The sequence below is a fragment of the Pseudomonas sp. MIL9 genome (assembly GCF_016887925.1).
Classification (GTDB): domain Bacteria; phylum Pseudomonadota; class Gammaproteobacteria; order Pseudomonadales; family Pseudomonadaceae; genus Aquipseudomonas; species Aquipseudomonas mohnii.
On record NZ_JAFEHE010000004.1, the window covers coordinates 381514 to 437523 of the forward strand.

General features: G+C 60.0%; 54 protein-coding genes and 3 pseudogenes (2 of these 57 cut by a window edge). 28 read left to right on the forward strand and 29 right to left on the reverse strand.

The window, feature by feature from the left end; translation table 11 throughout:
* From JQF37_RS06190 to JQF37_RS06215, 5 genes are all read left to right on the forward strand, one after another.
* Positions 1–523: the 3' portion of a LysR substrate-binding domain-containing protein gene (locus tag JQF37_RS06190; protein WP_130205574.1), read on the forward strand. 389 nt of this gene lie to the left of the window's left edge; the window shows 523 of its 912 coding nt (coding positions 390–912); its start codon lies off the left edge, out of view; the stop codon is at positions 521–523.
* A gap of 816 nt (positions 524–1339) precedes the next feature.
* Positions 1340–1831: a 5-(carboxyamino)imidazole ribonucleotide mutase gene (gene purE, locus JQF37_RS06200; protein WP_017341565.1), complete on the forward strand. Its 492-nt coding sequence runs from the start codon at positions 1340–1342 to the stop codon at positions 1829–1831.
* Between the two features lie 11 nt (positions 1832–1842).
* Positions 1843–2925 (forward strand): 5-(carboxyamino)imidazole ribonucleotide synthase, encoded by a 1083-nt coding sequence (locus tag JQF37_RS06205; protein ID WP_047535216.1) that lies wholly within the window; start codon positions 1843–1845, stop codon positions 2923–2925.
* A gap of 106 nt (positions 2926–3031) precedes the next feature.
* Positions 3032–3277, forward strand: coding sequence for a GlsB/YeaQ/YmgE family stress response membrane protein (locus tag JQF37_RS06210; protein WP_130205576.1), 246 nt, complete (start codon positions 3032–3034; stop codon positions 3275–3277).
* A gap of 87 nt (positions 3278–3364) precedes the next feature.
* The gene (locus tag JQF37_RS06215) at positions 3365–3901 is read left to right on the forward strand and encodes a DUF3299 domain-containing protein (protein WP_047535212.1); all 537 of its coding nucleotides are present in this window, start codon (positions 3365–3367) and stop codon (positions 3899–3901) included.
* A 117-nt stretch (positions 3902–4018) separates the two neighbouring features.
* Here JQF37_RS06215 and JQF37_RS06220 read toward each other — a convergent pair whose 3' ends face one another.
* Entirely contained in the window at positions 4019–4918 is a 900-nt protein-coding gene (locus JQF37_RS06220) for a D-hexose-6-phosphate mutarotase (RefSeq protein WP_130205578.1), read from the reverse strand.
* 73 nt (positions 4919–4991) lie between these two features.
* Positions 4992–5396: an acyl-CoA thioesterase gene (locus JQF37_RS06225; RefSeq protein ID WP_047535207.1), complete on the reverse strand. Its 405-nt coding sequence runs from the start codon at positions 5394–5396 to the stop codon at positions 4992–4994.
* 364 nt (positions 5397–5760) lie between these two features.
* Between JQF37_RS06225 and JQF37_RS06230 the strand changes: the two genes are divergently transcribed.
* The 8 genes from JQF37_RS06230 to JQF37_RS06265 all read left to right on the forward strand — a co-directional run bounded on the left by JQF37_RS06230 (position 5761) and on the right by JQF37_RS06265 (position 16479).
* A complete protein-coding gene (locus tag JQF37_RS06230; RefSeq protein ID WP_130205580.1) occupies positions 5761–7059 on the forward strand; it encodes an MFS transporter in 1299 nt (432 codons plus the stop codon).
* 239 nt (positions 7060–7298) lie between these two features.
* Positions 7299–8300, forward strand: coding sequence for a phosphate ABC transporter substrate-binding protein PstS (locus tag JQF37_RS06235; RefSeq protein ID WP_047535203.1), 1002 nt, complete (start codon positions 7299–7301; stop codon positions 8298–8300).
* Positions 8301–8461: 161 nt separating this feature from the next.
* Positions 8462–10744, forward strand: coding sequence for an ABC transporter permease subunit (locus tag JQF37_RS06240; protein ID WP_130205582.1), 2283 nt, complete (start codon positions 8462–8464; stop codon positions 10742–10744).
* Positions 10745–10759: 15 nt separating this feature from the next.
* Complete coding sequence (gene pstA, locus JQF37_RS06245; RefSeq protein WP_130205584.1) at positions 10760–12430, forward strand: phosphate ABC transporter permease PstA; 1671 nt, start codon at positions 10760–10762, stop codon at positions 12428–12430.
* Between the two features lie 194 nt (positions 12431–12624).
* Positions 12625–13458: a phosphate ABC transporter ATP-binding protein PstB gene (gene pstB, locus JQF37_RS06250; RefSeq protein ID WP_047535196.1), complete on the forward strand. Its 834-nt coding sequence runs from the start codon at positions 12625–12627 to the stop codon at positions 13456–13458.
* Between the two features lie 71 nt (positions 13459–13529).
* The gene (gene phoU, locus JQF37_RS06255) at positions 13530–14291 is read left to right on the forward strand and encodes a phosphate signaling complex protein PhoU (protein ID WP_047535192.1); all 762 of its coding nucleotides are present in this window, start codon (positions 13530–13532) and stop codon (positions 14289–14291) included.
* Between the two features lie 166 nt (positions 14292–14457).
* A complete protein-coding gene (locus JQF37_RS06260; protein WP_130205586.1) occupies positions 14458–15375 on the forward strand; it encodes a response regulator in 918 nt (305 codons plus the stop codon).
* A gap of 207 nt (positions 15376–15582) precedes the next feature.
* Entirely contained in the window at positions 15583–16479 is an 897-nt protein-coding gene (locus tag JQF37_RS06265; RefSeq protein ID WP_130205588.1) for a peptidoglycan DD-metalloendopeptidase family protein, read from the forward strand.
* A 68-nt stretch (positions 16480–16547) separates the two neighbouring features.
* Here the strand turns inward: JQF37_RS06265 and JQF37_RS06270 are convergent, their stop codons facing one another.
* The 3 genes from JQF37_RS06270 to phoB all read right to left on the reverse strand — a co-directional run bounded on the left by JQF37_RS06270 (position 16548) and on the right by phoB (position 20051).
* Positions 16548–17888 (reverse strand): hemolysin family protein, encoded by a 1341-nt coding sequence (locus JQF37_RS06270; protein ID WP_047535182.1) that lies wholly within the window; start codon positions 17886–17888, stop codon positions 16548–16550.
* 111 nt (positions 17889–17999) lie between these two features.
* Positions 18000–19286, reverse strand: a complete 1287-nt coding sequence (gene phoR, locus JQF37_RS06275) for a phosphate regulon sensor histidine kinase PhoR (RefSeq protein ID WP_206770258.1) — start codon at positions 19284–19286, stop codon at positions 18000–18002.
* A gap of 75 nt (positions 19287–19361) precedes the next feature.
* Positions 19362–20051 (reverse strand): phosphate regulon transcriptional regulator PhoB, encoded by a 690-nt coding sequence (gene phoB / locus JQF37_RS06280; RefSeq protein WP_034149326.1) that lies wholly within the window; start codon positions 20049–20051, stop codon positions 19362–19364.
* A 151-nt stretch (positions 20052–20202) separates the two neighbouring features.
* Here phoB and JQF37_RS06285 point away from each other — a divergent pair, with 151 nt between their 5' ends.
* A complete protein-coding gene (locus tag JQF37_RS06285; RefSeq protein ID WP_130205592.1) occupies positions 20203–20589 on the forward strand; it encodes a hypothetical protein in 387 nt (128 codons plus the stop codon).
* A 54-nt stretch (positions 20590–20643) separates the two neighbouring features.
* Here the strand turns inward: JQF37_RS06285 and ubiA are convergent, their stop codons facing one another.
* Both ubiA and JQF37_RS06295 read right to left on the reverse strand, forming a co-directional pair.
* Positions 20644–21534 carry a 4-hydroxybenzoate octaprenyltransferase gene (ubiA, locus tag JQF37_RS06290; RefSeq protein ID WP_130205594.1) on the reverse strand — a complete coding sequence of 297 codons (891 nt, stop codon included), beginning with the start codon at positions 21532–21534 and terminating at the stop codon, positions 20644–20646.
* Positions 21534–22097: a chorismate lyase gene (locus tag JQF37_RS06295; RefSeq protein WP_130205596.1), complete on the reverse strand. Its 564-nt coding sequence runs from the start codon at positions 22095–22097 to the stop codon at positions 21534–21536. The genes ubiA and JQF37_RS06295 overlap by 1 nt, the downstream gene beginning before the upstream one ends.
* 200 nt (positions 22098–22297) lie before the next feature.
* Between JQF37_RS06295 and JQF37_RS06300 the strand changes: the two genes are divergently transcribed.
* The 4 genes from JQF37_RS06300 to JQF37_RS06315 all read left to right on the forward strand — a co-directional run bounded on the left by JQF37_RS06300 (position 22298) and on the right by JQF37_RS06315 (position 24894).
* Positions 22298–22465: a rubredoxin gene (locus tag JQF37_RS06300; protein ID WP_007954349.1), complete on the forward strand. Its 168-nt coding sequence runs from the start codon at positions 22298–22300 to the stop codon at positions 22463–22465.
* Positions 22466–22486: 21 nt separating this feature from the next.
* Positions 22487–23635 carry an FAD-dependent oxidoreductase gene (locus JQF37_RS06305; RefSeq protein ID WP_130205598.1) on the forward strand — a complete coding sequence of 383 codons (1149 nt, stop codon included), beginning with the start codon at positions 22487–22489 and terminating at the stop codon, positions 23633–23635.
* Between the two features lie 194 nt (positions 23636–23829).
* Positions 23830–24105, forward strand: coding sequence for an HU family DNA-binding protein (locus JQF37_RS06310; RefSeq protein WP_003213368.1), 276 nt, complete (start codon positions 23830–23832; stop codon positions 24103–24105).
* 399 nt (positions 24106–24504) lie between these two features.
* Entirely contained in the window at positions 24505–24894 is a 390-nt protein-coding gene (locus JQF37_RS06315; RefSeq protein ID WP_130205600.1) for a helicase, read from the forward strand.
* A 91-nt stretch (positions 24895–24985) separates the two neighbouring features.
* Here the strand turns inward: JQF37_RS06315 and JQF37_RS06320 are convergent, their stop codons facing one another.
* The 6 genes from JQF37_RS06320 to exbB all read right to left on the reverse strand — a co-directional run bounded on the left by JQF37_RS06320 (position 24986) and on the right by exbB (position 31812).
* Positions 24986–26386, reverse strand: a complete 1401-nt coding sequence (locus tag JQF37_RS06320) for an aminoacyl-tRNA deacylase and HDOD domain-containing protein (RefSeq protein ID WP_130205602.1) — start codon at positions 26384–26386, stop codon at positions 24986–24988.
* A 79-nt stretch (positions 26387–26465) separates the two neighbouring features.
* The gene (gene recG / locus JQF37_RS06325) at positions 26466–28541 is read right to left on the reverse strand and encodes an ATP-dependent DNA helicase RecG (RefSeq protein ID WP_130205604.1); all 2076 of its coding nucleotides are present in this window, start codon (positions 28539–28541) and stop codon (positions 26466–26468) included.
* A 9-nt stretch (positions 28542–28550) separates the two neighbouring features.
* Complete coding sequence (locus JQF37_RS06330) at positions 28551–29480, reverse strand: hydrogen peroxide-inducible genes activator (protein ID WP_090326662.1); 930 nt, start codon at positions 29478–29480, stop codon at positions 28551–28553.
* Between the two features lie 182 nt (positions 29481–29662).
* A complete protein-coding gene (locus JQF37_RS06335) occupies positions 29663–30412 on the reverse strand; it encodes an energy transducer TonB (protein WP_204149568.1) in 750 nt (249 codons plus the stop codon).
* Entirely contained in the window at positions 30409–30837 is a 429-nt protein-coding gene (exbD, locus tag JQF37_RS06340) for a TonB system transport protein ExbD (RefSeq protein WP_047535134.1), read from the reverse strand. The genes JQF37_RS06335 and exbD overlap by 4 nt, the downstream gene beginning before the upstream one ends.
* A gap of 6 nt (positions 30838–30843) precedes the next feature.
* Positions 30844–31812 (reverse strand): tonB-system energizer ExbB, encoded by a 969-nt coding sequence (gene exbB, locus JQF37_RS06345; RefSeq protein WP_130211044.1) that lies wholly within the window; start codon positions 31810–31812, stop codon positions 30844–30846.
* Between the two features lie 189 nt (positions 31813–32001).
* Between exbB and JQF37_RS06350 the strand changes: the two genes are divergently transcribed.
* Positions 32002–32859 (forward strand): SDR family oxidoreductase, encoded by an 858-nt coding sequence (locus JQF37_RS06350; protein WP_130211043.1) that lies wholly within the window; start codon positions 32002–32004, stop codon positions 32857–32859.
* Positions 32860–32924: 65 nt separating this feature from the next.
* On the opposite strand, the gene JQF37_RS06355 is transcribed toward JQF37_RS06350, so the two are convergent.
* The 6 genes from JQF37_RS06355 to JQF37_RS06380 all read right to left on the reverse strand — a co-directional run bounded on the left by JQF37_RS06355 (position 32925) and on the right by JQF37_RS06380 (position 38227).
* Positions 32925–33665 (reverse strand): hypothetical protein, encoded by a 741-nt coding sequence (locus JQF37_RS06355; protein WP_047535125.1) that lies wholly within the window; start codon positions 33663–33665, stop codon positions 32925–32927.
* 67 nt (positions 33666–33732) lie between these two features.
* Entirely contained in the window at positions 33733–34113 is a 381-nt protein-coding gene (locus JQF37_RS06360) for a RidA family protein (RefSeq protein WP_003229509.1), read from the reverse strand.
* Between the two features lie 24 nt (positions 34114–34137).
* Positions 34138–36243, reverse strand: a complete 2106-nt coding sequence (gene spoT, locus JQF37_RS06365) for a bifunctional GTP diphosphokinase/guanosine-3',5'-bis pyrophosphate 3'-pyrophosphohydrolase (RefSeq protein WP_130211042.1) — start codon at positions 36241–36243, stop codon at positions 34138–34140.
* A gap of 57 nt (positions 36244–36300) precedes the next feature.
* A complete protein-coding gene (gene rpoZ, locus JQF37_RS06370; RefSeq protein WP_007921129.1) occupies positions 36301–36564 on the reverse strand; it encodes a DNA-directed RNA polymerase subunit omega in 264 nt (87 codons plus the stop codon).
* Positions 36565–36730: 166 nt separating this feature from the next.
* Entirely contained in the window at positions 36731–37351 is a 621-nt protein-coding gene (gene gmk / locus JQF37_RS06375) for a guanylate kinase (RefSeq protein ID WP_047535114.1), read from the reverse strand.
* Positions 37352–37363: 12 nt separating this feature from the next.
* On the reverse strand, positions 37364–38227 hold the full coding sequence (locus tag JQF37_RS06380; RefSeq protein ID WP_103402939.1) for a YicC/YloC family endoribonuclease: 864 nt from the start codon (positions 38225–38227) through the stop codon (positions 37364–37366).
* Positions 38228–38493: 266 nt separating this feature from the next.
* Here JQF37_RS06380 and rph point away from each other — a divergent pair, with 266 nt between their 5' ends.
* The 3 genes from rph (at position 38494) to gltS (ending at position 41250) form a co-directional block, all read left to right on the forward strand.
* Complete coding sequence (gene rph, locus JQF37_RS06385; RefSeq protein ID WP_047535109.1) at positions 38494–39216, forward strand: ribonuclease PH; 723 nt, start codon at positions 38494–38496, stop codon at positions 39214–39216.
* A gap of 28 nt (positions 39217–39244) precedes the next feature.
* Complete coding sequence (locus JQF37_RS06390; protein WP_130211041.1) at positions 39245–39613, forward strand: DUF4870 domain-containing protein; 369 nt, start codon at positions 39245–39247, stop codon at positions 39611–39613.
* 431 nt (positions 39614–40044) lie between these two features.
* Complete coding sequence (gltS, locus tag JQF37_RS06395; RefSeq protein ID WP_130211040.1) at positions 40045–41250, forward strand: sodium/glutamate symporter; 1206 nt, start codon at positions 40045–40047, stop codon at positions 41248–41250.
* Between the two features lie 76 nt (positions 41251–41326).
* Here gltS and JQF37_RS06400 read toward each other — a convergent pair whose 3' ends face one another.
* Positions 41327–42106, reverse strand: coding sequence for an exodeoxyribonuclease III (locus JQF37_RS06400; RefSeq protein ID WP_003176915.1), 780 nt, complete (start codon positions 42104–42106; stop codon positions 41327–41329).
* Positions 42107–42187: 81 nt separating this feature from the next.
* Here JQF37_RS06400 and pyrE point away from each other — a divergent pair, with 81 nt between their 5' ends.
* A complete protein-coding gene (gene pyrE / locus JQF37_RS06405) occupies positions 42188–42832 on the forward strand; it encodes an orotate phosphoribosyltransferase (RefSeq protein ID WP_198131649.1) in 645 nt (214 codons plus the stop codon).
* Between the two features lie 180 nt (positions 42833–43012).
* On the opposite strand, the gene argB is transcribed toward pyrE, so the two are convergent.
* The 4 genes and pseudogenes from argB to coaBC form a co-directional block, all read right to left on the reverse strand.
* A complete protein-coding gene (gene argB, locus JQF37_RS06410) occupies positions 43013–43918 on the reverse strand; it encodes an acetylglutamate kinase (RefSeq protein WP_047535093.1) in 906 nt (301 codons plus the stop codon).
* Positions 43919–43942: 24 nt separating this feature from the next.
* Positions 43943–45301 (reverse strand): annotated as a pseudogene (locus JQF37_RS06415) (phosphomannomutase/phosphoglucomutase); the annotation flags it as partial.
* A gap of 276 nt (positions 45302–45577) precedes the next feature.
* Positions 45578–46033: a dUTP diphosphatase gene (dut, locus tag JQF37_RS06420; RefSeq protein WP_047535088.1), complete on the reverse strand. Its 456-nt coding sequence runs from the start codon at positions 46031–46033 to the stop codon at positions 45578–45580.
* A 5-nt stretch (positions 46034–46038) separates the two neighbouring features.
* Complete coding sequence (gene coaBC, locus JQF37_RS06425) at positions 46039–47247, reverse strand: bifunctional phosphopantothenoylcysteine decarboxylase/phosphopantothenate--cysteine ligase CoaBC (RefSeq protein ID WP_090326620.1); 1209 nt, start codon at positions 47245–47247, stop codon at positions 46039–46041.
* Between the two features lie 135 nt (positions 47248–47382).
* On the opposite strand from coaBC, the pseudogene radC reads away from it, so the two are divergent.
* Positions 47383–47901: pseudogene (gene radC / locus JQF37_RS06430) on the forward strand (DNA repair protein RadC); the annotation flags it as partial.
* 223 nt (positions 47902–48124) lie between these two features.
* Here the strand turns inward: radC and JQF37_RS06435 are convergent.
* Genes JQF37_RS06435 through JQF37_RS06445 form a run of 3 tightly spaced genes read right to left on the reverse strand, consistent with a single transcriptional unit; the run spans position 48125 to position 51386 of the window.
* Positions 48125–49141, reverse strand: a complete 1017-nt coding sequence (locus tag JQF37_RS06435; RefSeq protein WP_204149570.1) for a tyrosine-type recombinase/integrase — start codon at positions 49139–49141, stop codon at positions 48125–48127.
* Positions 49138–50130 carry a tyrosine-type recombinase/integrase gene (locus tag JQF37_RS06440; protein WP_204149571.1) on the reverse strand — a complete coding sequence of 331 codons (993 nt, stop codon included), beginning with the start codon at positions 50128–50130 and terminating at the stop codon, positions 49138–49140. Before JQF37_RS06440 ends, JQF37_RS06435 begins: the two co-directional genes overlap by 4 nt.
* Complete coding sequence (locus JQF37_RS06445) at positions 50127–51386, reverse strand: tyrosine-type recombinase/integrase (RefSeq protein WP_204149572.1); 1260 nt, start codon at positions 51384–51386, stop codon at positions 50127–50129. The genes JQF37_RS06440 and JQF37_RS06445 overlap by 4 nt, the downstream gene beginning before the upstream one ends.
* A 142-nt stretch (positions 51387–51528) precedes the next feature.
* On the opposite strand from JQF37_RS06445, the pseudogene JQF37_RS06450 reads away from it, so the two are divergent.
* Positions 51529–51687 (forward strand): annotated as a pseudogene (locus JQF37_RS06450) (JAB domain-containing protein); the annotation flags it as partial.
* A gap of 32 nt (positions 51688–51719) precedes the next feature.
* On the opposite strand, the gene JQF37_RS06455 reads toward JQF37_RS06450, so the two are convergent.
* Positions 51720–53303 (reverse strand): ABC transporter substrate-binding protein, encoded by a 1584-nt coding sequence (locus JQF37_RS06455; RefSeq protein ID WP_130211036.1) that lies wholly within the window; start codon positions 53301–53303, stop codon positions 51720–51722.
* A 447-nt stretch (positions 53304–53750) separates the two neighbouring features.
* On the opposite strand from JQF37_RS06455, the gene rpmB reads away from it, so the two are divergent.
* Positions 53751–53984 carry a 50S ribosomal protein L28 gene (gene rpmB, locus JQF37_RS06460; RefSeq protein ID WP_034147715.1) on the forward strand — a complete coding sequence of 78 codons (234 nt, stop codon included), beginning with the start codon at positions 53751–53753 and terminating at the stop codon, positions 53982–53984.
* 11 nt (positions 53985–53995) lie between these two features.
* A complete protein-coding gene (gene rpmG, locus JQF37_RS06465; protein WP_007894709.1) occupies positions 53996–54151 on the forward strand; it encodes a 50S ribosomal protein L33 in 156 nt (51 codons plus the stop codon).
* A gap of 201 nt (positions 54152–54352) precedes the next feature.
* Here rpmG and JQF37_RS06470 read toward each other — a convergent pair whose 3' ends face one another.
* Positions 54353–54715, reverse strand: coding sequence for a cupin domain-containing protein (locus JQF37_RS06470; protein ID WP_130211035.1), 363 nt, complete (start codon positions 54713–54715; stop codon positions 54353–54355).
* Positions 54716–54937: 222 nt separating this feature from the next.
* Here JQF37_RS06470 and JQF37_RS06475 point away from each other — a divergent pair, with 222 nt between their 5' ends.
* A protein-coding gene (locus JQF37_RS06475) for an aldehyde dehydrogenase (RefSeq protein WP_130211034.1) crosses the window boundary here: on the forward strand, positions 54938–56010 show its 5' portion. 421 nt of this gene lie beyond the right edge of the window; the window shows 1073 of its 1494 coding nt (coding positions 1–1073); its start codon is at positions 54938–54940; its stop codon lies off the right edge, out of view.

The window sequence follows — 56010 nt, forward strand, 5'->3', positions numbered from 1 at the left end:
CGTTGGCGATGCGGTGCATGCCTTGCGGGAAGGCGGCTGCGACTTGATGCTGGCGTTCTACGACCCGGATGCGGCCATGCAGATGGACCCGGAAATTTTCCCTTCGCTACACCTGGGCCATACCGAGATGCTCCCGGTTTGCGCGGCGGATGCAGAGGGCAAGCCGCTGTTCGATCTGGAAGGCGAGGGCAGTGTGCCGTTACTGGCCTACAGCGCCGGTGCGTTTCTCGGCCGCTCGGTGAACATGCTGTTACGCCAGCGAGCGTTGCGCTTCACCACCATCTACGAAACCGCCATGGCCGATAGCCTCAAAAGCATGGCGCTGGAGGGACTGGGCATCGCCTGGGTGCCGCAACTGAGTGTGCGTGCCGAACTGGCACGCGGTGAACTGGTGGTCTGCGGCGGTCCGCAATGGCATGTGCCACTGGAAATTCGTCTGTATCGCTGCGCGCTGGTGCGCAAGGCGAATGTGCGGTTGTTGTGGCGCAAGCTGGAAGGGGGAGCGGCGGGTACGGCTTCTTGAGGGTAAAAGGATCAAGGCCAATCGAGTTGGCCTTGATCCACCGAAGAGGGCGTCGTTCAACTTCAGTCGAACTGATTGAGGTAATTAACAATATTTTCCTGATTTTTTTTGCTAAAGGCGAACGCGTTGGGTCGAGCGTAAGGATCCATAATGGAATGGTGCGGCCCGTAGTAAGTCGTAATATTTTCGTCGAAGTCTTCATGGTTCGCATTGAACATGTGGCCTATTTCGTGGGCGACGGTTGTTTTTTCTGTAATCGACGCGATTGCCAATTGTCCTGGTAAGTTAGCAACTCCTAGGGCTCGGTTGTTAATGTCGTCGCGTGTTAATAGCAGGAACTTGTCAGTGTTAGTGGTCGTTTCGACATGGTCAGTGCCTTTGAAAAAAACTTGATGTTTGGTGATTTGTCAAGAATGGGGTGTGTTTGGTTTTAAATGGGTAATAAAACCCTGGGTATTCTGTTGCGACAACTAATTGGTCGTTGCGGTGGTTATATATCACCGGTCTTTTGCGCTGGCGTCTTTGAATGTTTTGGATGTTGTTGCGAGCGTATTAGGTTCAACTTCAAGTGCGTGGACACCATTTTTATTGTGTCTTGGCGGCACTGAAAAACTTGATTTTCAAGTCAGTAAAGCCGCTGTCGGGCATCACATGACAGATGGTCGCAACAGGGGCTGTTTATCTGGCGTATTGCGGTATACTGCGCGGCCTTCGGCCGGTTCGCCCGGCCATAATTCGTACAATCAAGCCACGCATTTTGCGTGGCTTGTTGTTTTTTGACGCGCCTGCGGGCGCCCAGAGAGAAGAGGCACGACGATGAGTGCACTGGTTGGCGTGATCATGGGCTCCAAGTCCGATTGGTCCACCCTTAGCCACACCGCCGATATGCTGGAAAAGCTCGGCATCCCCTACGAGGTGAAAGTGGTCTCTGCCCACCGCACCCCGGACCTGCTGTTCCAGTACGCTGAAGAAGCCGAGGCGCGTGGCATCGAGGTGATCATCGCCGGTGCCGGTGGCGCGGCCCACTTGCCTGGCATGTGTGCGGCCAAGACCCACCTGCCGGTGCTGGGCGTGCCGGTGCAGTCGTCGATGCTCTCGGGCGTCGATTCGTTGCTCTCTATCGTGCAGATGCCTGCGGGCATTCCGGTCGCCACCCTGGCCATCGGCAAGGCTGGCGCGATCAACGCCGCGCTGCTGTCGGCGAGTATCCTGGGCGCCAAGCACCCGCAGTTCCACGCGGTGTTGAAAACCTTCCGTGCTGAGCAGACAGACAGCGTCCTGGAAAATCCAGACCCACGCATCGCCTGAGGTTGTTGACGATGAAGATCGGTGTAATCGGTGGCGGCCAGTTGGGCCGCATGTTGGCGCTGGCGGGCACTCCGCTGGGCATGAACTTCGCTTTTCTGGACCCGGCGCCGGACGCCTGCGCTGCGGCATTGGGTGAACACCTGCGCGCCGACTACGGTGACCAGGATCACCTGCGTCAGTTGGCCGATGAAGTCGATCTGGTGACCTTTGAGTTCGAGAGCGTCCCGGCCGAAACCGTGGCGTTCCTGTCGCAATTCGTTCCGGTTTATCCGAGTGCCGAAGCTTTGCGCATTGCCCGCGATCGCTGGTTCGAGAAGAGCATGTTCAAGGACCTGGGGATTCCAACCCCGGCGTTTGCCGACATTCAGTCGCAAGCCGATCTCGACGCCGCCGTGGCCTCCATCGGTCTGCCGGCCGTGCTCAAGACCCGCACCCTGGGTTACGACGGCAAGGGCCAGAAAGTCCTGCGCACCCCTGAAGATGTGGTCGGCACGTTTGCCGAGCTGGGCAACGTCGCCTGCCTGCTGGAAGGCTTCGTGCCGTTCACCGGTGAAGTCTCGTTGATCGCCGTGCGTGCCCGTGACGGTGAGACCCGCTTCTACCCGCTGGTGCACAACACCCACGACAGCGGCATCCTCAAGCTGTCCGTGGCCAGCACCGATCACCCGCTGCAAGCCCTGGCCGAAGACTATTCCAGCCGCGTGCTCAAGCAACTGGACTACGTGGGTGTGATGGCGTTCGAGTTCTTTGAAGTCGACGGTGGCCTCAAGGCCAACGAAATCGCTCCGCGCGTGCACAACTCCGGGCACTGGACCACCGAAGGCGCCGAATGCAGCCAGTTCGAAAACCACCTGCGCGCCGTCGCCGGCCTGCCGTTGGGTTCGACGGCCAAGGTCGGCGAAAGCGCCATGCTCAACTTCATCGGCAAGGTGCCGGAGACCGAGAAAGTCCTGGCCATCGCCGATTGCCACCTGCACCACTATGGCAAGGCCTTCAAGGTCGGGCGCAAGGTCGGTCACGCCAACCTGCGTTGTGCGGACCGCGAGACGCTGGCCGCGCAGATCCTCAAGGTCGAAGCGCTCATCGCCGAATAGTTTCATGTGGCAGCGGCGGAACCATTCAGGGGCCGCCGTTCTCTCATGGCAGGATGCGAAAGTCTGGCTAGGCTTTCGCATGACTATCCATTCAGAGGGAAATGCCATGGGAATCATCGGAACCATCTTTATCGGCCTGATCGTCGGCCTGCTGGCGCGGTTCCTCAAGCCGGGCGATGACAGCATGGGCTGGATCATGACCATCCTGCTCGGTATTGGCGGTTCGCTGGCGGCTACTTACGGTGGCGAGGCATTGGGCATTTATCAGGCCGGCCAAGGTGCGGGCTTCATTGGCGCACTGGTTGGCGCCGTCGTATTGCTGGTGATCTACGGTCTGATCAAAAAGAACTGATTTAAGCGACAAAGCCCTCTCGGCCGCGCACCCCGAGAGGGCTAGAATGCTCGGCGACTCACCGTCCTCCCTTTACCGAGCACTTTCATGCGCCGTCTTCTTTTGACTCTTCTTTTCCTGGGCACGGGCCTAGCTCATGCCGCCGAACTGCCGGAAACCGACTGGCTCGAACTGATGCCCAAGTCGGACCAGAAAGCCCTCGAGGCCATGCCTGAAATCGACCACAACTCCCCCGAAGCCAATGGCACCTTTACCGAAAAGGGTGGCATGAAGCAGAGCAAAGGCCTGCCGGCGGTGATGTATTCGACCAAAACCGTAGCGTCGATGAACGACAAGAACATTCGTATCGGTGGTTATCCGGTGCCGTTGGAGACCGACGCGAAAGGACGCAGCACGCTGTTTTTCCTGGTGCCGTACCCGGGTGCCTGCATCCACGTGCCGCCACCGCCACCGAATCAACTGGTGCTGGTGCGTTATCCGCAAGGTTTGAAGCTCAACGACATCTACACACCGCTGTGGGTGACCGGCACGCTGAAGATCGAGAAGGTCAGCAATGACCTGGCCGATGCGGCGTATGCACTGGATGCGGCGAAGGTGCGGGTGGTGAAAGAGTCGGATCTTTAGAGATTCAAATGTGGGAGCGAGCCTGCTCGCGATAGCGACCTGACAGCCAACGATGATGTTGGCTGGGGTGATCTCATCGCGAGCAAGCTCGCTCCCACACTGGTTTTTCAGTGCAGCTTAGAGCGGCTTGCTGGCGATGCTGACGCCCAGGGTGTGGCTTGCACCCGGCGCCAGCGAAACCACATCACCCATCACATTCGCCGTCTCGATGCACAGCATGCGATGCCAGCCATCGTTGGCCATGTCGCTGAACGCGGCGGCGCGCTCGATCCACGGGTTCCAGATCACTGCGGAGCGTGAACCACTGCTAGTGAGTTCAATGCGTCGCTCCCAGGCTGGGTCGACGATGCTCAGCGTCGCCGGGGTATTCAGGTAGATGCGATCGGTCTCGCCGGTAAAGCGCAAGTCGCCGGACTGAGCCACGGTTTTCCAGTCGTCCAGCGTCTCGATGTAATCCAGGCCATCCAGCCCTTCGACATGCACGTTGCGCACATCGCTGACGGCGAAATAGCTGTGCAACGCCTGGCTGATGGTGACGTTTTCAGCGCCCTGGTTGTGGCTGGTCAGGTTGATATGCAGCTGTTCATCCAGACGAATGCTCAGCTTCAAGTCCACCTGATGCGGCCAGCCCGGCAGACCGCCTTCGGGGTAGGGCAGGAGGAAGTCGATCTTGAGGCTCTCGCCCTCGGCTTCTATGCCGCCCAGTTCCCAATCCATCGCTCGTACCAGACCGTGAGCTGCGGCCGGTTCGTGGCTGACGCGCATCGACTGAACGCTCTGTGGGTTGCGCGCCAGGTTGCCGAACCACGGCCAGCAAACCGGTACGCCGGCACGAATGCTCTTGCCCGTCTTGAACACCGCCTCGTCGTTGAGCCAGATCAACGGTGGCCGGCCGGCCAGTTGATAACTGAGGATCTGCGCGCCTTGCTGGGCGACCAGCAATTCGGCCTGGCCGTGGCGGATGCGCCAGCAGTTCAGTTCATCCAGTTTGACGGCTTCAACGTTGGGCGTGTTCATGGGGCAGCTCTCGATCGGGAACAATGACGACTACAGACTGCAAAAAGATCGCCGGGTTTAACGAAGCGTTTTATTAACGAGCTCTGGGCGGAACCGAACGGGTGCGGCCGCTGCCATCGATGGCGACGAACACGAACACCGCTTCAGTGACTTTACGCCATTCGCTGGACAGCGGATCGTCGCTCCAGACCTCGACCATCATCTTGATCGAGCTACGGCCGATTTCCAGTGCCTGTGTATAGAAGGAGAGCTGAGCGCCCACCGCCACCGGAACCAGGAACGCCATACGGTCGATCGCCACCGTGGCCACGCGCCCACCGGCAACCTTGCTGGCCATAGCGGTGCCAGCCAAGTCCATTTGTGAAACCAGCCAGCCGCCGAAAATATCGCCAAAGCCGTTGGTTTCGCGAGGAAGGGCGGTGATTTGCAGGGCCAGGTCGCCTTGCGGAATCGGATCTTCTTGTTCGAGCTCTATCATGCCGGGGGTGCCTCTGACCCGTGACTCTTCGTTGGTATTGCTGGTGGTAGCCGTCTTCGCGAAAAACGATCCAAGCACCGAACATACTACGTTCGTCACGTTTTTCTTAAGGCGCCTAAAGGGAAACTCTGCGAAATCGCCTATGAACCTGACAGGCGTTTTCGCACAGCAACCCTTTCAAACTGCAGCAAGATGGCGAGTATATCGGTCGGTAGACTCCGAGACGACCGTCCGGTTCTCATTTTGACTGTCAAAAACGCGCCTCTATGTGCTTTTTCGAACAATTTGTTATGGTGCCGGTCCTGCCCGAGCCCTTGCCAGCGTTGTTGGGGCGGCAGACCTGACTATAAGAGAAGCCCTTGCCATGACCACAGCGCCCTCGAGTATCGCGCAGCCAAGCCAACCTGCACGTCCGCTGACCCGTAACGACTACAAGACCCTATCGCTGTCGGCCCTGGGCGGCGCGCTGGAGTTCTACGACTTCATCATCTTCGTGTTCTTCGCCACGGTGGTGGGCAAGCTGTTCTTCCCGGCGGACATGCCGGAGTGGCTGCGTTTGATGCAGACCTTCGGCATTTTTGCCGCCGGCTATCTGGCTCGACCACTGGGCGGCATCGTGATGGCGCACTTCGGCGATCTGCTGGGGCGCAAGAAGATGTTCACCTTGAGCATTTTCATGATGGCGGTGCCGACCCTGATCATGGGCCTGTTGCCGACCTATGCGCAGATCGGCATGTGGGCGCCGATTCTGTTGCTGCTGATGCGGGTGATCCAGGGCGCGGCCATCGGCGGCGAAGTGCCGGGCGCCTGGGTCTTCGTTTCCGAGCACGTACCGCAACGGCACATTGGCTACGCCTGCGGCACCCTGACCAGCGGTCTGACGGCAGGCATCCTCCTGGGATCTCTGGTGGCGACGGCGATCAACAGCCTTTACACCCCGGTGGAAGTGTCGGATTACGCCTGGCGGATTCCGTTCCTGTTGGGCGGTGTGTTTGGCCTGTTCTCGGTGTACCTGCGCCGCTGGTTGCACGAAACCCCGGTGTTCGCCGAACTGCAATTGCGCAAGGCCCTGGCCGAGGAAGTCCCGCTGCGCGCGGTGCTGCGTGACCATCGTGGCGCCATCGCGATTTCCATGCTGCTGACCTGGCTGCTGTCCGCGGCCATCGTGGTATTGATCCTGATGACTCCGACTGTATTGCAAACGGTCTACCACTTCTCGCCAACCACATCCCTGCAGGCGAACAGTGTGGCGATCATTTTCCTTAGCGTTGGTTGCATCATTGCCGGCGCCTTGGCCGATCGTTTTGGTGCGGGGCGGGTGTTCGTATTCGGTTGTGCGGCCCTGCTGGCCAGCTCCTGGACCTTCTACCACAGCCTGGCCGACCACCCTGACTGGCTGTTCCCGTTGTATGCCCTGACCGGCCTGCTGGTCGGCACCATCGGTGCGGTGCCGTACGTCATGGTCAAGGCGTTCCCGCCTGTGGTGCGCTTCAGCGGCTTGTCCTTTTCCTACAACGTGGCCTACGCCATTTTCGGTGGCCTGACGCCGATGATCGTCAGTTTGTTGCTCAAGGAAAGCCCGATGGGGCCGGCTTACTACGTCGCGATCCTGTGCGGGGTCGGGATTCTGGTGGGTGGGTATCTCTGGAAGAAGGGTCGTTAATTTCGACTTTTTTATTGTCTATTCCGGCGCCATCGCGAGCAGGCTCGCTCCTACAGTAGGTCTGTGTCGATCACATACCCTGTGGGAGCGAGCCTGCTCGCGATAAGGGCGGCGCGGATTATCGCGTAACACCCAAATACTGGCCTTTCATCCAATTGTCATATTTCAGCCATAGAGTGTTCACACGGCCTGCTGATACTTGGCCCCGAATAACACACCCTATCTGCTAGGAGTAAGGCATGAAACTGAAGCGTTTGATGGCGGCAATGACTTTTGTCGCTGCTGGCGTTGCGACTGCCAACGCGGTTGCCGCTGTTGACCCTGCTATCCCGAGCTACACCAAGACCACTGGTGTGTCGGGCAACCTGTCCAGCGTCGGTTCCGATACCCTGGCCAACCTCATGACCCTGTGGGCTGAGAACTACAAAAAAGAATACCCGAACGTAAACATCCAGATTCAGGCCGCTGGCTCCGCCACCGCGCCACCTGCGCTGACTGAAGGCACCTCCAACCTGGGCCCGATGAGCCGCAAGATGAAGGACACCGAACTGGCTGCCTTCGAGCAGAAGTACGGCTACAAGCCAACCGCTATCCCGGTTGCCGTGGACGCCCTGGCGGTGTTCGTGCACAAGGACAACCCGATCCAGCACCTGACCATGGAACAAGTCGACGCGATCTTCTCGTCCACTCGTCTGTGCGGCGCCAAGACCGAAGTCAAAACCTGGGGTGACCTGGGCGTGACCGGCGACCTGGCCAACAAGCCGGTTCAACTGTTCGGTCGTAACTCGGTATCCGGCACCTACGGCTACTTCAAAGAAGAAGCCCTGTGCAAAGGCGACTACAAACCAAACGTCAACGAACAACCAGGTTCGGCTTCGGTCGTGCAGTCGATCAGCTCCTCGCTGAACGGCATCGGTTACTCGGGCATCGGTTACAAAACCGCTAGCGTGAAGACCGTGGCCCTGGCCAAGAAAGGCAGCACCGACTTCATCGAAGACAGCGAAGAAAACGCCCTGAACGGCAAATACCCGCTGTCCCGCTTCCTGTACGTATACGTCAACAAGGCCCCGAACAAGCCTCTGGCCCCGCTGGAAGCCGAGTTCGTGAAACTGGTTCTGTCGAAACAGGGTCAGGAAGTTGTAGTGAAAGACGGTTACATCCCACTGCCAGCCAAAGTTGCAGCCAAAGCCCTGGCTGACTTGGGTCTGTCGGAAGGCGGCGCTGAAGTCGCAAAAAAGTAACAAATTGAGTCCGGTGTGAACTTCACCGGATTCACATGGGGGCGGCAGGAGCTGCCCTCATACACCTCTAATTCTCTATCCACTGCCAGACCTCTGGCGGCGGATTTGTTGCGTCACTGCATTGTCATCTTTCTGTCATACAGGATCGCTAGGGTGTGCGCATGAATGATCTGGCCAATTCCAACATGACTACTAATCCCCCCAAGCGGATTGATTTCAATACGCCTGAGCTGCAACGCAAGCGCCGCATTCGCGCGCTCAAAGATCGCCTGACCCGCTGGTACGTCCTCGTGGGTGGCCTGGCTGTGCTGGGTGCGATCACGTTGATCTTTTTCTTCCTTGCCTATGTCGTCGCGCCCCTGTTCCAGGGTGCCAGCCTGACCGCCAAGGACGCCATCACGCCTGCCTGGATGCAAGACGCCGGCAAGCCGCTGATGATCTCCCTGGAAGAGCAGAACCAAGTGGCCATGCGGGTTTCCGACAAAGGCCAGGCGCTGTTCTTCGATATCGACAGTGGCGCTGAACTCAAGCGCGTCGACTTGCCCGTTCCGGCCGGTGTCACCGTGACCTCCATTGCTGAAGACCAGCCAGGTCACCCGCTGGTGGCCGTGGGCCTGTCCAACGGTCAGGCATTGGTATTCCGTCACACTTATAAAGTCAGTTACCCGGACGGCAAGAAAACCATTTCGCCAGCGGTCGAATACCCGTACGGCGAAACGCCGATCGTGGTGAACGAGGCGGGCGGTGCGCTGGAGCACGTCAGCCTCAACGCCAACGATTCGACCCTGATGCTGGTCGGTGCCACCGGTTCGCAACTCAATGTGTTGTCGCTGACCAGCGAAGAAAACATGATGACCGGCGAAATCACCAACGAGCAGAAGCGTATCGATCTGCCGCAAATGACCGAGCCGGTGAAAAACATCTTCGTCGATCCGCGTCAGCAATGGTTGTACGTGGTCAACGGGCGTGCCCAGGCCGACGTATTCAGCCTGCGCGACAAGAGCCTCAACGGTCGTTACAAACTGCTTGAAGACGGTGAAGCCCAAGTCACTGCCAGCACGCAACTGGTTGGCGGTATCTCGCTGATCGTCGGCGACTCCAAAGGTGGCCTGGCTCAATGGTTCATGGCGCGCGACCATGATGGCGAGCAACGCCTGAAGCAGATCCGTACCTTCCAGATGGGCACCACGCCGATTGTTGAAATCACTGCCGAAGAGCGCCGCAAGGGCTTCGTCGCCCTGGACGCCTCCGGCAAGCTCGGCGTGTTCCACAGTACGGCCCACCGCACCTTGCTGGTGGATCAGGTGGTCGAAGGCCAAGGCATTTTCGGCCTGTCGCCACGGGCCAACCGAGTGATCGTGGAAGCCGGTGGCAAGCTGCAACCATTGCTGCTCGACAACCCGCACCCGGAAGTTTCGTGGAGCGCGCTGTGGAGCAAGGTCTGGTACGAGAACTACGACGAACCTAAATACGTCTGGCAATCGACCGCCGCCAACACCGATTTCGAACCCAAGCTGAGCCTGTCGCCGCTGACCTTCGGTACCCTCAAGGCCGCGTTCTACGCCATGCTGCTGGCGGCTCCACTGGCCGTCGCCGCTGCGATCTACACCGCGTACTTCATGGCACCGGGCATGCGCCGCAAGGTCAAGCCGGTGATCGAACTGATGGAAGCGATGCCGACGGTGATCCTCGGTTTCTTCGCCGGTCTGTTCCTCGCCCCGTATGTAGAAGGGCACCTGCCGGGCATCTTCAGCCTGCTGATGCTCGTGCCGATCGGCATTCTGGTCGCCGGTTTCGTCTTCAGTCGCCTGCCTGAATCCATTCGCCTGAAAGTGCCGGATGGCTGGGAAAGCGCAATCCTGATTCCGGTGATCCTCTTCGTTGGCTGGCTCTCGCTGTACATGAGCCCGTTCATGGAGAACTGGTTCTTCGGCGGCGACATGCGCATGTGGATCTCCCACGACCTGGGCATCACCTACGACCAGCGCAACGCACTGGTGGTCGGTCTGGCCATGGGCTTTGCGGTCATCCCGAACATCTACTCCATCGCCGAAGACGCCGTGTTCAGCGTACCGCGTGGCCTCACCCTCGGCTCCCTGGCCCTCGGTGCCACGCCGTGGCAGACGATGACGCGCGTGGTGATCCTCACCGCCAGCCCGGGCATTTTCTCGGCGCTGATGATCGGCATGGGCCGTGCGGTCGGTGAAACCATGATCGTGTTGATGGCCACCGGTAACACCCCGGTCATGGAGATGAACCTGTTCGAAGGCCTGCGCACCCTGGCCGCCAACGTCGCGGTGGAAATGCCCGAATCGGAAGTCGGCGGCAGTCACTACCGCGTGCTGTTCCTCTCGGCGCTGGTGTTGCTGTTGTTCACCTTCGTCATGAACACCCTCGCGGAACTGATTCGTCAGCGTCTGCGCAAGAAATACTCGTCGCTTTAAGAAAGGTAGAAGTCTGTGAAACAGAACTCCCTGAATGGATGGTTCAAGAGCGGCGCCCCCGGCGTCTGGATCAGCGGTGGCGCGGTGTCCATCGCGGTCATCATGACCATTGGCCTGCTGGCGGTGATCGCCGTGCGCGGTCTGGGTCACTTCTGGCCGGCGGATCTGATCCACGCCAACTACGACGTGCCGGGCCAGGCTAATCACTTGGTCATTGGCGAAGTGGTACAGAAGGAAGAAGTGCCCCGTGCACGTCTGAAGTCCGCTGGTTTGCCGGTGCCGGATCAAGGCCCGGAATTCATGACCCGCGAGCTGATCAAGGTCGGCAACCGCGACCTGAACGGCAACGACTTCACCTGGACCGTCGGCGAGTGGCTGACCAACCAGACGACGCCGCCGGAGCTGATGGCCATCGAGCGTCGTGAGTGGGGCAACTTCTACGGCTACCTGGTCAACGTCAAACAGGACGGCAAGGTCATCGCTGAAGGCGAAGCCGCATGGCCTGAGTTGCAGGCCCGTGTGGATCGCGTCAACAAGCTGGCCGCTCAGCTCAAGAGCCTGGAAAAAACCGACATCGGCGCGATCAACGCCGGTCTCGAACGCATCCGCTTGCACGGTCGCAAGCTGGAGCTGGAAGGCAAACTCGACCCTGCCGCGCAAGCGGACATGGAATCCGGGCGCGCCGAGCTGAACGCTCGCTATCAAGAGGTCGAAGCACGTCTGGCCGATCTGCACGCGCAGTTCAACCGCGACAGCCTCACGGCCCGCGATGCCAACGGCAAGGAAGTCGAAATCGGCATCGGCAAAGTGGTTCACGCCTATCAGCCGAACGCCATGAGCACCATGACCAAGATCGGCTTCTACTTCAGCAAGGTCTGGGAGTTCCTGAGCGACGACCCGCGTGAAGCGAACACCGAAGGCGGGATTTTCCCGGCGATCTTCGGCACCGTGATGATGACCCTGATCATGGCGATGATCGTCACCCCGTTCGGCGTGCTGGCGGCGGTGTACCTGCGTGAATACGCCAAGCAGAACACCCTGACCCGCGTGATCCGCATCGCAGTGAACAACCTGGCGGGCGTTCCGGCCATCGTGTACGGCGTGTTCGGTCTGGGCTTCTTCGTCTACGTGCTGGGTGGTTCGGTCGACCGGTTGTTCTTCCCGGAAGCCTTGCCGGCACCGACCTTCGGTACGCCGGGCCTGCTCTGGGCTTCGCTGACCCTGGCACTGCTGGCGGTGCCGGTGGTGATCGTGGCCACCGAAGAAGGCCTGGCGCGGATTCCCCGCACCGTTCGCGAAGGCTCGTTGGCCCTTGGCGCGACCAAGGCTGAAACCTTGTGGAAGATCGTGCTGCCGATGGCCAGCCCGGCGATGATGACCGGCATGATCCTCGCCGTGGCACGCGCCGCCGGTGAAGTGGCGCCGCTGATGCTGGTGGGTGTGGTGAAACTGGCGCCGTCGCTGCCGGTGGACGGTAACTACCCGTACCTGCACCTGGACCAGAAGATCATGCACTTGGGCTTCCATATCTATGACGTCGGCTTCCAGAGCCCGAACGTCGAGGCCGCGCGGCCGCTGGTATACGCCACGGCGCTGCTGCTGGTCCTGGTGATCGCGACATTGAACCTGTCGGCCGTGTGGATCCGTAACCACCTGCGCGAGAAGTACAAGGCGCTGGATAGTTAAGCAGGATCGACTCGGTCCCTGTGGGAGCTGGCTTGCCAGCGATGCAGACGATGCGGTTTATCAGTCACACCGCAGCGATGCCATCGCTGGCAAGCCAGCTCCCACAAGGGATCGCAGCCAGACATGAATTTTGAGTAACCCGCTGGCAGACCAGCGGCTAAACGAACCGAATTTGTTAGCACAGGGAGCCTCCCATGCAGCACGAAGCACATACCCACGGCATCAACATGTCGGCCCTGGGTCGCGACAAGCAGAGCCTGAATCTCGAGCAGGAAACCGTGGCCATCGAGGTACCGAGCCTGAGCCTGTTCTACGGTGAGAAACAAGCGCTGTACGACGTCAGCATGAACATCCCGAAACAGCGCGTGACCGCCTTCATCGGCCCGTCCGGCTGCGGCAAGTCCACATTGCTGCGTACGTTCAACCGCATGAACGATCTGGTGGATGGCTGCCGCGTCGAAGGCGCGATCAACCTGTACGGCAACAACATCTATCGCAAGGGCGAAGACGTGGCCGAGCTGCGTCGTCGCGTCGGCATGGTGTTCCAGAAGCCGAACCCGTTCCCGAAAACCATCTATGAAAACGTGGTTTACGGCCTGCGGATCCAGGGCATCAACAAGAAGCGCATCCTCGACGAAGCGGTCGAGTGGGCGTTGAAAGGCGCGGCCCTGTGGGATGAAGTCAAAGACCGTCTGCATGAATCGGCACTGGGCCTGTCCGGTGGTCAGCAGCAACGTCTGGTCATCGCCCGCACCATCGCCGTGGAACCGGAAGTGCTGCTGCTCGACGAACCGTGCTCGGCACTCGACCCGATCTCGACGCTGAAAGTCGAAGAGCTGATCTACGAACTGAAATCCAAATTCACCATCGTCATCGTGACCCACAACATGCAACAGGCCGCTCGGGTATCCGACTACACGGCCTTCATGTACATGGGCAAACTGGTGGAATTCGGCGACACCGACACCCTGTTCACCAATCCGGCGAAGAAGCAGACCGAAGACTACATCACCGGTCGTTACGGCTAGGAAGTTGTAGTTGCTCACTGAACTGACGCTGCGGTCCACCGCACCTTACCGGACGCTCCAAGGACGCCAACATGATTAGCAAAGAAGGCCTTACCCACCACATCTCCCAGCAGTTCAACGCCGAACTGGAGGAAGTGCGCAGCCACCTCCTGGCCATGGGCGGTCTGGTGGAAAAACAGGTCAACGACGCGGTCACCGCGCTGATCGAGGCCGATTCCGGCCTGGCCCAGCAGGTTCGCGAAATCGACGACCAGATCAATCAGATGGAACGCAACATCGACGAAGAATGCCTGCGCATTCTGGCCCGTCGTCAGCCGGCGGCGTCTGACCTGCGTCTGATCATCAGCATCTCCAAGTCGGTGATCGACCTGGAGCGCATCGGTGATGAAGCGACCAAGATCGCCCGTCGTGCCATCCAGTTGTGCGAAGAAGGCGAAGCGCCGCGTGGCTACGTCGAAGTGCGCCACATCGGCGACCAGGTACGTAACATGGTTCGTGACGCGTTGGACGCCTTTGCCCGTTTCGACGCCGATCTGGCGTTGTCCGTGGCGCAGTACGACAAAATCATCGACCGTGAATACAAGACCGCCCTGCGTGAGCTGGCGACCTACATGATGGAAGACCCGCGCTCTATCTCGCGCGTCTTGAGCATTATCTGGGTGTTGCGTTCGCTGGAGCGCATCGGCGACCACGCGCGCAATATTTCCGAGTTGGTGATTTACCTGGTGCGCGGCACTGACGTACGTCACCTTGGCCTCAAGCGCATGAAAGAAGAAGTTGAAGGAACCGCCGGCGAAACCGCTAATGTTCCGGGCAAACCTGACGATAAGTAAGATTGCCCAAGTAAAGCGCCCGGCCTATTGGCCGGGCGTTTTTGTTTGCGGTTCTCGAATTCGAAAAGCAGCACCCGCGAACGAAAAGTCCCGGCGTGACTGAAGGTTTTGGCAATATGCCATCAGCAAAGCGGTATGCTTGCCGGGGTTTTTTAAGGGGTTATGGATGAGTAAGGTCAGTGTGTTGGTCGTGGACGATGCCTCGTTTATTCGTGACCTGGTGAAGAAATGCCTGCGTAACTATTTCCCGGGCATGCGGATCGAAGACGCCATCAATGGCAAAAAGGCTCAGGCATTGCTGGCCCGGGAAGTGTTCGACCTGGTGCTGTGCGACTGGGAAATGCCGGAAATGTCCGGCCTGGAACTGCTGACCTGGTGTCGCGGGCAGGACAGCCTCAAAACCATGCCGTTTGTGATGGTGACCAGCCGTGGCGACAAGGAGAACGTCGTCCAGGCAATCCAGGCCGGGGTTTCCGGCTATGTCAGCAAGCCGTTCACCAACGAGCAATTGATCAACAAGGTCAGGCAGGCACTGCACAAGGTCGGCAAGCTCGACGCGTTGGTGAACGTTGCATCGACGAAAACGAGTTCGGCGTTCGGCAACGACTCCCTGAATGCATTGACCGGCGGCAAGGCCGCCGTGGTCGCGCCATCGCCTTCTGCCCCGACTCCTGCTGCCGCGCCATCCCGTGGTTTGCTCAACAGTCCGCCGGTCAAGGCTCCCGCTCCTGCTGCCACTGGGGCGGGTGGGCGTGGTCAGGGGCAATTGCGCCTGCCCAACGGTATCCAGCCATGCGTGATCAAGGCGCTGAGCCTCAAGGAAGCGCTGCTGGTGGTGAAACGCTCCGAAACACTGCCACAAGTACTGGACAGTGCCGTGCTCGACCTGGAGCAGGGCGACAACGCCGAGACTGCTCGTCTGAATGGCTATTTGCACGCCGTCGTCGCCCATGAGCCCAAGCCGGACAGCGACTGGTTGCAATTGACCTTCCGTTTCGTCGATCAGGACTCGCAGAAGCTCGATTACATTTCCCGCCTGATCGCCCGTGGCACCGCACAGAAGCACTTCGTTCCGGGCGCGTAAGTCAGGCGTCGCCTGTCAGCCAGCCATCGCGGGCAAGCCCGCTCCCACAGGTACAGTGCAGAACCTGTGGGAGCGGGCTTGCCCGCGATGACGCTAGAGCAGTCACCACACATCAGCTAAACCATCCACTTCGAAACATCTGCCGACAACACAGGTCAATTCCGACTGCTAGGCTCATTCCAGGCCTCACACGACAGAATCCTGCCCATGCTCGCGCGCCTGCTGTTTTTATGTGGTCTGTTCATGGCCGCCACCCCGGCGATGGCCGTGACGATCTACAAGTCCACCGACGCCAATGGCGTGGTCTCCTACAGTGACCGCCCCACGAAAGGCTCCAAGGTGTTCACCTTCCGCGATCGCATGGAAGAGCACCTTGAGCGTCAGGTGTACCTGGTGATCATGAAGAAGGAAGGCGTGGACAGCGTATACGTGCGAAACGACCTCTATGCGCCGGTGGAAATCGAATTGAGTTTCGATGGCTTGAAGAACGTCAGTGGCGCGCCGAGCCGGCCGATTCGTCGGGTGATGCCGTCACGCAGCAGCATTCGCCTGGCGATGCTCACGGCCACGGAGGCCACAAGGCCGATCGCCTATATCCCCAGGTTCGAATACTCCCTGGGCGACCCCGCAGGCGCCTCCATGGCCTATCGATACCCGTTGCCCTGGCGTGGCGGGCCGTTTCGCATGACACAGGGCGCCGAGGGCCAATACAGCCACTTTGGGCCGAAGAACCGTTACGCCATCGATATCGCCATGCCTGAAGGCACACCGATCATTGCCGCACGTGGCGGGGTCGTGGTGAAGATCGAAAACGGGCAGACCGGACGCGGCACTAATCCATCGGGCAATTTCGTGCGGGTGTTGCACGATGACGGGACCATGGGCGTGTACCTGCACCTGAAGAAAGGTTCGGTCAGCGTTCGGGAGGGGCAAAGGGTCATGGTGGGCACCGCGCTTGCGCTGTCGGGCAATACTGGCAACAGCAGCGGGCCGCATCTGCATTTCGTGGTGCAGCGCAATACCGGGATGGGCCTGGTGTCGATTCCGTATCAGTTCAACCAGCCGGTGAGCTCATTGCCCAACTTTGCGTTGGGCAAGCAATAACGAGGGTTTGCGAAAACTAATTGTGGCGAGGGAGCAAGCTCCCTCGCCACAAGCGCCGGGTGCAGCACTCAGTCCAGCATCAAGACCTTGGCCAGAATGATCTTCGGCCCTTTCATCTTCTTGATGATGATGCGCAGGCCTTCGACTTCCAGCACTTCTTCCTCTTCCGGTACGCGTTTCAGGGTTTCGTAGACCAGCCCTGCGAGGGTTTCGGCTTCAACGTGGTCCAGGTCGATGCCCAGCAGCCGCTCGACCTTGAACAGTGGCGTATCGCCCCGTACCAGCAGTTTGCCCGGCTGATAGGCGAGGATCCCGCGTTCGGCCTTGCGGTGTTCGTCCTGAATGTCGCCCACCAGCACTTCCAGCACGTCTTCCATGGTCAGGTAGCCGATGATGTTGCCGTCGGCCTCTTCAACCACGGCGAAGTGCGAGCCGCCCTTGCGGAACTGTTCGAGCAGTTGCGACAGCGGCATGTGCCTGGACACGCGCTCCAGCGGACGGGTCAGTTCGGCCAGGTTGAACGACTCGGGAATATGATCCAGTGCCGCCAGTTCAAGCAGCAGGTCCTTGATGTGCAGCAGGCCGACGAACTCCTGGCGCTCACTGTCGTACACCGGATAACGGCTGAACTTGTGGCGACGGAACATCGCCAGGATTTCCTTGAGGGGGGCGTTGAACTCCAGTGTCACGAGGTCTTCGCGGGAGTTGGCCCAGTCGACCACTTCCAGTTCGCCCATTTCCACCGCCGAAGCCAATACGCGCATGCCTTGGTCGCTCGGGTCCTGGCCACGGCTGGAGTGCAGGATCAGTTTCAGTTCTTCGCGGCTGTAGTGATGCTCGTGATGCGGGCCGGGCTCGCCCTGGCCGGCGATGCGCAGGATCGCGTTGGCGCTGGCGTTGAGCAAGTAGATCGCCGGGTACATGGCCCAGTAGAACAGGTACAGCGGCACGGCGGTCCACAGCGACAGCAGCTCGGGCTTGCGGATGGCCCAGGATTTCGGGGCCAGTTCGCCGACCACGATGTGCAGGTACGAGATGACAAAAAACGCAGCGAAGAACGAAACGCCTTTGATCACTTCGGCCGATTGCACGCCGACGGCGTCGAGCAACGGTTCGAGGATGTGCGCGAACGCCGGTTCGCCGACCCAGCCGAGGCCCAGGGAGGCGAGGGTGATACCCAGTTGGCACGCCGACAGGTAGGCATCGAGCTGACTGTGCACGGTCCGCAGGATTTGCCCGCGCCAGCCGTGTTGTTCAGCGATGGCTTCGACCCGGGTCGAGCGCAGTTTGACCATGGCAAATTCCGCCGCAACGAAAAAACCGTTGAGCAACACCAGGATCAGAGCAAAAAGAATCATGCCGAAGTCGGCGAACAGTGTGGCGAGGGTCAAACCAGGGGAAGGGTCCATGATGGAGTTTTGCGGGTTCCGTGTATTCGAAAGGAAAGAAAAAGTGGGCCTGAAAGGCAGGCACAAGTCAGCCAATGTAGCGGCTGACTCAGCGATTGCCTAGTACTGCTATCAGTCCATTGGACTAATGACCCTGGATTTGCTGACCTGGGCGGGGGCGAAATGGCAGGTAAAGGTACTGCCGTGCCCCGGCACGCTGCTGATTTCCATCCGTGCGCGGTGGCGCAACAGCACGTGTTTGACGATCGCCAGCCCCAGGCCGGTGCCACCGGTATTGGAGTTGCGACTGGAGTCGACGCGATAGAAGCGTTCGGTCAGGCGCGGCAGGTGTTTGCTGTCGATGCCGATCCCGGAATCCTGCACGCTCAGGTGCGCGCCTTGTTCATCGCCCCACCAGCGAATGCGGATGTTGCCTTCGGCCTGGGTGTACTTGACCGCGTTGAACACCAGGTTGGAAAAAGCGCTGCGCAGTTCGGCTTCGCTGCCCTTGAGCAGAATCGTCGGGTCGGCTTCCAGGGTGATGTGCTGGTTTTTCTGGCCGGAGAGCTGCTGAGCGTCACTCTTGATCGACTGCAACAGGCCATCGATGGCCACTGGCTGGTTATCCGATGGGTAATCGGTCGCTTCGAGCTTGGCCAGCAGCAGCAAGTCATTGAGCAGCGTCTGCATGCGCCCGCCTTGTTGCTGCATTTGCTGCAAGGCGCGACTCCAGCGCGGGTTCACGTCCTCGACGTTGTCGAGCAGGGTTTCCAGGTAGCCGCAAATCACCGTCAGGGGTGTGCGTAATTCATGGGAAACGTTGGCGATGAAGTCTTTGCGCATCTGCTCGAGCTGATGGATGCGTGTGACGTCGCGTACCAGCATCAGGTGCTCGTTGTTGCCGTAGCGGGTGATGTACAGCTGGATACGCATCCGGTCGTTGGTCGGCGAAGGGATTTCCAGCGGCTCGGCGTAGCTGTCCTGCTCGAAGTATTCCTTGAAGCGCGGGTGGCGCACCAGGTTGGTCACCGGCTGACCGCTGTCCTGTGGCGTCTTGAGGCCCAGCAGGGTTTCGGCGGCGCGGTTCCACCATTCCAGGTTGCCGTCGCTGTCGAGCATGACCACCGCATCTTTCAATGCGGCGGTGGATTCCTGAACCCGGTCGATCACCGCTTGCAACCGCCCGCGCACTCGCTGATCACGACGCTGCAGGTGATAGATGCTGTCGAACACTTCGCCCCACAGGCCATAGCCATCGGGCGGGGCTTCATCGGGTTGGTGCAGGCGCAGCCACTCGTGCAGGCGCAGCAGTTGCTTGAGGGTCCAGGCCAAGTAGAGGCCCAAGCCCGCGGCGAGGCTCCAGCCGTAGTAGCCGCTGATCAAGCCGATCACCAGGCAAGCGGTGACCAGCAGCAGCATGTGGCGAATCAGGGTGCCATGCCAGTTTTGGTTCACGAAAAATATGCGTCCTTGTCAGCGAGTCTGGCGGCCGGCTCAGGCCTTGGTAGAGAAGCGGTAGCCGGTTCCGCGCACGGTTTGTACCAGGTTTTCGTAGGCGTCGCCGAGAGCTTTGCGCAGGCGCCGGATGTGCACATCGACGGTGCGCTCTTCGACATAGACATTGCCGCCCCAGACCTGATCCAGCAACTGGCCGCGCGTGTAGGCGCGTTCCTGGTGGGTCATGAAGAATTGCAGCAGGCGGTATTCGGTCGGCCCCATTTCGGCCGGTTTGCCGTCGATGGTCACGCGGTGGCCGATCGGGTCCAACAGCAGGCCACCGACTTCAATCGGCGCTTCGCCATCGGTAGGACCGGCGCGGCGCAGCACGGCTTTGAGGCGTGCGACCAGCTCACGGGGGGAAAAGGGTTTGGTGATGTAATCGTCGGCACCGACTTCCAGGCCCTGGATCTTGTTGTCCTCTTCGCCCTTGGCGGTGAGCATGATGATCGGGATATCACCGGTCAGTTCATCGCGCTTGAGGCGGCGGGCCAATTCGATGCCGGAGGTGCCGGGCAGCATCCAGTCGAGCAGGATCAAGTCCGGTTTGCGGTCGACGATAATGGCGTGGGCCTGCTGGGAGTTCTCGGCCTCCAGGCAGTCATAGCCGGCCATTTCCAATGCAACGGCGATCATTTCGCGAATAGGCGCTTCGTCGTCGACGATCAGAATGCTCCTGCCAACCATGCCTTAATCCTCTTGTCATTTAACTGTCTTGCGCCGCATTAGATAACGGAATTATTGCAGTCGTGTGACAGTATTTTAGTCGCCCGGCGATCGTCGTGAACCTGAACTAAGCTCTAAGTCCGAATCCTGACAACCGCAAAGGAAGGTTTCCATGAATTGCATCGCTCAATCCTGGAAGGCGTTACTGGTAACGGCCGCGCTAACGCTGCCGACCCTGGCGCTCGCCGCTGAACCGGTGATGATGAAAGACGGCATGATGGTCGACCATAAAGGCATGACCGTATACACGTTCGATAAGGACTCAGGCGGCAAGTCGATGTGTAATGGTGATTGCGCGAAGAATTGGCCACCCATGATGGCTCCGGCCGGCGCCAAGGCCGAAGGCAAATTTACGCCCATCAAGCGCGATGACGGCATGATGCAGTGGGCGTATGACGGTAAGCCGCTGTACACCTTCGTGAAGGACGAAAAGCCTGGAGAAATGAAGGGTGACGGCATGAAAGACGTCTGGCACATCGTTCATGAGTCGCAGAAGTAACCGACTCGATCCGCCCCCGCGTGAATGCTCTGCGGGGGCGATATCAATCCTGTCTCAGCGCAACCCGTAATCCAGCACGATCCCGACAAAAATCGCCAACCCGGCCCAGTGGTTGTGCAGGAACGCCTTGAAACAGCGCATCCGGTCCTTGTCGCGGGTGTACCAGAACTCCCAGGCGAAGCAGCCTGCCGCCACCGCCAACCCAAGGTGGAACCAGCCACCGAGCTCGAATTTCGAACCCGCCAGCAACAGACAACCCAGCGCCAATCCTTGCAGGGTCAGGATGATCACCCGGTCCGCCTCGCCAAACAGGATCGCCGTGGATTTCACGCCGATCTTCAGGTCGTCGTCGCGGTCGGTCATTGCGTAATAGGTGTCGTAGCCCACCGTCCACATCAGGTTGGCGATGTACAGCAGCCACGCCGCTGCCGGCAAATCACCGGTTTCGGCGGTGAATGCCATCGGCATGCCCCAGGAAAACGCCGCGCCCAACACCACCTGCGGGTAATAGGTGTAGCGCTTCATGAACGGGTAAGTGAAGGCCAGCGCCAGGCCGCCGAGTGACAGCCAGATGGTGGTCGCATTGGTGCACAGCACCAGCAGGAAACTCACGGCCATCAGCAGCGCAAAGAACACCAACGCTTCCTTGGAGCTGATCTTGCCGCTCGCCAGTGGGCGCTGTGCGGTGCGTTTCACATGGCCGTCGACCTTGCGGTCCGCCCAATCGTTGATCACGCAGCCACCGGCGCGAGTCAACACCACGCCAAGGACGAAAATCACGATGTTGGCCAGCGACGGCGAGCCCTTGCCGGCAATCCACAGTGCCCACAGCGTTGGCCACAGCAACAGATAGATGCCGATTGGCTTGTCCATGCGCGTCAGCTGAATGAAATCCCAGGCCCGTGGGTTCAAGCGGTTCAGGGACTTGAGCAGGCTCTGGTACATCAGCAATTCTCCGGATGGGCGCGGGCGGCGTTCCACAGGGTCGGCAGGAAAATCTCGGCCACCAGCACGCTCAAGGTGCCACGGTCGAACCGTGAACGGCGGCCCCATAGTTCAGGCGACTGGACCTCGTTCGGCAGCCACGCTTGAGGATAGTGGCAAACCTCGATGGCCCGGCGCTGGAAGGCGTGATCGCAAAACAGTAATTCGCCCAGGGAGCGGCTGCCCAACTCATCCATGTGCAAGCCGTCGCCCTGCAATGCACTGCGCGAGGCCACGCTGCGGGCAAACACCCAGGCCTCGCCGTGACCGCGCAGGTACACCTCGCGAACCCAGCCCTCACTGCCGTCGGCCAGATCCAGCGCGGCGCATTCGTCGGCGCGCAGGGTCTGCCAGCCTTCGAACAGCGGCGTGACGCTGAAGCCGTCGTTCGACAAACGGGTCAGGCGGCGGGTCAGCGAACCTTCGTCGAATAGCCAGTCGAGGGTGGACGTATCGGGGAGGGGCGTCAGTTGGCTGTGAGGGCGCCAGAGCGGGGCCGGGCAAGCGGATTTTGAGTGCGGCACAGTGAGTCATTATTGGCAGCAAAGGAGGCGGCGAGCTTAACATGTCGGCTCATGAATTTGAGTGATCTGGCCGTCCGTTGCGCCGAACAGGCTTGCATCTGCGCGGCCCCATCAGTACAAAACGCCCTGAGCCGGACGGCAGCGCTGCAACCATCGACCGTTCGCGCCGGCAAAAGCCTGAATCCTGAGGAAGTACCTGAATGAAAAAGTGGCAATGTGTGGTCTGCGGCCTGATCTACAACGAAGCCGATGGCTGGCCGGATGACGGCATCGCGCCGGGCACCCTGTGGCAGGACGTGCCCGAAGACTGGCTGTGCCCGGATTGCGGCGTCGGCAAAATGGATTTCGAAATGATCGAAATCAACTAAGACACCTGGAAGGAGTAAGGAATGAACGCACCTGTCGTGATCGTCGGCACCGGACTGGCGGGCTACAACCTGGCCCGCGAGTTTCGCAAAATCGATGGCGAAACCCCGCTGCTGCTGATTACCGCCGATGACGGGCGTTCCTACTCCAAGCCGATGCTCTCCACCGGTTTCGGCAAAAACAAGGACGCCGACGGCCTGAGCATGGCTGAACCCGGCACCATGGCCGAGCAGTTGAAAGCCGAAGTGCGCACCCACACGCGCATCAGTGGTATCGACCCGGGCCACAAGCGTCTGTGGATCGGCGAAGAAGCGGTGTACTACCGTGACCTGATCCTGGCCTGGGGCGCAGAAACCGTGCGCGTGCCCATCGAAGGTGATGCGGCGGACTGCGTTTTCCCGATCAACGACCTGGAGGATTACGCACGCTTTCGCGCGGCAGCGGCCGGCAAGCGTCGGGTGCTGTTGCTCGGCGCCGGGCTGATCGGCTGCGAGTTCGCCAACGACCTCAGTCTGGGCGGCTACGAGGTGCAACTGGTGGCGCCGTGCGAACAAGTCATGCCGACCCTGCTGCACCCGGCGGCGGCTGCGGCGGTGCAGGCCGGGCTGGAAAGCCTGGGTGCACGTTTCCACCTCGGGCCGGTGCTCAATCGCCTGCAGCGCGTCGCTGATGGGCTGGAGGCGCACCTGTCCGATGGCAAGGTGATCCCGTGCGACGTGGTCGTGTCGGCCATTGGCCTGCGTCCGCGCATCGACCTGGCCGCCGCTGCCGGCGTGCAAGTCAATCGCGGCATCGTGGTCAACCGCCATCTGCAAACTTCCCACGCCAACATCTACGCCCTGGGCGACTGTGCCGAGGTCGATGGGCTGAACCTGTTGTACGTGATGCCCCTGATGAGCTGTGCGAGAGCGCTGGCCCAGACCCTCGCCGGCAACCCGACGACGGTCACTTATGGCCCGATGCCCATCACCGTCAAAACCCCGGTGTGCCCATTGGTGGTGTCCCCGCCGCCACGCGGGATGGAGGGCGTTTGGAGCGTCGAAGGGCAGGGTGCCGACATCAAGGTTTTATGCCGCGATGCCGGCGGCAAACTGCTCGGTTATGCCCTGACAGGCGCGGCGGTGACGGAAAAACTGGCCCTGAACAAAGAACTTCCGGCGCTGCTGGCGTAAATACCGGTCGTTCTGTCGGAATCACCCCCCTTTTGCCCATACATTGGCCGCGCCGACACTGGCGCGGCTCCTCGCTGCGTGCCATCCTCACTCCCGTCTGCCGCAGAGTAGAGCACCTGCGGCGCTTTGGGCGCTGCTCCGCAGAGAGCAGCACGGACATAACAACAAAAAACCGTCAAAGGGGCTTCACTAATATGCGTAAACCAGAACTCGCCGCAGCAATTGCTGAAAAAGCAGACCTCACCAAAGAGCAGGCCAACCGCGTTCTCAACGCCGTTCTCGAAGAAATCACCGGCGCCCTGCACCGTAAAGACAGCGTCACGCTGGTAGGTTTCGGCACCTTCCTGCAACGCCACCGCGGCGCCCGCACCGGCAAAAACCCGCAAACCGGTGAGCCCGTCAAAATCAAGGCCAGCAACACCGTTGCGTTCAAGCCAGGTAAATCGTTGAAAGACAGCGTCAATCCGTAATCCGTCGCCATACCCTGCGTAGCAGGGGAGCGGAACAAAGAATGGGCACGCCAACCAGGTTGGGTGCCCATTTTTTTGGTTTCGTGCCATCCCGGAAATTGATAACACAACACCGGTAGGGGCCAGCTTGCTGGCGATGGTCGTTAACGATAACGCGTGTGGACTGGATAAACGCGGCGCACGTGAGGTTATCGCCGGCAAGCCGGCTCCTACAGACTGTGTTTCGTTTGGTGTGGGAATGATGTGGCGAGTGGTCTGGCAGAAGGCTTAAAAATTGTGACTTGGTAGTCATCGTGCCGCTAATGGTTATGATCTCCTCCTAATGGAACTGGATGCTGGCGTTATGGCTTGAAGCCGTTAAACTGCCCCGGCCGTTCATTTTCTTTTTGAGGCTTGCGCATGAAATTTCGTTTTCTGCTGTGGATGTTGGGTTTGTTGATGGGCAAGGCCAGTCGGACCAATCCTGCGTTTCAGCAGCAGTTGGGCGACAAGGACCTGGTGTTTCAGCTGCAGACCCTGGACGGGAAAGTGGCGCGGCATTTCCGGATTAAGGATCAGCGAATTACCAGCAAGGCGGGCGTGTATGCCGAGCCTGCATTTGCCATCGCCTTCAAAGACGCCGCGTATGGCTTTGCCACGATGCAGGCGAAGAACAAGCAGTTGGCGTTCATGACGGGGATTCAGGACAAGTCGATTCAGATCAAGGGCAACCCGGCGCTGGTGATCTGGTTCCAGGGGCTGACCAAGTATTTGAAGCCTAAGAAGGCGAAAACTGTCGCCAAGGTTTGAGTGGGGCGGTTAAACCGGGTTGGATTCATCGCGGGCAAGCCCGCTCCCACAGGGATCATCTATGTGGGAGCGTAGCTTGCCCGCGATGCTTTCAGCCCTGAGTGAATTGCGAAGCGAGTTCGCGCAGCAATACTTCGGCTTCAAGGACTTTGCTGACCACGTCGTCGGCCTTGGCGCGGGTCAGGCCCAGGCGTTCGAGCAGGGCGTCGGGGATGTCTTCGTCGGGGCCGGAACCAATGCCGCGGCTGCGCAGCAAGCGCACGCTCAGGCACACCAGGTTCGGGTACTCGGCGTAATCGCCGTCGTAATGGGGGTCGTGCTGGAAGCGCAGCGCGGTGGCCAGTTCATCGGGCATGTCCCAGTAGCGCATCAGCCAGGCGCCGATCTGTTCGCGGCTGATGCCCAGCAAGTGTTGCTCGATGTAGCTGTGGCACAGGTGCGGGTTGACCTCCAGGTGGCGGCAGATCAGCGAGAAGTGCGGCGGGAACACGTGGGCCAGCAGCAGGTAGCCGAAGTTGTGCAGCAGGCCGGCCAGATAGGTCAGGCCGGCTTCCGGACGCTGGGCGCGCGGCATGGCGCGGGTCAGGCCTTCGATGACGGCGGCGGTGTAGATCGATTGCTGCCAGTAAGGCGTGCTGTGTTGCGGGTGGTCCTTGGGCAGGCTCAGGGTTTTGCCCAGGGCCAGGCCCAGCGCCAGGTTGATCACCAGGTCGAAACCCAGTACTCGCACGATGGCGTCTTCCACCGAACGGATCTTGCCCGGCGAAGCGTAGTACGGCGACGCTGCCCAGCTCACCACTTGCGCCGCCAGCGCCGGGTCGGTCTCGACCACGCCGGTGATGTCGTCGATGGTAGCGTTGGGGTCGACGCGCAGTTTGATGATCTTTTGCGCGGTCTCGGCCAGCGGCGGAATCTCGATGGTCGCTTCCAGGCGTTGCTGGATGCGCCGCGCGGTGAACGCCTGGACGGCCTGGGTGATTTCCTCGCGGTCGTCGTCGGGGCGGTCGAGGTTCGGGCGGATGCTGGTCAGCGCTTCGCCGAAGTTGGCGGCGCTGGCTTTATTCAGCATGGATTTGAAGGCTTCGCTGGTGATTTCCAGCAGTACGCCAGGCTCGCCGGAGTTGACCAGCACCATCGGCTCATGTAGCAGGCTTTCGTCGTACAGGCACGGTGAGCTGGTCAGTGCCGGCAGGCCGGGCAACAGGCTCAGGTTATGCTTGCCGAGCATCTTTTCCAGGCGCTCGGTCGGCACCGCAGTGAGGCGGCGGCCGGTGAGTTCGGTGAGGCGATTGAGGTCCAGCAATTGGCTTTGCGGGAACAACACCATCAGCGCACCGACGGCGTCATCAAGCAGCGCAGCCTGAACTTTGCGCGCGGGGTTCAGGCCGTGGTGGTCGAGGACTTCCTTGTAGGCAATGCCCATTTTGCCCAGCAACAGCCGAATGACCGACGGCGCGTGCGGGGTAGCGGGTGCGAGGGCAACTTCGGTCATGGTCTGTATCCGTTTTAAAACAATTGGCAGGAGTATAACCAGCTTGCTCGAACCCATCGCTCAGAAACTGAGACGGTGCTCACACTTGGCCGTATTGCTGCCCATGACGCAACCAACGATCAAGTAATGGGCTGACGTGATCGGGCCAGCGTTCGAGCAAGGCCTGAGCGGCATCGCGCACCGCCGGCAGCAGGTCGGCGTCGCGCATCAGGTCGGCGACTTTGAATTGAAGCAGACCGGTCTGCCGCGTGCCGAGCATTTCACCGGGGCCGCGCAGCTCGAGGTCTTTTTCGGCGATGACGAATCCGTCATTGGTTTCGCGCATGATGCCCAGTCGCTGGCGCCCGATCTGCGACAGCGGTGGATGGTAGAGCAACACGCAATGGCTGACGGCGCTGCCCCGCCCGACGCGACCGCGCAACTGGTGCAGTTGCGCCAGGCCGAGACGTTCCGGGTTTTCGATGATCATCAGGCTGGCGTTGGGCACGTCGACACCTACTTCGATCACGGTGGTGGCGACCAGCAGCTGCAAGTTGCCGGCCTTGAATTCGGCCATCACGGCCGCTTTTTCGGCAGGCTTCATGCGGCCGTGAATCAGCCCGACTTTCAGTTCGCCGAGCGCGGCGGTGAGGTCTTCATAAGTGGTTTCGGCGGCTTGGCAGGTCAGCTCTTCCGACTCTTCGATCAGCGTGCACACCCAATAGGCCTGTCGACCTTCGGCACAGGCGCCGCGTACCCGTTCGATGACTTCGACGCGCCGGGTGTCGGTGATCAGCACCGTGTTCACCGGGGTTCGGCCGGGCGGCAATTCGTCGAGGATCGAGGTGTCGAGGTCGGCGTAGGCACTCATGGCCAGCGTGCGCGGGATAGGCGTCGCAGTCATGATCAGTTGGTGTGGGCACATGCGCCCGCCGACGCCTTTCTGGCGTAACGCCAGGCGCTGTTGCACACCGAAGCGGTGCTGCTCGTCGATGATCACCAGTGCCAGGTTCTTGAACTGCACCTCGTCCTGGAACAGCGCGTGGGTGCCGACCACCATCGGCGTGCCATTGGCGATTTGCTCCAGCGCGGCCACACGGTTTTTGCCCTTGAGCTTGCCGGCCAGCCACGCGACTTCGATGCCCAAGGGTTCGAGCCAGCGCTTGAAGGTGATGAAGTGCTGCTCGGCGAGAATTTCGGTGGGCGCCATCAGGGCGACCTGATAACCAGCCTCCAATGCTTGCAATGCAGCCAACGCCGCGACCACGGTCTTGCCCGCGCCGACATCACCTTGAATCAAGCGCAGCATCGGCTCGTGTTGACTGAGGTCGTAGGCGATTTCGTTGCCCACCCGCTGTTGTGCACCCGTGGGGCTGAAGCCGAGATTGGCCAGGTATTGGGCCGGTAGCTTCGTGGCTTTGGGCATGGCCGGCGCGCGCAGCGAACGCATGCTCTCGCGCAGGCGTTGCTGGGACAGTTGATGGGTCAGCAGTTCTTCGAAGGCCAGGCGGTGCTGGGCCCAGTGGTGGCCGAGGGCGAGTTCGTCGACATCGGCATCGGCCGGCGGATGATGCAGGTAGCGGATCGCATCGGCCAGCGGTGCCAATTGATAGTCGCGGGCGAGTTCGGTCGGCAGCCAGTCGGGCAGGCTGGTGGGGCCGAGTAATGTCAGGGTCTGCATGCACAGTTGGCGCAAGCGTTGCTGCGTCAGGCCTTCGGTGAGCGGGTACACCGGCGTCAGGGTTTCGTCCACCGGCGGCGGCTCGTCGCCGGTAATGGCGCGGTATTCCGGGTGGTAGATTTCCAGACCCGACGCACCGGGTCGCGCTTCGCCGTAGCAGCGAATTCGCGTGCCGCGCTTGAGGCCTTCTTTCTGGGCGTTACTGAAATGGTAGAAGCGCAGACTGAGCCCGCCGGTGCCGTCCTGCAAGCGCACCACCAGGCTGCGGCGTCGGCCCATGACCACGTCGGCGCCGCTGACCGTGCCTTCGATCACGGCGTCCTGCCCCGGGCGCAACGCACCGATCGGGACTACGCGCGTGCGATCCTGGTAACGCAATGGCAGGTGAAACAGGACGTCCTGGAGATTTTCCAGGCCGACCTTGGCCAGTTTCTCGGCCATGGCTTCGCCGACACCCTTGAGTGCCGTCACCGACACTTGCGACAACTCGGTCATGACGCTTGCTTAGCCGGCCACCACCGGTGCGGATGGCTTGGCCACCGAGCACAGGCGAATGGAGTCAGCGAGGATTTCAATGGCTTTTGGACGCGGGAAGCTCGCACGCCAGGCAATGGCCACGGTACGAAACGGCACCGGCGCCGACAACGGCCGAACTTCGATCACGCCTGGGGCGTAGTGATGGCTGTCGACCGCCGACAGCGGCAGGATCGACACGCCAAGGCCGGAGGCGACCATGTGGCGGATGGTTTCCAGCGAGCTGGATTCCACCGTGGTGTGTTTGGCGCCGTCGTTGCCTTTGGTCAGGGTCGGGCAGGCTTCCAGCACTTGATCGCGGAAGCAGTGGCCTTCGCCGAGCAGCAGCAGGCTCTTGTCATTGAGCAGGCTGGCGTCGATGGATTCTTTTTGCGTCCATGGGTGCTGGGCCGGCATCAGGACGTAGAACGGCTCGTCGTAGAGCTGCAGGGTCAGGACGTCGGCTTCATTGAACGGCAGGGCGATGATGATCGCGTCGAGCTCGCCGTTGCGCAGCTTGTCACGCAGGATGTGGGTGAAGTTTTCTTCGATGTACAACGGCATCTGCGGGGCAACCCGGTGCAGTTGCGGGATCAGGTGCGGGAACAGATACGGGCCGACGGTGTAGATCGCGCCGACTTTCAGCGGGGCGGTCAGCTGGTTCTTGCCGGCTTGTGCCAGCTCGCGAATGCCTTGGGCCTGTTCCAGGACTTTCTGTGCCTGGGCCACGATGCCTTCGCCAACCGGGGTCAGGCGCACGGCGCTTTTGCTGCGCTCGAAAATCAGCACACCGAGTTCGTCTTCGAGCTTTTTCACGCCTACCGAAAGGGTCGGCTGGCTGACGTGGCAACGCTCGGCCGCGTGGCCGAAGTGCTGCTCTTGGGCGAGGGTAACGATGTAGCGTAATTCTGTGAGGGTCATAGCAAGCGTCCATGAAGTTGCGGGCCAAGCATAACGCTTGCAATCGATAGACGCACGTTATCAGACAGTATGTGCTGAGTGACACCGGGTAATGCGCGTTTGCCGTTTCCAGATATGCGAAAGGCACCTTTTCGGTGCCTTTCGCGTATCGCCGCAGAACCTGTTGAAGCGACCAACATTAATCAGCGCCGGCGTTTGTCTATCGAGTAAACAAAGGGTGCAACGATTTCGATGGAGCCATTTTTGAGCATGTCGGCCGGAGGTTTGGGCAGCGGCTGCGCACGGCGGATCATGTCCAGGGTCGCCCTGTCCAGATCGGCAGTGCCTGAGGCGCCCACCAGCTCGAATGACAGGACGTTGCCTTCGGCATCCACCACGAAACGCAGGCGGTTAATGCCTTCCTTTCCCCGTGCCTGTGCACTGGGCGGGTACTTTTTGTACTTTTGCAGGTGCGCCAGCAAGGTGCCTTCCCAACTGGCCTTGGCCGCTAGTTGAGCTGCCGATGGCCCTGGAGCGGGCTGAGCGGATTTCTCCGTTGGTGCCGGCGTTGGTGGTTCTTCGCTCGGTTTTGCTTCGGACGGCTTTTCCTTCGGCGGTTCCGGTTTTTTCTCCACAGGCTTGGGCGGTTGAGGCTTCGGCTTGGGTTTGACCGGTTTGGGCACCGCGATTTCCGCCTTCGGCGCTTCGGCGAGTTTCGGTATCGGCAGTTCCTCTACCGGGGCCGGTGGCTGTGGCGGGGTGACGACCTTTGGCGGAGCAGGCGGTGGCGGGGCGGGAAGCGGCGCCAGCTCGACCATCATTGCCTGGGGTGGCAATTCGATGGGCGGGCGGGCGGTCCAGTTCACGGCCAGCGCGATGGCCAGCGCATGAACGCCGAGCACCACGGCCAGGCTACCGCCATATCGCGTCAGCTTTTGGCGCGTCGTGATCATTTCTTGACTGCCGACTCGAGACCGACCAGACCCACCTTCAGGTAACCGGCGGAGCGCAGGGTGTCCATCACGCTCATGAGGTCGCCGTAATCCACGCCTTTATCGGCCTGGAAGAAGATCGTCGTGTCTTTCTTGCCCTGGGTCTTGGCGTCGAGCGTGGCGCCGAGTGCTTCGGCCTTCACTTCATCTTCGCCGAGGAACAGGCGTTGGTCAGCCTTGACGCTGAGGAACACCGGTTTTTCCGGCCGTGGCGCCGGTTTGGCGGTGGACGCGGGCAGGTCGACTTTGATGTCCACAGTGGCCAGCGGCGCCGCCACCATGAAGATGATCAACAGCACCAGCATCACGTCGATGAACGGCGTGACGTTGATTTCGTGATTCTCGGCCAGATCGTCGTCTGCGCCTTCTTTCAAATGCAGGCCCATGGCCGATTACCCCACTTTCACCATGTGCGGTTGCGAGCTGCGCTCGGGCTGGTGGTCGAGGTCGCGGCTGACCAGCAGCAGCACCTGTGCCGACGCGTCGGACACCTGAGCCTTGTAGCCGGCGATGGAGCGGGCAAACACGTTGTAGATTACGACCGCTGGAATCGCTGCGACCAGCCCCAGGGCGGTGGCCAACAAGGCCTCGGCAATGCCGGGAGCCACGACGGCGAGGTTGGTGGTCTGGGTTTTGGCGATGCCGATGAAGCTGTTCATGATGCCCCACACGGTACCGAACAGGCCCACGAATGGCGCGGTTGAACCGATGGTGGCAAGCACGCCGGTGCCGCTGCTCATGTTGCGACCACAGGCCGCCACCAGGCGCTCGAGGCGGAAGCTGACGCGTTCCTTGATGCCTTCTTTTTCGCGACTGTTAACCGACAGGCGCATCTCTTCGAGAGCGTCGTGCACCAACAGATTGGCGAGGGTGCCTTCCTTCGCCGCCGTGACGCTGGCTTCCTTGAGCGAGGCAGATTTTTTCAGCTGGGCGATTTCACTGCGCAGACGGCGCTTGGCGCCCATCAGCTCCAGGCCTTTGGCGATCCAGATGGTCCAGGTGATGATCGAAGCGATGGCCAGGCCGATCATCACGATTTTCACGATGATGTCGGCGTTTTTGTACATGCCCCACGGCGACAGGTCGTGGGCCATGCCCAGGGAGTTGTCGGCTTCGAGTACTTCGGGAGCGTCTTCGCCGGCGATCGCTTGGGTCTGCGCTGGGTCGGTGGCGACCGGAGTGACAACCGGGGCGGCGTGATCGGCTGAAGCCGGTGCGGTGGCGGAGGCCGGAGTGGCCGGCGTTTGCGCGTCAGCGAACGCGGCGGCAGGCGCCACTATCAGGCTGAACAGCAGGGCGGCCACCGCGCTCCAGGCACGAGGTCGTTTGGTTGGCAAAGCGGAGAGTTGATTACATGTCATGCTGGGCCGGACCTGAGAGGAAAATTCGATTAATGTTCTTCCAGGCCTCGTGAGGCCGAGAACAAAGTGGCGTGCATTATTGCAATTAATTCTTGTTAACAAAAGCGATAGAGTCTTTTTTTTCCTGCATTGCTAACCGCTCGTCCACTGTCGGCGTTAGCTTATCCGTTTCCGAGAGGAGTTTTTTTGATGTCCGCACCTTCTGTTCTGATCGCCGGTTGCGGTGATGTCGGCAGTCGTCTGGCCACGCAATTATTGGCTTTGGGGTGGGAGGTTCATGGCCTGCGGCGTGACATTTCACGTTTGCCCGAGGGGATCATCGGCGTTGCGGGCGACTTGTTCAATGAGGACTGTCCGGCCACCTGGCCAATCGGCGCCGTGGACTACCTGGTGTATTGCGCGGCCGCTACCGATCACGATGAAGCCGGTTACCGCGCTGCTTATGTCCAGGGCTTGCAACACGTTCTGGGCTGGTTGAACGACTATGGGCAGGTTCCTGAACGCTTGTTGTTCGTTTCCAGCAGCAGTGTTTACGGGCAGCAGGAGGGCGAGTGGGTTGACGAGACTTCGCCAGCCGTGGCGGCGGGCTATTCCGGGCGCGTGATGCTCGAAGCCGAGCAGATTGCCCTTAAGAGCGGCATCCCGGCCAGCATTGTACGGTTGACCGGTATTTACGGTCCGGGCCGCGAGTGGTTGCTGACCCAGGTTCGCCGGGGCTATCGCGTGGCGGTCGATCCACCGTTGTATGCCAATCGGATCCATGCCGATGACGCTGCAGGGTTGATGGCGTTTTTGCTTGAGGCCGCTCGACGTGGCGTGGCGTTGGAGGATGTCTATATCGGCGTCGATGACGCGCCCGCCGCGTTGGCGGATGTGGTGGGTTGGTTACGCGAGTATCTGGGTGTGACCGAATGGGCAGACGATGCCAGCGTGCGCCGCACCGGAAGCAAACGCTGCAGTAATGCGCGGGCAAAAGCCTTGGGCTGGGCGCCGAAGTATCCGAGTTTTCGCGAAGGGTATGCAGCGATTCTTGAAGGGCGCTGCTGACGTTCAGGCTCCACAAACACCTGTGGGAGCGAGCAAGCTCGCTCCCACAGGTGTTTGTGTATTGCTTACTGCTTCTCGAGCAGCCACTTGCGATCACCCGGCGTGAACGAAGGCATCTCGTCTGCCTGTGCGGTGTTCACGGTCTGGAAGATTTCCAGTTCTTTGCCTTTACGGGTAAAGATCCACGCATTTCCTTGCCCGTTGAGTTGCAGCCACATGTTGTCGTTGCCGCCGCTCATGGACGCGCAGTCACCGGCCAGGCAAAGTGCGTAGCGATCAGTGTTCGGCAAACCGGTCACCTGGCCGTCGGCCTGGAACTGCACGGTATTGCCTTCGCCCGGACCGCTGACGATTTTCCAGCTACCGCCCATGTAAGCCGAATACAGCGCGCGTTCGAAGCTGGCGCCAATCGGTGCGCCCTCCGGTACCGGGATCAGTGCGCGGTCGAAGACTTGCGCCGGCTCGTTGTCGCTGGCGGACTGGCTAAGTTGCTTGCCGTCACGTTTCAACTCGCTGGCCGAGCTGCCATAAAAGTCGATTTTCCAGGCGCCGGACTCTTCGCCCAGCATCTTGCCTTCGACATTTTCAAAGCCATTGGTGTAGCGGGCCTGACCGGCCTTGGTGTTGACGTTCCATTCCAGGTTCGGGCCATAGGTCTGGAGCGCCTCACGCAGGGGGACGCCTTTGGATGCAGTATCGATCGCCGCCTGATTGATCCAGGTGCCGCTGATATCACGGTCGGCAGGGTTGCTGGCACAACCGCCCAAGAACAGGGCGAGCAGCGAGAGAGCAAGCGCTTTGCGCATGGTGGAATCCTATCAAGCTTTCTTTACAGCAGAGCAGTCGGCGCAGCCAGAGGCTGCGCCGGACGCATTACTCGATGACCAGAATGGCATCCATTTCAACCTGCGAACCCTTTGGCAGGGCGGCTACGCCAATGGCGGCGCGCGCTGGGTACGGTTGGTCGAAGTACTTGCCCATGATCTCGTTGACCTTGGCGAAGTGGCTCAGGTCGGTGAGGAAGATGTTCAGCTTGACGATGTCCTTGAACGAGCCGCCGGCGGCTTCAGCCACGGCCTTGAGGTTCTCGAAGACCTGGACGGTCTGGGCTTCGAAGCCTTCAACCAGTTCCATGGTTTTTGGGTCCAGAGGAATCTGACCCGACATGTAAACGGTGTTGCCAGCCTTGATCGCCTGGGAGTAAGTACCGATGGCGGCCGGGGCCTTGTCGCTGGTGATAACGGTCTTGGTCATTGATGACTCCTTGTAATGGGTGGCTTAGGCGCGCATCCGGGTGATGCGGATCACCCCGGTCAGGGCGCGCAGTTTCTTGATCACGCGGGCCAGGTGCACGCGGTCGTGCACGCTGACCACCAGTTGGACCACGCTGATGCGACCATCGCGTTCGTCCATGCTGATTTTTTCGATGTTGCCGTCGGCCGCGTTGACGCTGCTGGCCAGCAGGGCGATCAGGCCACGCTGGTGTTCCAGCTCGACGCGCAGTTCGACATTGAATTCGCCGGTGACGTCCTTGGCCCACGAGAGCTGGATGCATTTTTCCGGATTGTGGCGGATTTCGCTGATGTTGCGGCAGTTGTCCAGGTGCACGACCATGCCTTTGCCCGCGGACAGGTGGCCGACAATCGGGTCGCCCGGGATCGGCGTGCAGCACTTGGCGTAGCTGAGCACCAGGCCTTCTGTGCCGCGAATCGCCAGTGGACCTTCCGGGCTCGGCAGCTGTTCGCCTTCGCCGAGCAGGCGTCGGGCGACGACGTAGGCCATGCGATTGCCCAGGCCGATGTCTTCCAGCAGGTCTTCGATCAGCTCGAGGCGATACTCGGTGAGCATCGCCTTGACGCGCTCGGCCGGGATTTTTTCCAGCGTGCTGTCGAAGCCGTTGAGGACTTTGTTCAGCAGGCGTTCGCCCAGGCTGATGGACTCGGAGCGGCGTTGCAGTTTCAGTGCATGGCGAATGTGCGTACGCGCCTTGCCGGTGACCACGAAGTTGAGCCACGCCGGGTTCGGGCGCGCGCCCGGAGCACTGACGATTTCGACCGTGGAGCCACTTTGCAGGGGTTCGGACAGCGGTGCGAGTCGACGGTTGATCCGGCAGGCAATGCAGCTGTTGCCGACGTCGGTGTGCACCGCATAGGCGAAGTCGACTGCCGTGGAGCCCTTGGGCAACTCCATGATCCGGCCTTTGGGCGTGAACACATAGACCTCGTCCGGGAACAGGTCGATCTTCACACTTTCGATGAATTCCAGCGAGTTGCCGGCGCGCTGCTGCATTTCCAGCACGCCTTTGACCCATTGGCGCGCGCGGGCGTGAGTGCCTTTTGGCTGCTCGTCGCCGCTGGATTTATACAGCCAATGGGCGGCGATGCCGTTGTTGGCCATCTCTTCCATTTCGCGGGTGCGGATCTGGATTTCGATCGGAACGCCATGCATGCCGAACAGCGTCGTGTGCAGCGACTGATAGCCGTTGGCCTTGGGGATTGCGATGTAATCCTTGAAGCGACCCGGCAGCGGCTTGTACAAATTATGCACAGCACCCAGGACGCGGTAGCAGGTGTCGACCTTGTCGACGATGATCCGGAACGCGTAGACGTCCATGATCTCGTTGAAGGCCCGACGTTTGCCGCGCATTTTCTTGTAGATGCCGTAGAGGTGTTTCTGACGACCGCTGACCTCGCCCTGAATGCCATCAACGGCCAGGCAGTGGCTGAGGGATTCCTCGATCTTGTTGACGATTTCCTTGCGGTTGCCCCGGGCGCGCTTGACCGCCTGGTAGATTCGCGCGGAACGCATCGGGTGCATGGCCTTGAAGCCGAGGTCTTCGAATTCTATGCGGATCGCGTGCATGCCCAGCCGATTGGCAATGGGCGCATAGATTTCCAGGGTTTCCTTGGCGATGCGACGGCGTTTTTCGCCGGACAGCACTTCCAGCGTGCGCATGTTGTGCAGGCGGTCGGCCAGCTTGACCAGGATCACGCGAATGTCGCGTGCCATGGCCATGGCCATTTTCTGGAAGTTTTCAGCCTGGGCTTCGGCCTTGGTCTCGAAGTTCATCTGGGTCAGTTTGCTGACCCCGTCGACCAATTCGGCCACGGTTTCGCCGAACTGCGCTTGCAGCGCTTCCTTGGCAATGCCGGTGTCTTCGATCACGTCATGCAGCATGGCTGCCATCAGGCTCTGATGGTCCATATGCATTTCGGCAAGAATATTCGCCACCGCGAGAGGGTGCGTGACGTACGCCTCGCCACTGCGGCGGCGTTGGCCGTCGTGGGCTTGTTCGGCGTAGAAATACGCCCGGCGGACCAGGTTGACCTGGTCCTTGCCGAGGTAGGTCGATAAGCGATCGGCGAGGGCGTCTATGCTCGGCATGATGACTCCTGCCGCAAGCTGTGATCCCGCGCCGTGCTACGTCGACCAGGCATAGGCTTAGACGGCCTCGTTGGACTCGTCCTCGAATGCAGCAAAAAGCGGTTCATCTTCAACGATTTCGGCTTCGGCGATAGCTGCGTAGTCGATCAGGCCTTCAGCGATTTCACGCAGGGCGACGACGGTAGGCTTGTCGTTTTCCCATGCTACTTTCGGCTCTTTGCCGCCGGTGGCCAGTTGACGGGCACGCTTGGTAGAGAGCATGACCAGCTCAAAGCGGTTATCCACGTGTTCTAGGCAGTCTTCAACGGTTACGCGGGCCATGGTCTTCCTCGTAGCAAATGCAATATGCGCGCTGCCCGGATGGGCGAGCGGACTCAACAGTTTAAAAAATCACCAGCGATTAGGGAAGCGCTGATTTTTGACCAGGCCCTTCAACGCGCTGCAAGTGCCAATGTAAAGCCCTTGCAGCGGTTTTGGGAAGAGCTGATTAGTCGAGCAATTCAGCCAGCAACTTGCCAAAACGCTGTTGTTGGCGTTTTTGTTGCAGCTGATTGGCGCGGAAAATCGCCTTCAGATCGTTCAGTGCGTGGGCGAAATCGTCGTTGATGATCAGGTAGTCGTAGTCGACGTAGTGGCTCATTTCGCTGACCGCTTCGCGCATCCGGCCGTCGATGATCTCGTCGCTGTCCTGGCCACGGTTGGTCAGGCGCTGGTGCAGGGCCTGAAGCGATGGCGGCAGAATGAAGATCGAGCGGGCCTTGGGCATCAGTTGACGCACTTGCTCGGCGCCCTGCCAGTCGATTTCCAGGATCAGGTCGTGGCCTTCGTCGAGGGTCTGCTGCAGGTGGCTTTGCGAGGTGCCATAGAGGTTGCCGAAGACCTCGGCGCGCTCGAGGAAATCCCCGTGCTCGATCATCTTCACGAACTCGCTGCGCTCGACGAAGTGGTAGTTCACGCCGTTCACTTCACCGGGGCGCATGGCACGGGTGGTATGGGAGATCGAGACGCGGATCTCCGGATCGGCGTCGGTCAGGGCCTTGACCAGGCTGCTTTTGCCCGCGCCCGAAGGGGCGGAAATGATGTACAGGGTGCCGGTGCTGTGGGTCATGTCGGGAATGCCTTACTCAATATTCTGCACTTGTTCGCGCATCTGCTCGATCAACACCTTGAGGTTGACCGCAGCCTGGGTGCTGCGCGGGTCGAAGGCTTTGGAGCCCAGTGTGTTGGCTTCGCGGTTGAGTTCCTGCATCAGGAAATCCAGGCGCCGCCCGGCAGCGCCACCGGACTTGAGTACCCGGCGAACTTCGATGATGTGAGTGCTCAGGCGATCCAGTTCTTCGGCGACGTCGCTTTTTTGCGCGAGCATGACCATTTCCTGCTCCAGGCGCTGCGGGTCCATCTCGGCTTTCATGTCGGCGAAGCGGTCGAGGACCTTCTGGCGCTGGGTGGCGAGCATCTGCGGGACCAGTTCGCGCAAGGTCACCACGTCTTCTTCAATGGAGGTCAGGCGCTCGTTGATCAACCGCGCCAGCTCTGCGCCTTCGCGCTCGCGACCGGCCTTGAGTTCCTTCAGGCCCTGGTTGAACAGTGCGAGTGCTTCGGCGTTCAGCGCTTGCGGGTCGGTGGCATCGCCTACCAGTACGCCGGGCCAGGCCAGGACTTCGAGAGGGTTCAGCGCTGCCGGATTTTTGATCAGGCTGGCGATCGTCTCGGCGGCGGCGACCAATTGCGCGGCGCGCGCCTGATCGACTTGCAGCGGTTTGCCGGTGTTTTCTTCGGTGAAGCGCAGGGTGCATTCGAGCTTGCCTCGGGACACGCCCTGGCGCAGGGCTTCGCGAACGGCGCCTTCGAGGTCACGAAAAGACTCGGGCAGACGCAAATGGGGTTCCAGGTAGCGGCTGTTGACCGAGCGCAGTTCCCAGCTCAGGGTGCCCTGAACGCCGGCTTTTTCGACGCGGGCGAAGGCGGTCATGCTGTGCACCATGGAGGTACCTCGCAATGCAGATCGGCCGGAACAGCGATTCCGGTCATCCGATATCAATGAATTTAAGCCGACTGGCAGCAAAGGCGCAGGATTGTAGCGCAGTGGCGCGGATGCGCCCAAACACAGGCTGTCACAAATGGCTGCAACGCTCCGGTGACAGGCTGTTCAGAGCCTTCGGTCGTCGGAGGTTTTTTTTAGAAGTGCCCAGCGGTGGCCGTCGGCTCTATAATGCTCCGCAGTTTTCCGTCCCCGTACAGGTATCCCTTATGAAACGTCCAAGTGGTCGCGCTGCCGATCAGCTCCGCTCGATCCGCATTACCCGCAACTACACCAAACACGCCGAGGGATCTGTACTGGTCGAGTTCGGTGATACCAAAGTCATCTGCACTGTCAGCGTGGAAAACGGCGTGCCGCGTTTTCTCAAAGGTCAGGGCCAAGGCTGGTTGACCGCCGAATACGGCATGCTGCCGCGTGCCACCGGCGAGCGTAACCAGCGTGAAGCGAGTCGCGGCAAGCAAGGCGGCCGTACCCTGGAAATTCAGCGTCTGATCGGTCGTTCCCTGCGCGCCGCGCTGGACATGTCCAAACTGGGCGACGTCACCCTGTATGTCGACTGCGACGTGATCCAGGCCGACGGCGGCACCCGCACCGCGTCCATCACTGGCGCCATGGTTGCCCTGGTCGATGCCTTGAAAGTGATCAAGAAGCGCGGCGGCCTCAAGGGCGGCGACCCGCTCAAGCAAATGATCGGTGCCGTTTCGGTGGGCATGTATCAGGGCGAGCCAGTGCTTGACCTCGATTACCTGGAAGACTCGGCCGCCGAGACCGACCTGAACGTGGTGATGACCAGTACCGGTGGCTTCATCGAAGTCCAGGGCACTGCCGAAGGCGCGCCGTTCCAGCCTGAAGAGCTGAACGCCATGCTGGAGCTGGCGAAGAAAGGCATGAACGAGATCTTCGACCTGCAAAAGGCTGCGCTGGCTGACTAACCGGAATGTTCCAGGCAAGGAGGACGCCATGAGTGATGAACAGCAACTGCTTCCCACCCCGAGCAAAGAAGCTCGGCAGTGGGCGATGTTTTGTCACTTGTCCGCCTTGCTTGGGATCTGGATTCCGTTCGGTACCTTGATTGGCCCGTTGATTCTCTGGCAGATGAAGCGCGAGATGGACCCGTTTGTCGATGCACAAGGCAAGGAGGCGCTGAACTTTCAGCTTACCGTTGCTATTGCATCCGCCATTTGCTTTCTGCTGATGGTAGTCATCATCGGGTTCTTCCTGTTAGGACTGATCGCGATCGGTGCGTTAGTGCTGACGATCATTGCTGGCGTGAAGGCCAATGAAGGGGTGCCTTATCGGTATCCGTTCACTTGGCGCCTGATCAAATAAGCAACCCGTCCCCTGTGGGCGCAAGTTGTTGTCCAGAAAAGTCGACTTTACTCGGTCGTCTGTCCCGATTTAAGTCAATGCTTCAACTTCGGAGTGTTGGCTCTTCTAAATACAGCTGAATGTTTCAAGTTGTGTGTAACAGTTGCCATTACGGAATTCAGGCGCTGCAGACATTTTCTCACACACTTGTATGGATTCGTCTTACACGTTTAGTCACAACTGCAAGGCTTCATCACGGCCTGTCTGCTTGGCAATGGGGCTGCGTGGTTGATAAGGTTGCGCCAAGTAATATTCATCAAGAAATATTTCGATATATTCAAACCATTGACGGTACTTGAATCTCAATTAATCAGCGTTGATATATCAACCTGTTCAAGAGGCGAGTCCAGGTAAAAAGTTCGCCCCTGAATATATGTAAATGAATTATCACAATGCTTCAGCTCGATTTTTACGGAACACTTGTGGCTGCCTCCCTGGTGCTGTTACTGGGGCGCGGACTTGTCACGCGCGTTGGTTTTTTACGGACCTACAATATCCCTGAGCCTGTAGCAGGCGGTCTGCTGGTTGCTCTGGTTCTTCTGGCCTTGCGAAGCCTGGACATTGAAGTTCGATTTGATACATCGCTGCAAACACCCTTGATGTTGGCGTTTTTTGCGACCATTGGCTTGAGTGCAGACTTCGCCAGCTTGAAGAAAGGCGGGCGCGTAGTGGGGGTTTTTCTACTGGCGGTCATTGGGCTTCTGGTGGTTCAGAATGCCATGGGCATCGGTCTCGCAACGGCGTTGGGGCTCGATCCGTTGATGGGCCTGTTGACAGGCTCCGTTACGCTGGCGGGTGGGCACGGTACAGGCGCTGCGTGGAGCGCGACGTTCAGCGAGAAGTATGGTCTGGCTTCTGCTTCCGAGCTTGCGATGGCTTCTGCAACGTTTGGCCTGGTGCTGGGTGGATTGATTGGTGGGCCGGTCGCTCGCCTGCTCATCAACCGTGTCCAGGTACCCGGTCTCGAGCAAGCAAAGCCAGGGATGCCAAAGGGCTTCGAGCAGCCGAACAGAGAGCGTTCAATCACGCCATTTTCGTTTATCGAGACACTCGCCCTGATCGCGGTCAGCTTGCTGGTGGGTTCACTCCTGAACGGCCTGCTGAAGGACACGGCCTTCGAGCTGCCAACGTTCGTTTGCGTCTTGTTCGTGGGTGTGGTTTTGCGTAATGGGCTTTCGGCGCTTGGCTTGTATCAGGTGTTTGAGCGTGAAGTTTCCGTGCTGGGTAATGTCAGCTTGTCGCTGTTTCTGGCGATTGCGCTGATGTCACTCAAGCTTTGGGACCTGGCCGCACTGGCTTTGCCCATTTTCATTATCCTGGCTGCGCAAACGCTGGTCATGGCGCTGTTTGCGATGTTCGTGACCTTCAGGGTCATGGGCGGCAACTACGATGCGGCAGTGCTGGCAGCAGGACACTGCGGGTTCGGGCTGGGCGCCACGCCAACGGCGATCGCTAACATGCAAGCGGTGACTCAGCGTTACGGACCTTCGCAGATAGCGTTTCTAGTGGTGCCGATGGTGGGAGCTTTCTTCATCGACATCATTAATGTGATCGTGATCAAGTCGTACCTTGCGTTGCCGATCTTCGCCGCTGCCTGAAGATCCGAACACCGCCGATGATCCAAAAAAATGCCCGTATCTTGCGATACGGGCATTTTTTCATTCGGCACAACGCTTAGATGGTCAGCGTCCAGTCGTAGTCCACGATCAGCGGCGCGTGTTGCGAGAAGCGCGGCTGGCGCGGCAAGCGTGCGCTGCGTACGAAACGACGCAGGCCCGGGGTCAGCAGCTGATAGTCGAAACGCCAACCGAGGTTGAGCATTTCGGCTTGTTCGTTATCCGGCCACCAGCTGTACTGATCGCCTTCACGGCTGACTTCGCGCAGGGCATCGACATAGCCCATGTTGCCGACAATCTCGTCCATCCAGGCACGTTCAGGTGCCAGGAAGCCCGGGGATTGCTGGCTGTCGCGCCAGTTCTTGATATCCAGCTTCTGTTGCGCCACGTACAGCGAGCCACAATAGATGTACTCGCGACGTTTGCGTCGCTGTTTATCGAGATAACGGGCGAAGTCGTCCATTAGCTTGAACTTCTGGTTCAAGTCTTCATCGCCGTTCTGCCCCGAAGGGAGCAGCAAGGTCGCGATGCTGACCTTGTCGAAATCGGCTTGCAGGTAGCGCCCGTAGCGGTCGGCCGTCTCGAAACCAAGACCGCTGATGACAGCCTTCGGTTGCAGCCGCGAATACAAAGCCACGCCACCTTGGGCGGGGACTTCGGCATCGCAGGCATAAAGGAAGTATCCATCCAGTTGGAAGGCTGGATCGTCCAGTTCAAAGGCGGAGGCGCGGGTGTCCTGCAGGCAGATGACGTCGGCATTCTGTGCTTGCAGCCAACTGAGCAAACCACGCTCGACTGCTGCCTGAATACCATTGACGTTCACACTGATGATCCGCATAAATGGCCCCAAAAATCGCGTGCGTGTATGATACACGGCGTCAAGCTAATTAGCTAAATCCGTGGTATTTGGGGTTTTTCCATGCAAGCGTATCAACGCGATTTCATTCGTTTTGCCATCGATCGCGGCGTTTTGCGCTTCGGTGAGTTCACCCTGAAGTCCGGACGTACCAGTCCTTACTTCTTCAATGCGGGCCTGTTCAATACGGGTTCTGCCCTGGCGCAGCTGGGGCGTTTCTACGCCGCAGCCATCGCCGAGAGCGGTATTTCCTTCGATGTGCTGTTCGGTCCGGCCTACAAAGGCATCCCGTTGGCGGCAACCACCGCCGTGGCATTGGCCGAGCATCACAACCGTGACCTGCCCTGGTGCTTCAACCGCAAGGAAGCCAAGGCCCACGGCGAAGGCGGCAGCCTGGTCGGCGCGCCATTGACCGGTAACGTACTGATCATCGACGACGTGATCACCGCTGGCACCGCCATCCGTGAAGTGATGCAGATCATCGCGTCCCAGGAAGGCGCCAAGGCCGCTGGCGTGTTGATCGCCCTGAACCGTCAGGAGCGTGGCAACGGCGAGCTGTCGGCGATCCAGGAAGTGGAGCGCGACTTCGGCATTCCGGTGATCAGCATCGTTTCGCTGAATCAGGTATTGGAATTCCTGGCCGACGATCCACAACTCAAGCAGCACTTGCCGGCGGTAGAAGCGTACCGCGCCCAGTTCGGCGTTTAACTGCAATGCCCCTGTAGGAGCGAGCTTGCTCGCGATGCCCTTCAGGGCGCCGCTTTTCGCCAGACACCCCGCGTTATCGTTGACGTCTTTCGCGAGCAAGCTCGCTCCTACAGGGATTGTGGAATAAAAAAGACCCCGCTCAGCCAGGCTGAGCGGGGTCTTTTTTATTTGCGCGATCGCTTAGTGACGCTTGCGATTGCTGATCAAGGTGCCCACACCGGTATCGGTGAAGATTTCCAGCAGGATCGCATTCGGCACGCGACCGTCGATGATCAGCGAGCTGCCGACGCCGCCCTGAACCGCTTCCAGTGCGCAACGGATCTTCGGCAACATGCCGCCGTAGATCGTGCCATCGGCGATCAGATCGTCGACTTGCTGAGTGCTCAGGCCGGTCAGGACCTTGCCCGACTTGTCCATCAGGCCGGCAATGTTGGTCAGCAGCATCAGCTTCTCGGCTTTTAGCGCTTCGGCGACTTTACCGGCCACCAGGTCAGCATTGATGTTGTAAGACTCGCCGTTCTCACCGACGCCGATCGGCGCGATCACCGGAATGAAGTTGCCTTTGACCAGCAGGTTCAGCAGTTCGGTGTTGATCCCGACCACTTCGCCCACCTGGCCGATGTCGATGATTTCCGGTTGGGTCATCTCCGGCGTCTGGCGAGTGACGGTGAGCTTCTTCGCGCGGATCAGCCCGGCGTCTTTACCGGTCAGGCCGATGGCGCTGCCGCCATGGCGGTTGATCAGGTTGACGATGTCCTTGTTGACCTGGCCACCGAGAACCATTTCCACAACGTCCATGGTCGCTGCGTCGGTGACGCGCATGCCATCGACGAAATGGCTTTCGATCGACAGGCGCTTGAGCAAATCACCGATTTGCGGACCGCCGCCGTGAACGACTACCGGGTTGATGCCCACGGCTTTCATCAGCACGATGTCGCGGGCGAAGCCGGTTTTCAGCTCCTCGCTTTCCATCGCGTTGCCGCCGTATTTGATCACCAGCGTCTTGCCGACATAACGGCGAATGTAGGGCAGTGCTTCGGACAGGACCTTGGCGGTGTTGGCGGCGGCTTCGCGTTCGAGGGTCATTCAGGGCTCCGGTGCTTCAATAAATCAAAACGGTAGTTGGAGATCAGGTGCAACACGCTTCAGTTGGACTTTGAAGACGTCCTTGATGCGCTGCAATTCAGCCTCGTCATCGGCCTCGAAACGCAGCACCAGCACCGGTGTGGTGTTGGATGCGCGAACCAGGCCCCAGCCTTTGGCATAGTCGACTCGCACGCCGTCAATGGTGGTCAGGTCGGCGCCTGCGCCCCACTGCGCGTCGTGCAGTGCATCAATGATGCTGAATTTGCTCTCTTCGGTCACATGGATATTGATTTCCGGCGTAGAAATATCATTCGGGAAGGTCGCGAACAGCTCTTCGGCCGATGATTTTTCCTTGCTGAGGATCTCCAGTAGCCGCGCGGCGCTGTAAATGCCGTCGTCGAAACCGAACCAGCGCTCCTTGAAGAAGATGTGCCCGCTCATTTCGCCGGCCAGCAGGGCGCCGGATTGTTTCATTTTCTTTTTGATCAGCGAGTGACCGGTCTTCCACATCAGCGGACGTCCGCCGTATTCCTTGATCAGCGGGATCAGGCGACGGGTGCATTTGACGTCGAAGATGATTTCCGCGTCCGGGTTGCGCGCCACCACATCGCGGGCGAACAGCATCAGCAGACGGTCCGGATAGACGATGCTGCCCGTGTTGGTCACGACGCCGACGCGATCGCCATCGCCGTCGAAGGCCAGGCCGATATCAGCGTTGGTTTCCTTGACCTTGGCGATCAGGTCAACGAGGTTTTCAGGCTTGCCCGGATCCGGGTGATGGTTCGGGAAGTTGCCGTCGACTTCGCAGAACAACGGAATGACTTCGCAGTTCAACGCTTCGATCAATTGCGGAGCGATCACACCGGCCGCGCCATTGCCGCAGTCCACGACCACTTTCAGGCGACGGGCCAGTTTGACGTCCTGGACGATTTCGGTGGTGTAACGGTCGAGGATCTCGACGTTGGTGATGCTGCCCTTGCCGCTGCTCAGGTCGTTGGTCTTGAGGCGGTCGTGCAGGGCCTGGATCTGTTCGTTGGCCAAGGTATCGCCGGCGATGACGATCTTGAAACCGTTGTAGTTCGACGGGTTGTGGCTGCCGGTCAGCATGACCCCGGATTTGCCGGCCAGGATATTGGCGGCGTAGTACAGCGCTGGCGTTGGCACCAGGCCGACATCGCTGACATGGCAGCCGCTTTCGGCCAGGCCTTGAATCAATTTTTCCACCAGCTCCGGGCCGGACAGGCGACCGTCACGGCCAACGGATACGTTGGGTTCGCCCTGCGCGAGGCTCTGTGCACCGATGGCGCGACCGAGCCAGTAGGCCGTTTCTGCGTTCAGAAATTCCGGGACGGTGCCGCGAATGTCGTAGGCGCGGAAGATGCTGTCTGGGAACTTGGGGGCAATTTGGGCCGGGGTGCTCATCTGGGGAAACTCCATCTCGAATGTGGTTGGACCCGCCTGCGAGGGACTCGGCAGACTCAAACTGAAGGGTATGACGGCGTTTTCCACAGAGAGTTCGTGGTGCGAAAAGGCCATCTTGCCGAAGTCAGCGGCTAACGGGTTGGCCAATGCCTTGATATTGGGCGGTCAACCTTGCTGTTGGGGCCGTTCGAAATCCGTGGCGAGAGCGCTTTCTCGCCACAGAGATCCTCTATCGGATCAATGGCTACCGGAATGACCGAAACCGCCGGTACCGCGCTGGGTCTCGACGAACTCTTCGACCATCTCGAAATGTGCCTGCACCACCGGTACCAGCACCAGTTGCGCCAGGCGCTCGCCCACGGCCATGGTGAAGTCGGTCTGGCCACGGTTCCAGCAAGAAACCATCAGCGGGCCCTGGTAATCAGAGTCGATCAGACCCACCAGGTTGCCCAGCACGATACCGTGCTTATGGCCCAGGCCGGAGCGCGGCAGGATCAGCGCGGCGAGGTTCGGATCGCCGATGTACACCGACAGGCCGGTAGGGATCAGCACGGTTTCACCCGGTTTGATCACGATGTCCTGCTCCAGCATGGCGCGCAGGTCGAGGCCGGCGGAGCCCGGTGTGGCGTATTGCGGCAACGGGAATTCGGTACCGATGCGGGGGTCGAGGATCTTGGCTTGCAAAGCGTGCATGTAAATTAAACCTGGTTCAGACGTTCGGCGATAAAAGTGATCAGCTGACGAGCAATCTTGCTCTTGCTGGTCTGGGCGAAAAGTGTGGCGTGAAGCTCGCGGTCGATCACGCTGCAGGCGTTTTCTTCGCTGTTGAAGCCAATGCTCGGGTTGGCGACGTCGTTGGCGACGATCAAATCGAGGTTCTTGTCTTTCAACTTGCGGGCAGCGTAGTCGAGCAGGTGTTCGGTTTCAGCGGCGAAACCGACACTGAACGGACGGTCGGGGCGTGTTGCGATGCTGGCCAGGATGTCCGGGTTGCGCACCATTTGCAGCAACAAGCCGTCGCCGTTCGTAGGATCTTTCTTAAGTTTTTGTGGTGCGACTACTTCCGGACGGTAGTCCGCAACTGCGGCAGAGGCGATGAACAGGTCGCAGGGGATCGCAGCTTCGCAGGCGGCAAGCATGTCGCGGGCACTGACTACATCGATGCGTGTGACACGGTCCGGGGTCGGCAAATGCACGGGGCCGGTGATCAGCGTCACCCGAGCGCCAGCTTCAACAGCTGCTTCAGCGAGGGCGAAACCCATTTTTCCGGAGCTGTGGTTGGTGATGTAGCGCACCGGGTCGATGTTTTCCTGGGTCGGGCCAGCGGTGATCAGCACGTGCTTGCCTGTCAGCGCCTGGCGCTGGAAGCAGTCGGCGGCGCACTGGGCCAGATCGGTGGCTTCGAGCATGCGCCCCAGGCCGACATCGCCGCAGGCCTGGCTGCCAGAGGCAGGGCCAAAGACTTTCAGGTCGCGACTTTCGAGGGTTTGCAGGTTGGCCTGGGTCGCCGGATCGCGCCACATGGCCTGGTTCATCGCCGGGGCGACGGCGACGACCGCGTCGGTGGCCAGCACCAGCGTGGTCAGCAAATCATCGGCAATGCCTTGGGCAAGACGAGCGATCAGGTCGGCGGTAGCCGGCGCGATCAACACCAGATCGGCCCATTTCGCCAGTTCGATGTGACCCATGGCGGCTTCGGCTGCCGGGTCCAGCAGATCCAGATGAACCGGGTGCCCGGACAGGGCCTGCATGGTCAGCGGGGTGATGAATTCGGCGCCGCCACGGGTCATGACTACGCGCACTTCGGCGCCCTGGTCCATCAGGCGGCGAACCAGATCGGCGCTTTTATAGGCAGCGATACCGCCGCCGACGCCCAGAACGATGCGTTTCCGATACAGCCGCTGCATAGGCCTGCCTTTCAATTCGTTGGTGGCTGCTTGGCGATACCCCCTCCCCAGGGATGAATTCGCCAGCAAAAAAGATGGGCTACGATATCACAGCGACCGCTACGGAACAGCGGCGCCCACAGACAGGGAGGTGCTATGAGTATTCGCAATTGGCCGGTGGCGGAGCAGCCGCGGGAGAGATTACTGACGCTGGGAGCCGCGAGTCTTTCAGACGCCGAGTTACTGGCGATATTTTTACGAACCGGCGTATCCGGCAAAAGCGCGGTGGATCTGGCGCGGCATCTGCTGGGCCAGTTTGGCAGTCTGCGCGCACTGCTCGAGGCCGATCTGGTCATGTTCAGCATGCATTTGGGGCTGGGCCCGGCAAAATTCGCTCAATTGCAGGCAGCCCAGGAAATGAGCCGGCGGCATTTGGCTGAACGGGCGCGCCAGAAACCGGCACTGGAAAACCCCCACGTGGTCCGTGAATACCTGAAATCGATGCTGCGTCACGAGCCGCATGAAGTATTCGGTTGCCTGTTTCTGGATTCCAAGCATCAGGTACTGAGCTTCGAAACGCTGTTTCGCGGGTCCATTGACAATACGAGTGTGCATCCGCGGGAGGTGGTCAAGCGTGCGCTGGCTAACAACGCAGCAGCCTTGATCCTCTGCCATTTTGTGGCGCGCCACAAAATGAACATTATGTGCCCCGTTTTCTTATGTGTCCGAGGGCGGCGACACCGGCGTAGATCAAGGATTTCGGCCCAGTAGCAGGAGACATAACGGGTGAGCCGCCAAGACGGCGAATCCCCGCCCGATCGGCAGATGGATGGTTGTTGTGAGGTTGGACGATCAAGCGAAGCGAAAGCAAATCACCCAGCCCAGCAGCGGGTAGCGACTACAAGGACGACAGCCAGGCCAGCATTGCGGCATCGTCCTGCCACGCGGGTTTGCGCGAGCGTCCCAGGCTTGCAGCGACGGGCTCGCACAGCTCCAGAGCATCGGTCTTCATGCGGATGGTGATTTCGGCATACCGGTTGGTCGTCTCCAGCCTGACGTGCCCCAGCCAGCCCCGAATGACATTCACCTCGACGCCAGCTTCGAGCAGATGAACCGCGGTGGTATGCCGAAACACATGCGGCGTGACCCGGACCTGCGAAAAGGGCCTGGCCGAGGCCTCCCAGGCCTGCGCAAGGTGGCGGATGCGCTTGTAGATACCGAAGCGGGTCATCGGCGCTCCGCCCGTCCCGACGAACACCGACTCGGTTGGCCCCAAGGAGGCTGCGCGTTCGTCCAGCATGGCTTGCAAGGCCTTCGCCGTCTGGCTCCACAAGGGGCAGGTCCGCCATTTCGAGCCTTTGCCCAGCAATCGAACCTGGGCGGGCGACTGCAAATCGAGCTGGCCGACCGTCAACTGGGCCACTTCGGAGACACGCGCCCCCGTGTTGTACAGCAGCATCAAGAGCGCGCGATCGCGTATCGAGAGCCTGTCCTGAGCGGGAATGCTGGCGAACAAGGCTTCGACTTCATCGCGTGCCAGGAACTTCATCTCCGGCAGAGGGCAGCGCTTCATCGGAATGGCCGCGACCTTTGCGCAGGACGGTAGCATCTCGGGGACTGTGCGGCCGATGTACTCGTAGAGCGCGTGCAGCGCCGCCAGGCGCTGGTTGCGCGTGCTGATGGCGTTGCCACGTTCGACCTCCATGTTGCGCAGGAAAGCTAGCACCGCGTGGTAGTCCAGATGTTCCAGCTCCAGTTCGCTTACGCCCCGGTGATGCGCTCCGGCGACGAAGACCAGAAACAGGCGCAGGCTGTCGCGGTAACTGCGGATAGTGCTGGGCTGCAAGCCCTTGTGCCGGGGAAGGTAGTCCAGGATGTAGCCATGGATGACCGATGAAAAACTCTGGAGTTTCATGGCGCCACCTCTTCGGCAAGCAACGGTGCAAAGACCTCGAAGCGCTGGTTGGCAGCACTGAGCAGGTCACTGGTGATGGTCAGGTACACGGCCGTGCTGGCTGGGTTGAGGTGCCCGAGGAAGGTCGACAGGTGATGCAGGCGATCGGCAGGCGCAATCCCCTGGCGATACCACCTCAGCAGCGTTCGGACTGCAAACGAATGACGCAGTCCGTGGACATGCGGTCCGAAGACGCCGGCCGGGACATTCAGAGCCAATTGCGGCAGCAGGTCATCGCGGAACGTATTGCGGATGCTGTTCGTGCTGATGGGGTCTCGTCCATTCCAGGAGAACAGGAAGCAGGCACCCGCGCAGGCATAACCTCGGGCCTCGCGTAGGGCCAAATAGCCGCGCAGCCTGGCGGCCAGCTTGGGGCCGAATGGCACCAGCCTGTCCTTGCCAAATTTGGTGTTTCGGATCTCCAGGACTTCGCGCTCCGGGTCCACGTCGCCCCATTGCAGGCGGGCTACCTCGCCAACCCGAAGACCGAGGCCGGCCAGTAAGGCGAAAATCATCTCGTAGGTGGCGCCCCGCAGCGGCGCGCGCGAGTTGTCCTGCAATGCCTTGGCATGGGCCAGCAGTTGCCGGATGGCCTCGGGCGGGAACAGGAAAGGCAGCCGCCGGGCCGTCTGCGGCTGCGCTTTAGCTTGTACAGGGGACGCCGCGAGCAGCTGCTGGCTGACGATCCAGTCGAACAGTCGTCGCACATTGCTCAGCAAGTTGTTGTAGCTGCGTGGGTTGGTGCGATGGCGGGAGACCAGGAAGGCCTGCAGGCATCCAGCATCGATCGCTTCAATGCTGTCGATGCCTTGTTCATCCAGGAACCGGTCGAGCAGACGCAGTTGGCGGTCTTCGTTGGCGAACTTGCATCCCATGGCCCGCTTGGCGCGCAGGTACTGTTCGATGTGAGGCGCGAGGGGGCTGTGAAAACCATTCCAGTGGGCGGTCATAACACGTCCTCCGCGTTTGCGATGACCAGTTCGCGCAGCTTGTGCAGCGCAACCTTGCCGTAGACCAGTGTGGAGGCCGGGTTACGGTGGCCGACGTAGTCGCCGATGACCTTGAAGGGGACGTCGGCCTCGACGAGATGCTGCACACAGGCGTGGCGCAGGGTGTGCGATCCCGCTCGGGACACCTGGATGTCGGCGGCTCGCATCCGGATGCCGACCATCGATGAAACCGTGGCGTGCTGCATGGGCGCGTAGGGCGACCTGGCCGTGAGAAAGGCTTGGCGATGCGCCACGTCGGTGCGTCGAACCTGCAGATACTCAATGACCGCTTCGCCGGCTGTCGCCGAGAGTGGATAGCGGGTCGAGTGCCCACCTTTGCGCATGGGAATACTGACCTGGGCGTGCTTCCAGTCGAAGTCGTCCAGGCAGAGGGCCGCGATCTCCCTGGCACGCAGCCCATAGCTGGCCAGCAGCACCAGAATGGCATAGTCGCGCTTACCCAGGTCCGAGCGCCGATCGATGCTGGCAAGCAGTCGCTTGACATCCTCCCAGCGAATGGCGCGAGGAATGGAGGCCTGCCTGTAGCTGCGCCCGCGCGGCACACTGTGCACGAGATCCGTGACCACGATGCCCTCTCGGTGCAGATAGCGGAGAAAGACGCGCAAGGCCCCTGCGCTGTTGAGCATGCCGGATTTGTGTAGGGTTTTTGCGCGCTCGCTGAGGAAATCGGTGATGCAGGCAGGCGTCAGTCCGGCCAAGACGATACCGGCTTGCGCTAGGTACGACTCGAATGGACGCAGCGTGTAGATGTAATTGTGCAGTGTGGTACGGAGCAACCCCTTCTCCTCCACCAGAAAGGTGAAGAAGCCTGGGACGGAGACGGAAAACGGCATGGCGGGCTTATTGCTCGGTCGCGTGTAGCCGGACAAGGCCACGCACAACATCCGCTCTACGGGAATACGGCTTTGCGCGACAACTGCCGCCCTGTCCTGGGCGTTCTTGCACCAGCCGCCATGTTCGGCCTTCCATCGTTCGACGAAAGGATCGACATGATCGGGAAGCTCCTGCAACTGCGTAGCGCCTCTTGCGATGGCGAAATCGTTGAAGTGCGCGAGCGCCCGGACATGCTGTCGAATCGTGTCATTGGACGTGTGCTGCTCGTCGAGCGACTGGACGTAACGCTCGATCTGCGGGCCCAGCCACAGGGCCTTGATGCGGTCAATCGCCTTAAACGACCGAAAGTGATGTTCCAACATGACAACCACCTCTCTAGAAAAGCGAAGGAGATGTCATGCTGCGCTTGGCCTGCGGTTATGTGCCCTGATGCTGGGCCGAAATCCTTGATCTACGCCGGTGTGGCTACCTTCGGGCACATAAGAAAACGGGGCACATAACTGCCACAACCACCCGTCAGGGAACTCCGACCCCAGTCAGGCTGATCGGGTGTTGACCAAGCGTTTGCAAAAGGCGCTGGAGTTGATCGATGTGCGGGTGCTTGATCATTTCATCATCGGCGACGGCGATCCGTTGTCCATGGCCGAGTATGGGTGGATGTGAATGAGTGCATCACTGTAGGAGCAACCTTGCTCCTACAGTTTGACCTTTGAATAGTCCTGACGCCCAAACGGGCTGACTGAATAACCCTCGACATTTTTGCGCGTCAGGGCGAAAGCCGTCGGATGGGCCAGCGGTAGCCACAGCGCCTGTTGCTGGATCTGCGCTTGCGCTTGCTCATAAAGCTTGGTGCGAACGCCTTGCTCGCCGGTGGTTTTGCCGGCACTGATCAGCTTGTCCAGATCCGCATTGCAATAACGGGCGAAGTTGGTGCCGGATTTGACCGCCGCGCAGGAAAACTGCGGTGTGAGGAAGTTGTCCGGGTCACCATTGTCGCCAGCCCAACCCATGAACAGCAGGTCATGCTCACCGGCCTTGGCGCGGCGGATCAGTTCGCCCCATTCGATCACGCGGATCTCGGCCTGAATGCCGATTTCCGCAAGGTCAGATTGCAGCAGCTGCGCGCCGAGGCTCGGGTTAGGGTTCAGCAGGCTGCCGGAAGGGCGGGTCCAGATGGTGGTCTGGAAGCCGTCCTTGAGCCCGGCCTTGACCATCAAGGCCTTGGCTTTCTCGATGTCATGGGGGTAGCCCGGCAGGTTCTTCGCGTAGCTCCAGGTATTGGGTGGGTACGGGCCGTTGGCCGCTTCGGCGGTGTCCTCGAACACGGCTTTGACGTAGTTGGCCTTATCGAAGGCGAGGTTGATCGCCTGTCGCACTTCGGGCTTGTCCAGCGGTGGATGTTGGCTGTTGATGCCGACGAATGCGGTCATGAAGGCGTCAGTCTTTTCCACTTTCAGGGTCGGCTCTTTCAGCGCGGCCTGTACGTCCAGTGGTTTGGGCGACAGGGCGATCTGGCACTCGTTGCGGCGCAACTTCTGCAAGCGCACGTTGGCGTCCGGGGTGATGGCGAAGATCAGCGGGTCCACTGACGGTTTGCCGCCGAAGTAGTCCGGGTTGGCTTTGTAGCGAACCGAGGCATCCTTCTGGAAACGCGTGAAAACAAACGGGCCGGTGCCGATTGGCTGGCTGTTGAGCTTGTCCGTGGTGCCGGCCTTCAACAATTTGTCCGCGTATTCAGCCGAGTAGATCGAGGCGAAACCCATGCTCAGGGTCGCGAGGAAGGTCGAGTCCGGGTGGTCGAGGGTAAAGCGCACGGTCAGCGGGTCAAGGGCGTCGATTTTCTTGATCAGCGCTGGCAATTGCATCGATTGCGCATGGGGGAAACCGCTCTGGGCAACCTGGTGCCACGGGTTGGCGGGGTCAAGCATGCGGTCGAAGCTGAATTTGACGTCTTCGGCGGTCAACTCGCGGGTCGGGCTGAAATACTCGGTGCGATGGAATTTCACCTGCGGGCGCAGTTTGAAGACGTAGATCAGGCCATCGGGGCTGACTTCCCAGCTGTCCGCCAGGCTGGCGACCACTTTGCCGCTGGCGGTGTCGAAGTCCACCAGCCGGTTCATCAGCACGTCGGCCGAGGCGTTGGTGGTGGTCAGCGAATTGTATTGCACCACGTCAAAGCCTTCCGGGCTGGCCTCGGTGCAGACGCTCAGGGCGGCGGCGAAGGCCTGTGGGCTCAGCAAAAACGGGGCGAGCAACAACGGTAGGGCAGCGAGGCGCATGGTCGGGTTCCTTTACAGATCGAAGGCCCATCTGCAAGTGCAGTCTGGAAAAGGCTTACCCTAGTGGGCTCGATTGCAAATGACTATCCCCTTTTTGATTTTGAGGAGACTATCGGCGACTGATTTTGCTGTGTGCCGGTTGGAAAAAACGCTGGGACGGCGTGTCGGGCGATTCTCTGCGACGAGCGGTCGGAGTCGACGATAGCCTTTATCCAAAGCGCCTGACGCTCGAAAAACAGGGTTTTTATCAACTCAATGTACAGCGAATGTTGTTGCTCTCTAGTCTTTCTGGTATAAAGCAGCGCTCTTTTCTAGGGGCCCGGTTCCTTCGTTTGTAGGTGTAGCCGGTAAGACCCCTAAAGAAACGCGGCGCCTGGCGCCAAATGACTGAGAGATTAAGCGGCCAACCCATGCCGGGTTGGGCATGTGGTTTTAGAGGGCTGAGGCATGTCTAGAGTCTGTCAAGTTACCGGTAAGGGTCCGGTGACTGGGAATAACATTTCCCACGCAAACAACAAAACCCGTCGTCGTTTCCTGCCGAACCTGCAGCATCACCGCTTCTGGGTTGAAGAAGAGAAACGTTTCGTGCGTCTGCGCGTATCTGCCAAAGGCATGCGTATCATCGACAAGCGTGGCATCACTGCCGTGCTGGCCGAAATCCGCAAAGCCGGCAAGATCTAAGGGAGCTAATCATGCGTGAATTGATTCGTTTGATTTCGAGCGCCGGTACTGGTCACTTCTACACTACCGACAAGAACAAGCGTACTACTCCGGACAAAATCGAGATCAAGAAATTTGATCCGGTTGTTCGCAAGCACGTGATCTACAAAGAAGGCAAAATCAAGTAATTGATTTTTCCCTCTTACGAAAAAGGCCCGTATCGCGAGATACGGGCCTTTTTTGTTGCTTGAGTTTTGTGATGTTTGTCAGGGCCTCATCGGCGTAGCTTCGCCCGGAGCCAGCCCGCTTCCAGAGGTTTTGCAAACGACGCAGATCTTCGTGGGCGCGTGGGTTGCCCGCGATGAGGTGGGTCCAGACAATGAAAGTCTTCAGGCCTTCTGCTCAAACGCTACATAAATCTTGCGGCAAGGCTCCAGCACTTCCCAAGTGCCCCGGAAACCGGCCGGGATCACGAAGCGATCACCTGCGCGCACGGTTTTGCTGTTGCCATCGTTATCGCGCAGGACGGAAACGCCCTGAACGATTTCGCAGTATTCATGCTCGGTGAAGTTCACCAGCCACTGGCCGACTGCGCCTTCCCACACGCCGGCATTCAATTGGCCGCAAGGGCTGTTGTAGTGGTTGTAGACCGCTTGCTCTGGATCGCCCTTGAGCACCTTTGCCGGGTCTGGTCGATAGCGTTCGGGCTCGGTGGTAGCCTGGCCGAAGTCGACGATGTTCTGGATGCTCATTGTTGTATTCCTCCGTTATTGTTGGTATCGCCAAAGTCTATGTTTATTAAAATGAACATCGCAAGGTCGTTTGCCGGCCTTTTGTCAAATATATTGAAACTTCCCCTGCCGCTGGTTTAGGGTGGCAGTTGCCTTGGGCCGAAAGCAGGCTGGCCGGGCAGAATTCCTGACAGCGCCCGCGAAGAACGCGGGTGTCGTATTCAATAAGAGGAGGACACTCGTATGACCACCCTGACTCGTGCCGACTGGGAACAACGGGCTCGCGATCTGAAGATCGAAGGCCGCGCCTACATCAATGGCGAATACACCGATGCCGTCTCCGGCGAGACCTTCGAGTGCATCAGCCCGGTCGATGGCCGTCTGTTGGGCAAAATCGCCAGCTGCGATGCCGCCGACGCCCAGCGCGCTGTTGAAAACGCCCGTGCCACCTTCAATTCCGGTGTCTGGTCGCGCCTGGCGCCGACCAAACGCAAAGCCACCATGATCCGTTTTGCCGGCCTGCTCAAACAGCACGCCGAAGAGCTGGCCCTGCTTGAAACCCTGGACATGGGCAAGCCGATCAGCGATTCCCTGTACATCGACGTTCCCGGTGCGGCGCAAGCCCTGAGCTGGAGCGGCGAAGCCATCGACAAGATCTACGACGAAGTCGCAGCTACCCCGCACGATCAACTGGGCCTGGTGACGCGCGAACCGGTCGGCGTTGTCGGCGCCATCGTGCCGTGGAACTTCCCATTGATGATGGCGTGCTGGAAGCTCGGCCCAGCCCTGTCCACCGGTAACTCGGTGATCCTCAAGCCGTCGGAAAAATCGCCGCTGACCGCCATCCGCATCGCTGCTCTGGCAGTCGAAGCCGGCATTCCGAAAGGCGTGCTCAACGTCCTGCCGGGTTACGGTCATACCGTCGGCAAGGCCCTGGCCCTGCATAACGACGTCGACACCCTGGTGTTCACCGGTTCGACCAAGATCGCCAAGCAACTGCTGATCTACTCCGGCGAATCGAACATGAAGCGCGTCTGGCTCGAAGCCGGCGGCAAGAGCCCGAACATCGTGTTCGCCGACGCACCGAACCTGCAGGAAGCAGCTGAAGCTGCCGCGGGTGCTATCGCCTTCAACCAGGGCGAAGTCTGCACCGCCGGTTCGCGACTGCTGGTGGAGCGTTCGATCAAGGACAAATTCCTGCCGCTGGTGATCGAAGCCCTGAAAACCTGGAAGCCGGGCAACCCGCTGGATCCGGCAACCAACGTCGGCGCGCTGGTGGATACCCAGCAGATGAACACCGTGTTGTCCTACATCGA

Coding starts and splice junctions, on each gene's coding strand:
- dut (WP_047535088.1), bottom strand. CDS start 46,033: ATGCACGCTTTGCAAGCCAAGATCCTCGACCCCCGCATCGGTACCGAA.
- rph (WP_047535109.1), top strand. CDS start 38,494: ATGAAACGTCCAAGTGGTCGCGCTGCCGATCAGCTCCGCTCGATCCGC.
- JQF37_RS06330 (WP_090326662.1), bottom strand. CDS start 29,480: ATGACCCTCACAGAATTACGCTACATCGTTACCCTCGCCCAAGAGCAG.
- JQF37_RS06300 (WP_007954349.1), top strand. CDS start 22,298: ATGAAAAAGTGGCAATGTGTGGTCTGCGGCCTGATCTACAACGAAGCC.
- pyrE (WP_198131649.1), top strand. CDS start 42,188: ATGCAAGCGTATCAACGCGATTTCATTCGTTTTGCCATCGATCGCGGC.
- JQF37_RS06285 (WP_130205592.1), top strand. CDS start 20,203: ATGAATTGCATCGCTCAATCCTGGAAGGCGTTACTGGTAACGGCCGCG.
- JQF37_RS06305 (WP_130205598.1), top strand. CDS start 22,487: ATGAACGCACCTGTCGTGATCGTCGGCACCGGACTGGCGGGCTACAAC.
- phoB (WP_034149326.1), bottom strand. CDS start 20,051: ATGGTTGGCAGGAGCATTCTGATCGTCGACGACGAAGCGCCTATTCGC.
- JQF37_RS06355 (WP_047535125.1), bottom strand. CDS start 33,665: ATGCGCAAAGCGCTTGCTCTCTCGCTGCTCGCCCTGTTCTTGGGCGGT.
- JQF37_RS06380 (WP_103402939.1), bottom strand. CDS start 38,227: ATGGTGCACAGCATGACCGCCTTCGCCCGCGTCGAAAAAGCCGGCGTT.
- spoT (WP_130211042.1), bottom strand. CDS start 36,243: ATGCCGAGCATAGACGCCCTCGCCGATCGCTTATCGACCTACCTCGGC.
- JQF37_RS06470 (WP_130211035.1), bottom strand. CDS start 54,715: ATGAGCATCCAGAACATCGTCGACTTCGGCCAGGCTACCACCGAGCCC.
- JQF37_RS06335 (WP_204149568.1), bottom strand. CDS start 30,412: ATGATCACGACGCGCCAAAAGCTGACGCGATATGGCGGTAGCCTGGCC.
- JQF37_RS06310 (WP_003213368.1), top strand. CDS start 23,830: ATGCGTAAACCAGAACTCGCCGCAGCAATTGCTGAAAAAGCAGACCTC.
- exbD (WP_047535134.1), bottom strand. CDS start 30,837: ATGGGCCTGCATTTGAAAGAAGGCGCAGACGACGATCTGGCCGAGAAT.
- JQF37_RS06445 (WP_204149572.1), bottom strand. CDS start 51,386: ATGTTGGAACATCACTTTCGGTCGTTTAAGGCGATTGACCGCATCAAG.
- JQF37_RS06220 (WP_130205578.1), bottom strand. CDS start 4,918: ATGAACACGCCCAACGTTGAAGCCGTCAAACTGGATGAACTGAACTGC.
- exbB (WP_130211044.1), bottom strand. CDS start 31,812: ATGACATGTAATCAACTCTCCGCTTTGCCAACCAAACGACCTCGTGCC.
- JQF37_RS06205 (WP_047535216.1), top strand. CDS start 1,843: ATGAAGATCGGTGTAATCGGTGGCGGCCAGTTGGGCCGCATGTTGGCG.
- JQF37_RS06400 (WP_003176915.1), bottom strand. CDS start 42,106: ATGCGGATCATCAGTGTGAACGTCAATGGTATTCAGGCAGCAGTCGAG.
- JQF37_RS06225 (WP_047535207.1), bottom strand. CDS start 5,396: ATGATAGAGCTCGAACAAGAAGATCCGATTCCGCAAGGCGACCTGGCC.
- argB (WP_047535093.1), bottom strand. CDS start 43,918: ATGACCCTCGAACGCGAAGCCGCCGCCAACACCGCCAAGGTCCTGTCC.
- gmk (WP_047535114.1), bottom strand. CDS start 37,351: ATGACCCACAGCACCGGCACCCTGTACATCATTTCCGCCCCTTCGGGC.
- JQF37_RS06455 (WP_130211036.1), bottom strand. CDS start 53,303: ATGCGCCTCGCTGCCCTACCGTTGTTGCTCGCCCCGTTTTTGCTGAGC.
- purE (WP_017341565.1), top strand. CDS start 1,340: ATGAGTGCACTGGTTGGCGTGATCATGGGCTCCAAGTCCGATTGGTCC.
- coaBC (WP_090326620.1), bottom strand. CDS start 47,247: ATGCAGCGGCTGTATCGGAAACGCATCGTTCTGGGCGTCGGCGGCGGT.
- recG (WP_130205604.1), bottom strand. CDS start 28,541: ATGACCGAGTTGTCGCAAGTGTCGGTGACGGCACTCAAGGGTGTCGGC.
- ubiA (WP_130205594.1), bottom strand. CDS start 21,534: ATGTACCAGAGCCTGCTCAAGTCCCTGAACCGCTTGAACCCACGGGCC.
- JQF37_RS06390 (WP_130211041.1), top strand. CDS start 39,245: ATGAGTGATGAACAGCAACTGCTTCCCACCCCGAGCAAAGAAGCTCGG.
- rpoZ (WP_007921129.1), bottom strand. CDS start 36,564: ATGGCCCGCGTAACCGTTGAAGACTGCCTAGAACACGTGGATAACCGC.
- JQF37_RS06265 (WP_130205588.1), top strand. CDS start 15,583: ATGCTCGCGCGCCTGCTGTTTTTATGTGGTCTGTTCATGGCCGCCACC.
- rpmG (WP_007894709.1), top strand. CDS start 53,996: ATGCGTGAATTGATTCGTTTGATTTCGAGCGCCGGTACTGGTCACTTC.
- JQF37_RS06360 (WP_003229509.1), bottom strand. CDS start 34,113: ATGACCAAGACCGTTATCACCAGCGACAAGGCCCCGGCCGCCATCGGT.
- JQF37_RS06260 (WP_130205586.1), top strand. CDS start 14,458: ATGAGTAAGGTCAGTGTGTTGGTCGTGGACGATGCCTCGTTTATTCGT.
- gltS (WP_130211040.1), top strand. CDS start 40,045: ATGCTTCAGCTCGATTTTTACGGAACACTTGTGGCTGCCTCCCTGGTG.
- JQF37_RS06440 (WP_204149571.1), bottom strand. CDS start 50,130: ATGACCGCCCACTGGAATGGTTTTCACAGCCCCCTCGCGCCTCACATC.
- JQF37_RS06240 (WP_130205582.1), top strand. CDS start 8,462: ATGAATGATCTGGCCAATTCCAACATGACTACTAATCCCCCCAAGCGG.
- phoU (WP_047535192.1), top strand. CDS start 13,530: ATGATTAGCAAAGAAGGCCTTACCCACCACATCTCCCAGCAGTTCAAC.
- JQF37_RS06320 (WP_130205602.1), bottom strand. CDS start 26,386: ATGACCGAAGTTGCCCTCGCACCCGCTACCCCGCACGCGCCGTCGGTC.
- JQF37_RS06315 (WP_130205600.1), top strand. CDS start 24,505: ATGAAATTTCGTTTTCTGCTGTGGATGTTGGGTTTGTTGATGGGCAAG.
- rpmB (WP_034147715.1), top strand. CDS start 53,751: ATGTCTAGAGTCTGTCAAGTTACCGGTAAGGGTCCGGTGACTGGGAAT.
- JQF37_RS06210 (WP_130205576.1), top strand. CDS start 3,032: ATGGGAATCATCGGAACCATCTTTATCGGCCTGATCGTCGGCCTGCTG.
- JQF37_RS06270 (WP_047535182.1), bottom strand. CDS start 17,888: ATGGACCCTTCCCCTGGTTTGACCCTCGCCACACTGTTCGCCGACTTC.
- phoR (WP_206770258.1), bottom strand. CDS start 19,286: ATGCTGCTGCTGGTCACCGCTTGCCTGGTGATCGGCTTGATCAGCGGC.
- JQF37_RS06215 (WP_047535212.1), top strand. CDS start 3,365: ATGCGCCGTCTTCTTTTGACTCTTCTTTTCCTGGGCACGGGCCTAGCT.
- JQF37_RS06230 (WP_130205580.1), top strand. CDS start 5,761: ATGACCACAGCGCCCTCGAGTATCGCGCAGCCAAGCCAACCTGCACGT.
- JQF37_RS06435 (WP_204149570.1), bottom strand. CDS start 49,141: ATGAAACTCCAGAGTTTTTCATCGGTCATCCATGGCTACATCCTGGAC.
- JQF37_RS06350 (WP_130211043.1), top strand. CDS start 32,002: ATGTCCGCACCTTCTGTTCTGATCGCCGGTTGCGGTGATGTCGGCAGT.
- JQF37_RS06235 (WP_047535203.1), top strand. CDS start 7,299: ATGAAACTGAAGCGTTTGATGGCGGCAATGACTTTTGTCGCTGCTGGC.
- pstB (WP_047535196.1), top strand. CDS start 12,625: ATGCAGCACGAAGCACATACCCACGGCATCAACATGTCGGCCCTGGGT.